Genomic DNA, 57,671 nt, shown 5'->3' with positions numbered 1-57,671 from the left:
ATGGTTTCCATCAACACACGGCCATCCGCGTCCGAAATATCAACCGTTTCGCGGCTTGCGGTAGAAGAAGTTTGCATAATATATTCAAATGCCTGTTGAACCGTTAGCATAGTCAATTCTTTTAAAGATAAACTTCACGCTCATTTCCCTGTTTGTCATACCAATTCGTCGCATCAATAAATCAGGGACATTGAATAGAGAGTAGTAAATTTACAGCGATGAATACGCACGAAAAAAAATTTACTCACTTAAACGAGCAGAACCGTCCGGCAATAGTGGATATTGAGGCAAAACAGGTAACCACACGCATTGCTACTGCCCAGTCCAGGGTGGTGCTGCCGGCAGAAGTGCTGGAGCATTTTACCGGTACGGATATCAACGTAAAAAAAGGTGCCGTTTTTCAAACCGCAATCATTGCCGGCGTTATGGCGGCAAAGAAAACACCGGATCTGATTCCTTTGTGCCACACATTATTGCTGGAAAACTGCCAGGTAAATATCGTGATGGAAGAGAATGAAGCTGTTGTTTCCTGCACCGTAAAAACAACCGGAAAGACGGGTGTGGAAATGGAAGCGCTAACCGGTGCGAGTGTTGCTGCGCTTACGATTTATGATATGTGCAAGGCATTTTCTCACGATATCGTAATTAAAGAAACCAGGCTAATGAGTAAAAGCGGAGGCAAAAATGACTTTGAACGAAAATAAAGCTCCATTATATGCACTGATATTATGTGGTGGATACAGCAGGCGAATGCAAACAGATAAGTTCCTGATATCGTATCATGACGGCATTCCTCAATGGCTATACCTGTATAACATGCTGAAACCCCTGTTGCAGGATGTTTTTATTTCGTGCCGGCCGGATCAGCATCAGTTTTTTGGTGAAAATTACCGCATTATTGAAGATATGGCCGAAGGAAAGGGGCCGGCGATGGGACTGGTTTCTGCCCATGAAAAAGATCCTGACGCAGCCTGGCTTGTTGTTGCCTGCGATCTGCCGTTACTAACGGACCACACTTTGCGCTTGCTGATTGATAACAGGAATGCGTCAAAAAGTGCAACATCTTTTGTAAGCCCTGAAAATCATTTACCTGAACCGCTTATTGCAATATGGGAGCCAGCGGGACTCGCGTTGTTAAAGGAGAATTATAAAAATGACTTATTTTGCCCGCGTAAAACATTGTTGTCAACTGATATTCTGCTGCTTACCAATGACAATCCGGAAGAACAGCTGAATGCCAACACGCCAGAAGAAAGACAGGATGTGATTCGCATGCTTGGTTAAGGATGTGCAGCTACCCAAACGCTGCCGTCTTCAAAAAATTCTTTTTTCCAGATCGGAACAGTTTGTTTAAGGGTGTCGATTGCAAATTCGCAGGCTTCGAATGCTGCCTTGCGGCGGTGCGCCGCTACAGCAATTACTACAGCCAGTTCTCCCGGGTATTTTTCACCTGTAGCATGATGGATAATGATTTCCTGGATAGCAAAGCGTTCTTTAGCTTCGTCAGCAATTTTCTGCATTTCCAACAGCGCCATCGGCTCGTAGCACTCAAAGAATAGTTTGATCACTTTTTTGCCTTGCGTGTGATTCCGGACAGTGCCTATAAAAACATCAACTGCCCCGTATTCTGGTTTACTGATGGCTGTTATTACGTCCGTTGTGTTAATGGTCTCTGCTATATAAATTGAAGCCTTCATATTATCCTCCGCTTACTGGTGGTATTAATGCAATTTCGTCGGAAGATTGTAACCTGTCATCATCATTCGCGTAATTATTATTGACCGCAATCATCAGCGAATTTAATTTTTCCAGTTGCGGATATATGTTGTAGAGATGGCGCCTTAACTCACCCACGGTAGTAAACGCGTTTCCCGTTTCATGAACAGAACCTCCTATTATATCTTTTGTTATACCAAATAATAAAATCGTATGCGACATGGTATTTATTTTAAACCAATCATTTTAAAAAATCATTTTTATGCCCGCGTCCGAAGCCTTATAGCTGATACCTAATAGCTGATTGCTGATATCTGATTTATGCATTTGCGTTCATTAGCAATCTTGCTCCTGCGTAGCCAACAAGCACTGCAGTTGCAACCGTTACCCATTTTTCACTCAGTTTTTTTGCGCTCAGATAGGTGCCTATCTGCCCACCGACAATCACACTAAGCAACAACGGGATAGTAAAATTATAATCAAAACTTATTTGCTTTCTCGAAAATTGTCCAAGCAGGCCTGCAATTGAATTTACGAGTATAAAAAAACTGCTCAAGCCAGCAATATTCTTTGCGGTATCAAAATGTGCCAGTTTTAATAGTGGTGATAAAAATATTCCACCACCAATGCCTGTCATGCCACTTAATCCACCAATAAATCCGCCTGCAATGCTAAACTTGTAAACCGAAGTCTCATTTTTAGAAAATTTTTTCTCGGAATAAAAAGGCAGTAATCGATAAAACATCAGTAATGATGCAATTACCAGCGAAGTGCCAAGTACAATAAAAAATACATGTTCTTTTAATGGAATATAGCTGCCGATAAAAGCCATCGGAACGCTGGCCACACTCAACCATAATGCTTTCTTCAGAGGAAGATATCCCTGCCTGTAAAAATTGAAAACACCGTTTGTCACTACAACAATATTGCAAAGAAGCGCAGTCGATTTCATGGTGTACATACTTACACCATACAATGCCATGATAGCCATATAACTTGAGCCACCGCCAAAACCGGCCATAGAATATACGAGGGCGACCAAAAAGAAAAGCAGGCACAGTTGATAATCCATTCTGAATGTTTAAAGTTAGTACACCTGCATCGTCTTGTCTATTTCTAGCGCCCATGCATGAATACCGCCGGTTAAATTAAAAATATTGGTAAATCCTTTCTTTAATAATTCTTCGCCTGCAATCCTGCTTCTGATACCATGATGGCAAATCATAATGACAGGCTGGCTTCCGTCAATTTTATTTGCTTTCGCTACTATTTCACCTAAAGGAATGTGTATACTGTCAGCAATCTGGCAAATGGCCAGCTCATCATCTTCTCTGACATCTACAAGCTGGATTGCCTCGTTGTTTTTTATTCGTGACGCAAGTTCTGAAACGGACATATTGCGAAGTCTCGCCGATCCGCACAGCGATTTATAATCATCGCTATCAAGCCTTGTTATTTGCGGAAGATCTGATTTTGGCTGGAAGCGGATAGTTCTCTGTTGATTGAATAGTGTATCGATGATCAACATTTTGTTGGCTAGTAACTCTCCGATGCCGGTTAATAATTTAATCGTTTCGTTGGCCTGGTAACAACCTATAATTCCGGGAAGGATCCCTAACACACCATTGGTATTGCAGTCCTGCACAACGCCAACTTCAGGTGCCGTGGGAAACAGGCAACGGTAAGTTGCCGATCCATTATGGTTAAATACGCTTACCTGTCCTTCATACTGATGAATGGCGCCATAAACAAAAGGTTTGTTTAATATCACACACGCATCATTGATCAGGTAACGTGTTGGAAAATTATCGGTACAATCAACAACCACATCAAAAAGGCCGATAACGGAAAGCGCATTGCCGGTGGTAAGCAATTCGTTAAATACAATATACTCAACTTCGGGATTGAGTGCATTTAACCGTTCTGCAGCCTTGTTTGCTTTAGGCTCGCCTATATCATTTGTTGTATATAAAACCTGGCGGTGGAGATTGCTTTCGGCAACAACATCGTGATCTATAATTCCAATTTTGCCAACGCCCATGCCGGACAAATATTGTAAAACAGGAACCCCGAGACCACCTGCGCCAACTACCAGCACGCGGGATTGTAAAAGCTTAAGCTGCGCTTCCTCTCCAAAACCAGCCAGCAGAAGCTGCCGGTTATATCTCTCTTTATTCAGTTGCATAAATGTGTGCCCGTTATTCAGGCAACAATTTAAAACAAATTAGTCGAATGTACGGTGTACAATGTTAGATGCCCGCCCGTACCGACGGCACGTTCGGGCGGGTACGATGTACGATGTGGAGAATGGCTGATGGCTGATTTTTTGATGTCTGATATAATGTTCGATGTTAGATGCCCGCCCGTACCGACGGAACGTTCGGGCCGGTACGGTGGATGATGTGAAGGATGTCTGACGGCTGATGTTTTGATGCCTGATGTTTTGAATTTTTGGTTGTATATCAACGCTCAACAGACACATACTTTTAATACCTGAAATCTAACCCTTACGCTTTGAACCTGTTATCCGTCACTAGCCAGGCTTATTGTCAGGTTTGTGCCATCATTTTCAATTTTCCATTTTCAATTGTCAATTACTTGTCTTTAAAGGTTCATGCCTGTTCATCTCTGGCCACATTGTGCTAAATTTGTACTAACCACTTCAATTGTTAACCATGAAGATCAGGATAAAAGCCAACACACTCAGGTTTCGTCTGGATAAGAATGACATCAGCTCCATACAGCAAAACGGATATGTTATGGAAGAAACGCAGATTGCCAATGGCAGCATTCATTTCTGCATCAAGCTAAAACCGGTGGATGAACCTGTCGTTAAACTCGACCCTTTCGCAGTGCATGTTCAGTATCCTGAAAAGTTACTTTCTGAATGGACAAACAGCGAAGAAAACGGATTATACTGTTCTATCCGCAATGCTGATGGATCCGAATTGAAAGTGTCTATTGAAAAAGACTATAAATGTCTTACAGAAAGGGGTGAGGATGAAACTGCAAATTTTGAGAACCCGTTATCAAGACATAATTGTTAAGCAATGCTGATTGACAAGTTCGGACGTGAAATAAATTACCTGAGATTATCCGTAACAGATCGCTGTAATTTGCGCTGCTGTTATTGCATGCCTGAACATCAGCAGTTTCTTTCGCGTGATGAAGTATTGTCTTACGAAGAAATCATTTTCCTGGTCAATGCCTTAACCCGCACCGGCATTACAAAGGTAAGAATTACCGGTGGCGAGCCTTTTGTAAGAAAAGATCTTTCCTCGCTTTTGGAACAATTGTCTTCCATAAAGACGCTCGAAAATCTTTCTATTACAACAAATGGCGTATTAACAGGCAAGTACATCGACCAGCTTCTACGGTCGAATATCACGAATGTTAATTTAAGTCTTGATACATTAAGAAGGGATCGTTTTTTCAGGCTGACAAGACGTGATGAGTTTGACGCTGTTTTCGCATCGCTGCAAATGTTAATGCAGAAGCCCTTTAATCTTAAGCTCAACATGGTGGTGATAAATGATATGAATGTGGATGAGATCCTGGATTTTGTAGAGCTAACCCGCAACCATCAAATCAGTGTCCGTTTTATCGAGGAAATGCCATTTAACGGACAGGGGAAGGACTATTCCGGAATCAAATGGAATTACGACGCGATTTTGCATCATATAAGCCAGCGTTATAATCTCACAAAGCTGGCTGATCCCAAACATAATATAGCGCTGAATTATAAGGCAGACGATTTTGCAGGGTCTATCGCTGTTATACCCGCTTACTCCCGGACGCTTTGCGGAACCTGCAACCGTTTAAGGGTAACGCCTACCGGTGGTATGAAGTTGTGCCTGTACGGTAATGATGTCCTAAATGTAAAAGATCTCATCCGTTCCGGAACAGGAGAGCAGGAGCTGATTGCAGCAATCCAACAAGCGGTAACATTAAAACCGGTTAACGGCTTTGAAGCTGCTGCAATGAAAGAAGTTGAACAGTATGAAAGTATGTCGCTGATTGGCGGATAAATACTTTATGCTTAGTCCGATAATCTCCTGAATGTGGCTACAGGTTCAAAACCCTGAATATAAATTTTGAGGTAAACATAGTTTAAAAAATCTACTTCCATTATATCAGGTTTTCCTGTCGGAACCGCAACCGGTTTAAAGCTAATTTTATCATTCTTAACAGCATAAGTGAATTTACTGTAAGAGCCTTTAGGGGCCTTTGGATTCTGGATATTCAGATGCTTATCTTTCGTGAATTCGAAAATGGCATCTTTGAATTGATTATTTGATCGCTTAATGATTGAAGCGGTATCGGGCACGTAATTAGGCCAATCAAATTTAATAAACCTCCATTTTCCAATTAGCAGTGATTGATCGATTTTGGATTGAGCATGCAATAGGGATAGTGCTAAACAGAAAACTAAGGATAATAGGTGGTGTTTCTTGTACATTAACAATCAAAATTAGTAGTCGGGTCCGGGTATGGAGCGTGACTCGTTTTAATAAAGAAGCAAATATAATTGAAATAACAATCGGTTAAATTTGTTAGAAGGTGATGTTCCGGAACAGGGGAGCAGGAGCTAATTGCAACAATCCAACAAGCAGTGGCATTAAAACCGGTTAACGGCTTTGAAGCCGCTGCAATGAAAGAAGTTGAACAGTATGAAAGTATGTCGCTGATTGGGGATAGCCATAGGTTAGTTAAGTTCAGTTTTGGGGAAGGATCATTTTTAAAATAGGATAGTCTTTGCCTTCGCTGTCTTTTTCGCTTCTTTCAAATGTTATAAATCCGGATTTTTTATAGAATAATACTGCGTGATTATTTTGTTCATTTACATCAACCTTATCTGCTTTAAGTTCCTCGATGGCATAGCGCATTAATTTTTTACCTAGCCCTTGTCCTATTGCGTTTGGAGAAAGAAACAGCATTTCAATTTTTTTGTCAGCCACACCAATAAATCCGATCACTGTTTCATTTTGTTCCAGGCAGAAAACAGGGAATGCGCTAAAGTCAATAGCGGCCACAATGTCTTTGTAATAATCAATATCTGAAGCTGCCAAGAAGTTATGTGTCGCGCGGACTGATTCTTCCCATACGGAAATTAACTGTTTTCTGTAGCTGCTGTTATAGGGCACTATTTTTATCGCATCTTGTTTAATGTTTTCCATTGTTCGCAAAATTCGGTTTTTTAATTGAATTTATAGATCATCCTCCGCCTGCGAAACATAATCAGGTGCAGCATTTATTGCCTGTCTTAGCATAAAGTTCAATTGCGCTGCATGATGTTGAACATGCCGTAAATTGTAGAACAATATTTCAAGAATTGAATATTTTAAAGCATCCATCCCTGATAGCGACAGATCCGTTGTCTCAGTGCTGGCTATCCATGATTCATTCAATTTTTCCTCTGTCAGATTACTTATTACACTGCGGCATTTTTCCCGGGCGTATTGCACATAATCAATCAATTCGGCCCTGCTGTATAATTTGTTGGGCACTACATCATCAACGGCGTCCGCAGGTATTTTATCTGGCTCAGTGAGCGTATATCCAGGTGGCGGAAAAAAGTTTACAGGTGGAATGGTTAAATAATAATCTGTAAACACTGCACAATGATAAGCATTGTAAAAGAATTTCTTATTGTTGTACCAAAGCTCGTCCGGGCACATCTCTATAGCGTTCTTCAGCATGTCTATGCTGGCAGCAAAATTTTTCCAAAGGCAATGTTTTAATGTGGTAAGCATGGCACAATAGTTTGCCTGAAGTTACGCTATTTAACATCCAGTAGAAGTATGCAGTGGTTATCGCTTGCGTAAAGTTCTAATCGTAAAATGGTTTCACATTTTTATCGCCTGATAAACTATTTACTATGAACCTTTTTGTTTGAATATTTCCTTCGGGTCAAGTTTGGCCGTTTGAATAATAAGGATACACGCGTTCACGAAAGATTGAAGTTGCCTGGCTTCTGTTTGATAATCAGCCGACCAGACGCTATACTTAACCGCATTGTCGCTGTTACCAAATTCTATTTGCCAGGAAGTGCCGTCGTACCCTGTGAAATCAGCTCCGCCAATAATAGCCCACGCGCTGATTTTTTGAATTGATAGTATTACCTGATCATATTCGGCTTTGCTGATGTTGAACGAATAATCCTTTTTAGTTGCAGCCCATTTGGCTTCAGCTTTGGCCATTGGTAAGGACTGCGCATGGACATTGACACTGTCTTTTTCCTTCTTAAATACAACCGTAACATAGTGGTCCGGAATTCTTAAGTAATGAATAAATGTGAATTTAAGTTGGGTTGTACTAAGACTTTGAGCAAAGGACTGTTGAGGTTTAAATTGTGATACAATCAAAATGATTAGAGTTGAAAAAAATGAAATTCTGTTCATTCGTAAAGTCCTTTTTGATAGGAATCGAATGATTAAGATACATTTTTTTTACTGCATGATATATTGGGATGTGGAATATTCGTTTATTCTATATCTCCGTAATGACATTCAATTCACTTCTACTTACAAAATTCTTAACTGGCTCCCCGCACATTGAACAACAGTATGAAGACGGCAATGATTCGAATGGCGTATTGGGCGAAATATCCTGTTCAATATCACCGAGCGCTTCATCATATGCTGTAAAACATTGCGGGCACTGGTGCCATGTTTTTTCTTCCATTCCTTTAGCTGGTTCGGGGGTGCTCAATATGGCAGGAGCATGTTGTATTTCCATTTGCTCGTAAAAGAATTTGCTTAAGGATACGAGGTATGTACCCAAATGCTCTTTGGAAACGCCTTCTCTAAAATGGATAAGCTCTTGTGTGTTTGGATTAAAATCGCTGGTATGTAAAATGTCATAGCGCTCTTGTGACCTTAACCGGCCGCTTCCGGTCTGTGGACATTTACGTATGATCACAGACCCGAATATCCCGGCTTTTTGTTTCAATTGTATGCCAAAGCTCAACCCATAGGTGCGCACATCTTCTTTATCAAAATGACGGATGATGAGTCGCTTGATCCTTAGCGCTTCTTCATTATTGTCTTCCACTTGCCAGTTGAGTTCATTGGCAGCGTGCCGCACGTTAATACGGTACTTATTCAGGATATAATCATACCGTTGACGATGCGCACGATCGATATCTTTTATGATCAGTGATTTCCATGCAGTGGAATACAACTGCCCGATCTTTGTCTCCAGGCACAAAGAGCAAAGTTCCTGTAGAAAGGCAACAGGGAAGCTTTGGTCGCGGCGGTAAATGCCAAGCCAGTAACTGTTGCCATGCCTGTTAAATCCCTCATAGTAGGGTAAATGAAATGCCGGAACAACCATACGAACGGCGTTCGTATTGCCGGCGTCAGGATCATCCGTTTTTATTTGTTTGTAAACGTCTTCACCCTTCGTCGTTTTAAAGCCACTCATTAGCAGGCGCTCAATTTTTGCATTGAGCGAACCTATGTAGTTTGTATAAACTTCTTCGGGCCACCTGTACAATTCATTACTGCCCGGCATCCGGAGATACAAATGCCAGTAATGTAATTGGGGGGATGTAATCCAGTTTAAATGACCTGTAAAAAAAGGCGTAAAGGTTTGCTTGCTGTCGCAGACGTTTATTTTAATCCTGGAAGGTTGCTCAAACATATTCAACACATCTTTGTAGGTGCCTTCTGTTAACCAGCTGTCTGTTGTAAAAATGCCTGCAGCTACATATGAGCTGGTAATATTTGCATGTGCCTTCTTCGTTTCCTGCCAGGCAATTTGTTGTCGCTTGCAGTTTGTGGTAAACTGTGATAAATATTTTTCCGGCACATCAATCAATAATTGCTGGCGCGCACCGAAACTTACGTCTTTGATCAGGCATTGATCCGCAATAGAAAGTATTTCCAGCAATTGCCCCGGTGAGATAATTCCCCCTTTAAAATTGATCGTTATCGAATGTGTCCGGCTCATACGTATTTTTTAAACGGCGTTAACAGTAATGGCTACCGGTTGCGTTATTGCGGCAACTTCGCGGTTGAGTATGGCATTTACTTCAGGGCGACAGCTGCCGCAGCCCAAACCTGCGCCGGAAGCTTCGCAAAGACTTTTCAATTCGGTAAAACCTTCTTTTATTTTGGCGCAAATATTTCCTTCACCCACATTACCGCAGGAGCAAACCAGCTTACCCAAAACTGGTGCAGCCTTTTTACCGGAGCGAAGGAGTTGCAATCGTTTTTCGGATAACTCTATTTTGTTCTGGATCAGGTCCCTGAATTCCTGGAACTCTGAACGGTCGCCAATCAATATTGCACCGATCAATCTATCCTCGTGAATAACGCATTTTTTGTAATAGCGTTTTGCCTTGTCGATAAATACAACTTCTTCATATGTGGGATCTGCTGGCGTTTCAACCGTGCCGAGAGAGCAGATGTCTGCGCCATGCAACTTAAGTATATTCATGAAAAGAGAGCCCTGGTAATAGTTTGAAATATCGCCGGAAAGATGTTGTGCAACTATTGCCGCCTGTTGTTCTGCTGCAGCGGTAATACCGTATAATGTTCCCTTGAATTCCGCTATTTCCCCAATCGCGTAAATGTGGCTATCATTAGTCTGCAGGTATTCATTTACAACAATACCCCTTTTATGTTCCAGTCCGCATGCCTGCGCAAGCTCAATATTGGGTACAGTTCCTATAGACATGATCACCGCCTGGCAGCTAATCTTTCTACCGCTCTTCAATTGTAGACCCGTAAGTTTGCTACTGCCAAGAAATCTGTCAATTTCATCGTTGTACAGTACTTCAATATTTCTGTCCCGCAATTCTTCATACAAAAGTCTTGCTCCAAGTTCATCGAGTTGCCTGTCCATTAGCCGGGACGAACGTTGAATGATGACCACATCTTTCCCGATTTCCTTTAAGGATGCCGCCATTTCGATACCGAGTAAGCCACCACCGACAATAACAATCGGTTCATCAGAAGCCTGTACATGTCTTTTAAAATTATCTGCATCGTCCTTACTGCGCATGGTGAATATGCCCTTCATCGGCGGGGTATGTTTCAAAGTTGCCGCGCGGCTCCCGGTTGCAAGAATAAGCGTATCGTAGGTGTGTGTCTGTCCGTTGCTGTCGGTAACGGTCCTGGCTTGCCGGTCAATATGTTGAATGCTTACACCTTTATGAAGTGTTATTTCATGTTCTTTTTCCTCATAGGCATTCATTTTTACCAGTTGCTTCCACTGTTGCGTTCCGCTTACATAATCCGGAAGCATTACCCGGTTGTAAAAAGGGAGATCTTCTTTGCTGAAAACAATGATCTCATCATCCATATTTAATTTGCGGTAGCTCCGCACAAAACCATGGGCTCCCGCGCCGGCTCCTATGATCACGATCTTTTGCTTTGGTCTTTTGTATTTAGCTACCTGTACGATAGAAAACTTAAAGTCTGGTTGCTTCGAAATGGGATCAATAAGATTAAAAGTGAGGTTATTGGCGCGATTACTGTCATCATTTAAAATCTTTCCCCAGTGCATGGGTAAAAACACCACGCCTTTTTTTATTTGCGTGCTGATCTTTGCCTTTACTCTTACGTTTCCGTTGGTATTCGTAATCTCAACCAGGTCATCATCGGCAATGCCGCGCTCAGCCGCATCATCAGGATGAATTTCAAGAAATGATGCTGCAATGTGCTGTTTCAGTTTATTCACTTTTCCTGTCTTACTCATCGTGTGCCATTGATCCCGAATGCGGCCCGTTGTCAGGATCAGTGGGTGATTTGCTGTTGGTTGTACCGATGGATTGCAATCAGGTACGCCGTGTATTTTTGCGCGCTTTGATTTAGTATGGAAAATATGATCGGCAAACAATCGCTTTGTGTCATTGTAGTTGTTGCTTGTGTTCACAGGCCACTGCACACTTCTTCTTTGATGAAGCAGCGTATAGTCTACACCGTTAATATCTATGTTTGTTCCTGCAGTTAGCGCCGCATGTTCTTTAAAAATAGCCTCACAACTGTTATAGTCGAAACCATTAAAGCCCATGTGCTTTGCAAAGCGGCAAATAATTTCCGCATCAGGCAATGCTTCGCCCGGCGCATCTGTAACTTTCTGCAACCAGGTGATGCGTCTTTCTGCATTCGTCATGGTGCCTTCTTTTTCGATCCATGCGGCTGCAGGTAACACAACATCCGCATAGGGCAATGTTTCAAGCCTGTTGGATATATCCTGTACTACAACAAACTTTGCGTTCTTTAATCCTTTCTCAGCCATTCTTACATCAGGCATGCTGATCAGTGGATTGGTGCAGATGATCCAGATCGCTTTTAGCTTACCGTCGTTTAAAGCTTCAAACATTTCAGTGGCGGTAAGGCCGGGCCTGGGAGAAAGCTCTTTGCCGTTCCAGAATGTAGCCACTTCCTCACGATGAACCGGATTGCTTAGGTCCCGGTGCGCAGGTAACAGATTTGCCAGTCCGCCAACTTCACGTCCACCCATCGCATTTGGCTGCCCGGTCAGCGAAAAAGGCCCGCAGCCTGGGCGACCGATTGTACCGGTGATCAGGTGAAGATTGATCAGGCTAAGATTCTTATTAACACCCGCTGCTGATTGATTCAACCCCATTGTCCAGAAGGTCATGAATTTTTTTGCATTGCCAATCAATGCTGCAGCTTCATATATGCGATATTCTTCAATGCCACAGATCTGTGCTGCTTCAGCAATACTTCGCTGCATCACGGCATGGGAGTAATCTTCAAACCCTTCCGTATGTTGCTGAATAAATTTAATATCTATATCACCCTGCTCAATCAAGATCCGGCCGATGGCATGATGTAAAACAATATCGGTTCCGGGATTAAGTTGCAGATGCACATCCGCCATCGAGCAGGTTTGCGTAACACGCGGATCGCTTACAATCACTTTCATGTTGGGATTGGCAGCTTTTGCGGCTTCAACCCTGCGCCATAAAATAGGATGGCACCAGGCGGGATTTGCACCTGCTACAAAAATGCAATCTGTTTCCTCAATATCATCATAGCATGCTGGTACGCTGTCTTCGCCCAGCGACATTTTGTAGGCTGCAACCGCGCTGCTCATGCACAATCTTGAGTTCGTATCTATATTGTTACTTCCAATAAAGCCCTTGATCAGCTTGTTAATAACATAATATTCTTCTGTAAGGCACTGACCAGAAACATAGAAAGCAACCGAGTCCGGTCCGTATTTGTTGATGAAAGTTTTAAACACAGCAGCCGTGCGTGCCAGCGCTTCATCCCATGTAACGCGCTGGCGCTGCATTTGCTTGTTGTAACGCATTTCAGGATAGAGCAACCTGTCGGAAGTGTTCATCACTGTATAGTGAAGATTCATTCCTTTTGAACACAGCATACCCTTATTAACGGGATGGTCCTTGTCGCCTTCAACAAGAACCTTACCCATCCTGTCTTTATGTACAACAATGCCGCAACCAACGCCGCAGTAACAGCATGTGGTTTTGTATGAGCCTGTTTCGCCGTGTGTTTGTTCCTTCATGCGTTGTTGTTTATTCAGCAAGTGCCAGCACACTTTCTTCGCTGGTCATATCTTTTACTATTGCAGTATCCTTACGGAAACGTGTAATGAGTACAATAAATGAAATACCGATCACTATAAAACCGATATAACTGAATGCATCTACATAACTAATGGTTTTAGATTTGAAGAGAAAGCCGAAGAGCATGCCACCTGCGTTACCACCTGCACCAACGATGCCGCTTACAATACCAATATTCTTTTCGTTAATGAAAGGCACAATGCCATAAGTGGCGCCATTGGCCATTTTAAGAAACAGTGCAAAGCCAAGCATGGAAATAATGGCAAGGGTAAGTGTTCCGGCATTTGCAAATAACAACAGTCCGCAACCTTCAAGCAATAAAACTATGGCAAGCAGCCATCCTTTGCCTCTCATGCCGTAACGGCTTCCAACTTTATCAGAAACAATTCCCCCAAGTGCTCTTGCAAATAAATTCATGAAACCGAAAATGCCCGCCCAGAAGCCGGCGGTGCTTTGCGATAATCCAAACGTGTCTACAAAATGCAATGAAGCCACATTATCAAAAGTGATCTCCATTCCGAAGCACATGGCATAGGCAAGTGTTAGTGCCCAAATGCGCCAGTCTTTCAATACGCTCCAGTCCGTTTTTTGTTTGTTGGCGTTGCGACCGATCTCATCGAAATTTCCCGCAGGCGTATCTTTTGTGTATTTGTGATAAAACCATGCTATGACAAGCATCATTACGCCAGGCAAAATCATTGCATAGCGCCATGCTTCATGTTTTGTATAACCCATTCCTACAATAGCAGCAAAGATCAACGGCATTACCATATTGGTTACGCCACCGCCAAGGTTGCCCCAGCCGCCGGCAACAGCATTGGCTGTACCTTTTATATTGGCGGCAAACATCATAGATGTGTGAAACTGTGTGACGACAAAAGATGCGCCGATAATGCCTATAGCAAGACGAAACAATAAGAAGGTTGTATAGTCATTGGCTAACCCAACAAGAAATACGGGCAGTGATCCTATAAGCAATAATCTTACTGCTGTTTTTCTTGGTCCCCATACATCGCATAGCTTTCCGATAACGATCCTGGCTATAATGGTAACCGATACAGATGCGATGATGATATTACCTACCTGCGATTTGGTGAGATGTAAGTCCTCGCGAATGGTAGGCATTAAAGGAGCCAGGCCAAACCATCCGAAAAAACAGACAAAGAACATCATCCATGTGATATGAAATGTGCGCATCTGAAGCGATCGGATGCTGAATATTTTTAACCTGTCCAGAGGTTTATTGTTAGTTAACGGTTGCATACAAATAGGTTTTAAATGTCAATTGCTAATCATTTACTTTCCGCTATCGTGCTAAGTACGAATGACGAAGTACGAAGTACGTTGGCTTAAGCAGGTTCATTTTTATGAAGCTGCTTTTTGAAAAGAATGATTGATTAAATGGCAGGCAATCGAAAGAGGCTGTTGATAATGATTTGACTAAACCGCTGAAGGCTTAGGTATTGCCGGTTTGTATGCGCCGTTGTCGTTGCGGGAAGGGAAGAGGGAGCAGTTGATTCTTTATTGTGCCGCTACCCGTTATAATTGTTGCCTGAATGAGGCGCGCCGCGTACTGCAGGGCCGCCAGTGTGCAGGCAATTAAGCTTTTGGTAAATAGTTTTTTTGTGTACATTTGATTCGGTTTTAAATTGATGGATCGGTTTAAAACTTAAGCCCGGAACGGTTGCCGCCATAACGGGCTTTTTTGTTTCTATGCGAAAACAATCGAAGCTTCATCATCTTCATCCACTCCTATATATACATCATGTCCGTCAATCCTAACGGGGTAAGTCTTTATGGTGTCGCAGGCATCATCGTTCATACAATGACCGTCCACAAGAGAAAATGTTTTCTTGTGAAAGGGACAGGCTACTTTAGGTTCATTGTTTGAGCTGCCAATCATACCGCGGCTGAGTGCCATTTGCATTCTGTGCGGACAAAGATTTTGTGTTGCATACCACTCATTGCGGCGGGTAAAATGGAACAAGGCGATTTGTTCGTTTTTATATTTTACACAAACGCCTCCGTCAACCGGAACATCTTCTGTTCTGCAGGCATAAAACCAGGTTAGTTTTTCGGTGCTGGTAATGTTCATAAGAGATAAGTTTTGTTCTGTAATGTATTTTTTGAAATCGCATTCTTGCAGGAGGTCGCTGTATCTTCTAAGAAAGATCTTGCGGTGGTTTTCTTCCGGAGATCAGGTGCCCGGTGAAAAAACGTTCTGCTATTTATGGTGGGCAAGCCTGTTCTGCTAATCTTTCTTTCATAACACTTTGTTTGTTTTGAAAAATCATTGGTTACAGTGGCAGGCAATTGAAAGAAAATATTATTTATTTATGTTATGTTATCGTTTTAATAAAATGGAATCATTTATTGTGCTTTAATTATGATTTGTGTTATAAATTTAAGGTTGTTTATTGATAATTTGTATTAAAATTAATTATAAATATCATATTAATTTAAATGTAATGTTATTTTATGAGCGTTAATGAGTTCTTTTTAATTGGTCACTGAAGCAGAGAGAGAAGAGGCGGATCGTCGCCTGATTAACCGTTTCAGCAGAAATATTGCATAAAAAAGAGCGCAGCAAACCCTCTTGGTTCGCAGCGCTCCCCATTCATATGTAAAAATGTATTATGAGATATTTCCCTTACGGCTGCCTTTCAACTTGTGGAGTGCCAGAACAAGCGTATCTATATCGCTACAAGTGTTATACAGCGCAAGTGACGGACGAACAGTTGTCTCCACTCCAAACCGGCGCAATATGGGTTGTGCGCAATGGTGACCGCTGCGTACGGCAATGGCATAATGTTCATTCAGGTATTTGCCGACGTCTTCGGTTCTAAATCCCTCCACTACAAAGGAGAGAACACCGGCTTTTTCTGCGGCAGTGCCTATCATCCTTAATCCCGGAACATCTTTCAGCAGGCTTATTGCGTATTGCAACAGAAAATGCTCGTAGTGACCAATATTATCCATGCCGAGGCGCATTACATAGTCAATGGCTGCGCCTAATCCGACAGCATCGGCAATGTTGCCGGTTCCGGCTTCAAATCGTGTTGGCGCCTTTTGATATTTCGTGTGTTCAAAAGTTACATCCTGGATCATGTTTCCGCCGCCTTGCCATGGTTGTGTATCATTAAGCAGATCTTCTTTGCCATATAATACGCCGATGCCTGTGGGACCAAAAACTTTATGTCCTGAAAAAACGTACCAGTCGCAATCAAGATAACTGACGTCAACCCGCATGTGTGATACGGCCTGTGCTCCATCCAGCAATACTTTTGCGCCAGCCGCATGCGCCATTTCTATCATTTGTTTTGCCGGTGTGATTGTTCCTAACGCATTGGACACTTGTGTGAAGGCGACCAGTTTTGTTTTTGGGCTGAGCAATTTTGCGTACTCATCAAGAATCACCTGGCCATGGTCATCAACCGGGATAACACTAAGCCTTAAATTCTTTTTACCGGCGAGGATTTGCCACGGGACAATATTTGCATGATGCTCAAGATGGCTGATAATAATCTCATCACCGGCTTCCAGATTTTCGTCGCCCCAGCTTTGTGCTACAAGATTGATCGCTTCAGTTGATCCACGCACAAAAATGATCTCGTTGGCAGATTTGGCATTCAGAAAGCGCTGAACCTTTTGCCGGGCTGCTTCATAAGCGTCAGTTGCTCTTGCAGCCAGCGCGTGCGCCGCTCGGTGAATATTGCTGTTCTCGTGTTGGTAAAAATAACTTACGCGGTCAATAACCTGTCTTGGCTTTTGAGTTGTAGCCGCGTTATCCAGCCAGATGATTTGCTTCCCGTTGATCCGCTCTTGTAATATGGGAAAATCCTGCTTGATCAGGTTAAGATCAAAGCCTGGTTGGAATGAGTTATAGTGTTGTTTCTTGAACTTTGCATGTTCCGGATGATCATATGTTTTTGACTGCAAAAAGTAATAGCTGGCCGGATGCGAAAAGTCGTAAGCGCTGCCGGGTATTTGCGCCGATTGCACATATGACTGAACGGCACTAAACATCTGATGCAGCTCTGCCGTAAACGGTTGTTGACCATAAGGCAGATAGCTGGAAAAATGATTACCGGAGAATGGATTGTTTGCAGGATTGTATGATGGTTCAGTGCCTTGTTGTTGCCCGAAAGCATACAGCGGCGGTTGCTGAGTGACTTGTTGTGCATGTGTGGGAGAGGCACCGACGCCTGTTGGCGGATTCGGATTGGCCCCGTTTTCAAAATGAGGATCCGGGTGACTTACCGGTGGATCATCAAGGTTGAACGTTTTGCTATGCTGAATAGCCGAAGGTGAAATGCCGCTTCCTGCTACAGAGCCAGGTACTTTTCCGGTGTAACTGGTTTCCGGTAGTTTGCGGGAAGCTTCACCGGGATTAAACAGATTTTCCCTTCCGCCTGCAGAAGGTGAAATGCCGCTTCCGGCCACCGAATGAGGCACATGTCCCGAACCAAAATGAGGATCAGGATGGCTGGTGGGTGGCTCTTTAATATTAAAGTATCGTTCGTGCTGGATGGCAGATGGAGACGCACCGCTGCCCGCTACGGATTGTGGTGGCCTCGAGCTATAAGCATATTGTTCGCTGTTGGAAGAATTGCTCTCTACTGATTGTATCGGGTTTCCTTCCGTGAACAACTGCCCGGGATCATCAGCCGGCACAGCTTTGAAATAAAGATTGGCCAATTGTTGAAGAGCAGCTTCGTCCGGAATATCATTGTAGTGCGAAGACATGATAAACAATTTATGTGATAACGTTCTGTCTGTGCGGAGCAGGTTTATAAATACTCCTGGTAATAATAGAATCAGTACAGACAACTCAATATTGTTTTATTGCGTGAGTTTTATCCGCGCTTTGTTACAGCCATTTATACTCATGATATTTTCCAACTTCAACATCATCCAGTACAGCTATGGCATCGTCTACCAAAACCGCAAGTGAACAATACAAAGAGACAAGATAAGAAGCGATGGCGCGCTCATTTATTCCCATAAAGCGTACGGAAAGTCCGGGCGACAATTCTCCGGGAAGATTGGGTTGATACAATCCCACAACACCTTGTCTTTCTTCTCCGGTGCGCAGCAGGATAATTTTTGATTTGCCGTTCTCCAATGGAACCTTATCTGAAGGAATTAACGGAATTCCTCTCCATGTGATGAATTGCGAACCGAACAGCGAAATGGTTGGTGGAGGAACGCCCCTGCGTGTGCATTCGCGCCCGAAAGCGGCAATAGCCAGTGGATGTGTCAAAAAGAAGCCTGGCTCTTTCCAGACTTTTACAAGCAGGTCATCAATGTCATCCGGTGTTGGCGCGCCGGTGCGTGTTGAAATTCTTTGAGAAGGAATAATGCTGTGCAGCAATCCATATTCCTTGTTATTGATCAGTTCACTTTCCTGTCGTTCTTTAATTGTTTCAATGGTGAGCCTTAACTGTTCACTTATCTGGTTGTAAGGTTTACTGTAAAGGTCTGATACGCGCGTATGCACATCCAAAACCGTGTTAACCGCAGATAAGTTGTATTCCCGCGGGTCTTCAACATAGTCCACAAATGTTTGTGGTAATGCTCTTTCATCACGACCGGAACAATCTACTTCTACGTTCTCTGCATGCTTCACTTTGTTCAGCCTGTAAACACCTGACTCTACCGGAATCCAGTTTAATAAATGTGTTAACCAGCGCGGGGTGATGGTGATCATCTGGGGTACTGTACGCGTTGCGATTGCGAGTTGCCGTGCCGCTACATCACCGAGGGCCGTTTGTCTTTTTTCTTGTTCTGCCATAACATTGAGTTGAGTTGGTTTATATAAAAATGATTTGTCTGGTAAAGGAAATACCGGCACAAGTTCCTTGCATGTATACAGATAGCTACACGCAGGTTACTTCATGTTGTTGTCAGAAGGAAATATACATTTCGATAGCGCGTAGCCGTGATAAGATTGCTAACACGCGCCATATAGCTCACTTTTCTAAGATAGTAAAAATGTTTGAAAAAAATAGCCCGCATTGAGTGTTGATGGAGGGCGAAGCGTAAAACTGTCCTACACTTTCAAAGTGTAGGACAGTTTTACGCATAGACAAAAGCTTCAAAGTGTAGGACAATTTTATGCACAGTCAAATAAGGGTATTTTAATTTGATTTATGCAGATTTTTTTTCATTTTTAACTATCACATTGCTATGCCTTGCAGCTACTTTAAGAATGACGTAAAAAAAAGTTGCATCAATACATGCATTATTTTGAATCTGATACCCCTGATTAGCCTTTTTTATCTTTGTTTATAATAAGTTTTCGGAATACAACACATGCACAAATGATAGCTCATGTGCCCCCAAATGCATGCGATGATTTTGCGTAAAGTTGTCCTACACTTTCAAAGTGTAGGACAACTTTACGCAGTATTCAATCCTTATAAACTGCTGATCTATGACACGCAAACAACTTAAGAGAACAATAATCGCTGTTATTACGCTATATGCAATTGCGTTATTCGGCGGGCTTATTATTTACTTCAGAGATGAAACAGAGAAGAAAATAAATTACCAGGTCTTTAAAGATCTTATTCCACTGATTATTGCTATTCCTGCTGCTTACCTTGGGTTTTGTTTTCAACGGCGTTCAAGTTTTTTACAATCGCTGAGGCTGTTGTGGACAAATATCATCGGCTCTGTAAATGCTGCAATTCAGTACACCAATTTTACAGAAACAACAGATAAGCAGTACTGCGAAATACTTTTACAGCTTAGCAGGTGTATTGATGAAGTGAGAGGTGTATACAAAAATCTTGGCGAGAAAAAAAACGAAATCGGGTATTATCCATTCGAATGTTTAAAGGAAATACATAAGCTCGTTTCGGAACTTGGATATGGCAAGCTTGATGCAACAAAGTCGAAGGATGCAAGAGAACGCATCAAGCATTGCTGGAAGGATTTGAAAGTGTCATTTCTTTCAGAATTTGACAGATCCGAGCCGACAGTTTTTAATAGTCCTTTTGTGTAGAATTTTTAAACAAGTAGTCGCAATGTTATAAACATGGAGGCTCGTGAGACACGAGCCTCGGCGTTTAATTTTTTTTTTTGCTATCTATTCTCAAAAGCATATCTCAACCATAGTACGTCATTACTTAATTCTTTAACCTGCGTAAGCTTCATTACAGATGCGGGCTTTTTCTGAAGGTATTCACTTACTTCAAAAACTGTTGGAGATTTGGGTGTGCCGTCGGCGATGGGAAGAAGTAGCAGACTTAGTTCATCAATCATTCCGTCGTTTAACAACGAGCCGTTGATATGCCCGCCACCTTCAAGCATCAGTGTTTTTATGGGGAAAAGATCTGCTAGTTGTTGCAGTGCTGATCCAAAATCAATAGCTGTTTCGCCGGCAAAAATGTAAGATATTCTCTTGCGTTGAAGGTAATAAAGGTATTCATCGCTTACGCTATGAGTAAGAACTTCAATGATATGATCGCCGCCGGTTTGGTTATCATTCCACCCTAATTTTCCGTTGCCATCAACCGCTATTGCAAAAGAGGATGCGTTGCTGTCTCCGATAAAAGCTGCTCTTGTTACCGGATGTGGAGGGGGAGTAAGATCTGGTTTTGCTCCTTCTGAAAAATCTTTTTCCATCGTTACCCTTCCGCACATCCAGGCCTGGCTTTCAAACGCTTCGTGGTACTGCTCGAATAAACCGGTGAAATCTTTTAGCGTTTCATTGTCGCCCCAATTGGCTGACAATATTTTGCCATCTATTGTTGACATCATATGGCAAATAACATAAGGTCTGTTCATGTTTGATTTTTTAGAAACAGACAGGAGGCTCAATTAAATAACGATATCTGTTTTGATTTTCAAAACAGATGCCGTTATTATGTTTGTGTTCATTCCTGCTAATAAATAGCGGCAATATTAGTTTAATTATGCTGATTTTTCAGAGAAGCCATGTCGATCACAAAACGATAACGCACATCGCCTTTGAGCAATCTTTCATAAGCTTCATTTACCTGTTGAATATTGATGAGCTCAATGTCCGCAGTTATGTTGTGCTTAGAACAGAAGTCGAGCATCTCCTGTGTTTCGGCAATACTACCTATTGTTGATCCCGCAAAGCTTCTTCTTGCAGGTATCAGGCTGAAGGCTGCAACAGGAAGCGGATGCTCAGGAGCGCCAACAAGGGCCAGCGTTCCGTCAACTTTCAATAAATTCAAATAAGCATCCATATCATGCGTTGCAGAAACATTGTCCAGGACAAAATGCAGGCTCTTAGCATATTTGGCCATTTGATCCGGATCGGTAGATAATACCACTTCGTCCGCACCGAGGCGTTTAGCATCTTCTTTCTTTGATTCAGAAGTAGTGAATACAACTACATGTGCACCCATTGCCTTTGCAAGTTTAATGGCCATATGACCTAAACCGCCGATGCCAACTATACCTACTTTTTTGCCCGGGCCAACCTGCCAGTGTTTTAGCGGTGAATAAGTGGTAATGCCTGCGCACAGCAGCGGCGCGGTTGCAGCCAGATCCAGGTTCTCGGGCACGCGTAATACAAAATGTTCATCTACTACAATACTCTCGGAGTAGCCGCCGTAGGTTTGTCCGCCAAGGTGTTTGTCCGGTGAGTTGTAGGTCAAAATATTTCCTGGTTCACAATATTGTTCCAGGCCATCTTTACAATATTCACACTCCCTGCAGGAGTCGACCATGCAACCAACCGCTGCAAGATCACCTGCTTTAAATTTCTTAACATGAGCGCCGACACGTGTAATCCGGCCAACAATTTCATGACCCGGTACAACCGGATAAATGGTGCCATGCCATTCGTTTCTGGCAGTGTGCAGGTCAGAATGGCAAATTCCGCAGAAGAGGATCTCTATTTCCACATCATGTGGCGTTACGCTCCGGCGTTGAATGTTCATTGATTTCAATGGCGCTTCGGCAGCCTCTGTCCCGAATGCTCTTACATTTTTTACGTCCATACTGATTCTTCAATTTTATGGTTATTGTTGAATGAATGCACTAATTAACTATACATCCTTTAAATAAAGGCGGATGCAGGCCGGTTGCAAACGCAGCAAGTATTGCATCATGTGCTGCCGTTATACGTTATTTTATGGTTGATAATGAAGATCTGTGTAAAGAAAGCAAAGGTATCTCCGTTGCCTCTCCGGCAAATAATATTATTCAAACAAAAAACTAAGAATTTCAAACAATTCGGGTAAAGAAAAGTTTCAGATGAGCTGCCGGTTGGAAAATTTGAGTTAAATGGAGTGAAGATTAAATTTCATCGAACATTCCGGCATTGATATTTTGGGTGGTTATTGCGTTGCACCTCCATTTACCAATAAATGCTGCCCGTTAACAAAGGATGAAAGATCGCTGGCAAAAAAATCTGCAATATTTGCTACATCTTCTACTTCTGCCAGGCGTTTCATCGGGCAACTGTCGATCAGCGATTTTCTCAGTTCCGGATAACTTCCTGCTTCGGCAAAAATGCCTGAGTGATCAACCGCAAAAGGAATGATGGAATTAACGGTTACGCCACGATAGCCAATCTCTTTTGAAAGTACATCAACAATATAACGGGGCGTGGTTTTGCTTCCGCCATATACTGCCATGCCTGCAACAGGAAATGCGGTAGATGCATGTAGGAGATACTGAGGTGCACAGAGAATGTGTCTTTATAGTCAATGGTGAATGGTGAATAGTGAATAGTGAAAGGTGTAGCGGGTTTATTGTTTGAGAAAAACGTTTCTTCTTTTAGCATTACACAGAGATGCACGGAGGAGACACTGAGATACACAGAGGGAAGTGTATTGTTATAGTCAATGGTGAATAGTGAATGGTGAAAGGTGTAACGAGCTTATTGTTTGACCGGAGTACTTTCTTGCAGCAGAAAAAGGCGGTACACCGAGCTATATGGAAATGCGTCGCCAAAAGTAATGTTCAATTTAATCAACCTGCCTGCACTTTTCACTATTCACCATTGACTTCTTAAAGAAACCCCTTGCATCTCTAATCCCGCCTTATTAACTTAAAGGAAAAAATGCCGTTTATAGATTACCTGGTATTGACTGCGCTGGATGAAGAATGGACATCCATGATAAAGATACTTGAACCAAATATAACGCGGGACATGCTGTACCGAACAGATGATTCCATTACTTACCGGTTATGGAAACAACAGCCCCGGGATAAAAAGGGCAATTACCTTATTGCAGGGGCAACCATGTCAAGAGGAACCGGTGGGCAGGCAAATGCTGCGGTATTAAGCGGCAATTCCATTCGTCTGTGGAAGCCGTCACGGGTTGTACTGATGGGAATAGCCGGCAGCCTCGAAGCAGATAGTTTGATGTTAGGTGACATCGTCATCTCTGAGAATGTCTTCGGTTATGAAGTGGGAGATGCTTATACAGACAAATTTGAATTCAGGCGGACAGTTAACCAGACAAGTGCATTAGACCTGGATCGCGTAAGGGCTTTTCTTGATACAGAGGAACTCTATAAGGCCTGGCAGAGTGAATGTTATGAGGCTTCAAAAGAGCTGGGACTTTATGATAAACTGAATGGACGGCCGCCGGAATTGCATATTGAGAATATTGCCAGTGGTGAGTTTGTTGTAAAGTCTGTTAAGTTTGGCCAGCAATTGAAAGATCAGATCGATTGGAGCATAAAAGCTGTAGAAATGGAAGCACGCGGGTTATTTGTTGCCATGCGTCAATCCGGCCATAGAAATGATTCACTGATGATACGGGGTATATCCGACTATGCAGATGAAAATAAATCAAAGCTGGAAAAAGAAAGTAAAGATATGTGGCGAAAGTTTGCATCTCAGAACGCCGCAAGGTTTTTAAAGGCCATGTTGTATGATAAGCCATTTCAACCTGTTTCTCCGGACTATAAGCTCGATGCTGATCTGGGTAATCTTACAGATTTCAGAAAAGAAGGCATTCCTCAAATAGAGCATCAGAACCTGGGTAGTCAGACTGTGAGCGTGCCTAAGTTATTGGTGCGGCATGATCCTAACCCGCCGCTGAAGATAGAAGTAAGCTTTACATCTGCAACAGATATTGATGCAAAAGGTTTATGCATAATAGAGGCCGGAGGTCAGCCTAAGTTTGTAAGAGAAGAATTTATTGAGCCAGGTCTTATCTCATTTGAAATACCTGCATTTGAATCAGGGTTCAATTTGGCGCTGTTGCTGAGTTTTTCAAGCAAGGTTGATTCACTTGAGGTAAATTGTATTGATGTCTTTAAAAGGACAGCAACAATCAGTCTTCTGATGTAATAAAAATATTCTTATGGCAATAGACATTCATCTTTATGATCCGTCACTAACGCCGATATCCAGTACACGCATTGAAGTGCTTGAGCTGGACAGGGCCGGTGTGAAGCTCGATAGCCAAATGAACGGTGCTTTCGGCAACGGCGCTTTTGGGTGCTCACTTAAAACGCCTTCGCCTGCAAAGCCTGTTACAATTGTGGCTGATGACCGTTCCCTGACATATGCCGCGGTTTCACTGAGTTATATCAATGGAGCGTTGTCCGGTAAGCTGGATATTTGTTTGTATCCATTGCCGAAGCGCAACATTCAGCCCGGCACATATTTCCCGGGAGGAGGTGGAGGAGATGCATATGACAAGATGCGTGGAATTAAGGCAAAGGCAGGTTCCATGTATTTGAGACAGATTGATAAGGGTATTCAAAAAAATATCGGGACGGACAACTGGTCCGAAGATGAGGGTATGGCCGTGCGGATACTCATCAATTCAATTAACCAGGTACTTTACATGAATACGAAAAACGAAGAGCTTCTTGAAAGGATGGAGGGCTGGGTGAACACTTTAAAAGAACTTGGGATAGATCCTGATACAGAAGCAAGCGCACTGGAACTTAATCCTGAAGAACCTGTGCCGGCCGGTGTTCATTAGTTGCATCATTTAATATGCCATCGCTTTCGAAAGCGCAGGTAGTTCAAACCAGAATGTAGAGCCCTTTCCGGGTTCGCTTTTTACACCAATAGTGGCCTGGTGCAATTCGAGTATTTTTTTCACGATAGCAAGACCAATGCCCATTCCGGTTTTTGTATTCTCGTTTTTATTCAATTGCTTGTATCGCTCAAAAATATGCGCCTGTTCTTCCGGCGCAATTCCAATGCCCGTATCGGCAACCTGCACTTGTACGCCTGCTTTTGTGTGTAGTAATTGGATGGTTATGCTTCCGCCATCAGGTGTAAACTTAAAAGCATTGTCCAGCAGGTTTTGCAACACTCTTTCAGTAAGCGCGATATCTGCAAAAACAGGAGGGAGGTTGTCGCTGCATTCAATGTTAAGCGAGATTGATCTTTCTTTTGCTTTAAGCTGATAAGCTGCAAGAATATCTGAAGCAAGCTCCTGCAAAAGAAATTGTTCTTTTTCTGGATTAACCTGGTTGGCTTCCAGCTTGGCATATTGAAACAGTTGTTCAACCAGTACCGATAATTTTTTGGTGCTGTCATGTACAACATGCAGATACTTATCCTTCTCCGCATCCGAAAGGGTATCTTTTTTTATGATCATGGTTTCAATGTAGCCATGCATGATGGAAAGCGGCGTGCGCAAATCATGTGAAACGTTGGCAATCAATTCCTGTCGGAACTGATCTGTAGCTTTTATTTTTTCAAAATTGTCCACGATCACATCCGCCATCTCATTAAACGTTTCCGTTAATACGCCCAGGTTCCCTTTTCCCTGTCCTTCTATTCTCGCCGAATAATCGCCTTCTTTAAATCTTTTTACAACGGCGGCAACCCTTGCAATACTATCGGTTATCATAAAGAAAATAATTACACCAACAATAAATGCAATGAGGAGTGCTGCAAGAAAAATGTAAATCGCCAGGTGATAATTCAGGTCACTGTTAAGTACGCTCAGTATTTCCTTTTGCTTTTCACTTGAAAGAACGGCGTACACATAACCCGCAAGTGTATCATTGTTGTATAAAGGTGCTGCTGAAAAAATGCTTGGTTCATCGGGTTGTTTGGGATTGTCACCCAACGGACGTTCTCCTTTTTTTGTAGCGAGCCATTGTTTAACCTTCTTGATATCTACATGGTGACGCTGAACAGATTTGTCAGGCACAACATAGTCTGTGATCTTACCCAAAGTATCCAGCAGATAAACTTCAACGCTGGGGTTTGCCACCATAATGGAATGGATGATGTCATGCGTTACAGTTGTATCAGGCTGTCCGTTCTTTAACGGTTTGGTAAAGGATGCAAGATGCGATGCTACATTACCATATAATTGCTGATGCGCGGTAGTGTAATAAGATTTTGAAAGCCGCGATGCGATCAACACAAATACAACTCCAAGCACAAGAAGCAAAATGGAAAATACGCCTGCGATCTTCCAAAACAGCAAATTGCCTTTTAATGTTTTTAACGACATATGAATGTTATAATTCTTCATTAAACCGGTAGCCTACACCCCATGTTGTCAGAATATACCGTGGATTAGAGATATCGGTTTCAATCTTCGTCCTAAGCCTGTTGATGTGAGAGTTCACCGTATGTTCATAACCCTCAAAATCATATCCCCACACAAGATTAAGTAACCGTTTGCGGCTGTAACTTTTTCCCGGATTAGAAGCGAGCAATGTGATCAGGTCAAACTCACGCGGTGAAAGGTCAATCCTGGCATTGTTGAGTGTTACCTTTCTTTTATCAACGTCGATTTCCAATCCTTCAAATCTAATGACTGATTGTATGGCTAAAGCGTCCTGCACCTGTGCTCTGTCTTCGTTCCTGCGGAAAATAACTTTCACCCTTGCAATAAATTCCCTGACACTAAAAGGTTTTGTCAGATAATCATCTGCTCCTGTTTCAAGGCCAACAACTTTATCAATCTCTTCCGATTTGGCTGATAGTATCAGTATGGGAGTCTGTCTGTCGGTCTGCCTTATCCGGCGGCATATTTCCATGCCGTTCATTCCGGGAAGCATAAGATCAAGTATAATAAGATCAAAACGTTGTTCCTTAGCCGCAACCAATCCATCTGTGCCATTGCCTGCAGAAGATACTTCGCACGTAAGATCATTCAGGTGAATGGTCAGCAGTTCTACAATGTTTTTGTCATCTTCAATTATCAGCACTTTATGCATGGATACAATTGGTTTACAGACTTTATCAAAATCAAAATTCAGCAAAAAATATATCCCAAATGCACTGTGATACTTTTGTTACAATTCTGAAACTTCTTTGGGATACCGTATTTGTTGTTTTGTACTCATAAGATACAACTAAAACCAAATTGTATGAAGCGTTTACAAAAAACAGCCGGTGGCTTATCAGCCTTTGCAGTGTTATCTATAATGAGTTTAAGCTCATGCAAAAAAGATAACGATCATATGCATCCTGAAACTACAACCATTACAGTGGAAAATGTACTTCAGTCAAAACCACTTGTTGAATCGGGCACTTTTAAGGGAAAGGGCACACCTCCTTTAATATTGCCGGGCGAATCGGTTAGTATTCATTTTTCAGCCGCTAAGGGTGAAGCCCTTACATTCGCCACCATGTATGGCTGGTCCAACGACCTTTTTTTTGCGCCTGAAAATCCGGGAATTGCTGTTTATGATGCGAACGGAAACCCGGTCCAGGGAGATGTTTCGTCAAAGATCAAATTGTGGGACAATGGCACAAGAGTTAACCAGGCACCAGGGGCAGGTGTTGTTCATCCAGGCACAGCTAACAGCCAGAATATTACAGAAGTAAATGGTACAGATGCGCAGGGAAACACCTATTTGCCAGCTTCCCAGCTCGTCAAGGCAACGCTTGCATACAATGGCAATTCTTATTTCACACTTACTTTAAAAAACACTTCAGGCAAAACGATCAACGAAACACCGCTTAGTCCCGGTGTGTGGGCCGTTTCTTACATTGTGGGCGGTAACCTGTTAAACCCGGCTCCGTTGTATATGAGCGGCCAGCCGACTGCTAACGGACTTACTTCAATTGCCGAACGCGGTGACAACGGTCCCTTAAGCAGTTATATCAGTAGTATTACGGGGATCTTCACGCCAATGTCCCCTGTTCTTGTTGTTGTATACAATGGTCAATCAAGCCCAATATACCAGGTTGGCGAAAAAGACAGGGGAGAAGGGCTTCGCTTGCTGGCACAACGCGGTAATGCGGATACGCTTGCGGCGGCACTTAAAATGAAACCGGGTGTTAAAGCTGTATATGTTCTGCATGCGCCCAGCACGAATGTATTGTTGCCTGTTATTAACGGACAAGCCGGGGGCAAAGTGTCACAAATGTTGAGTGTTAAAAATGGCGAGCGGCTGGCCATTGCAACAATGTATGGATTCTCTAATGATTGGTTCTTCGCATCAAAAGATAATGGAGTTGAGGCAACACAAAAGGGCGATATTTCCGGCACAATCGCTTTGTATGATGACGGAACTGCCATTAATCAATTCCCTGGCGCAGGCATTACGCAATTTAACCTGGCAGGCACACCACTTTTTGAAAGCATTCCTATTGCGCCTGTTCCCAATCCAAATATGTTTACAACGCTGCCTGATATTAATAACATTATACGGGTGACACTTGAATGAGTTTTTCTGATTGAAGGATAATTGCTCGCGTTGCGTATGATGCATGTTAATAATGACAGGCTTGCTGAATTTATGTGGAGAAATAACAGTGGTTGCTCTATGTATATTCGGCAAGCCTCTTCGTTAAAGTAATGCGGACATACCTCTGGTTTGATATGTCCGTATTACTTCTGTCAGGCGCAAAATTGTATATCGCTTCTTTGAAACGCTGCAAATTGTACAAATCCTTCTATGATTTTAAATGAAGTAATGTGACAGGAGCACGCTTTAATTTTTAATTTTTTTTGTTGCCCGCATCACGTTATCCCCTTGAGACCGGCAATCAACCCGTTGTTTATTGATCCGGAATTTGTGTAAATACAACACTGCTAAATAAGTGTAACAATGGCATATAGTTTGTTCATCTTTATCTGTTACCAGTCGATATATCCATTATAAAGAATATTATTATACTATAATAATTGGCTCAGTTTGACCAAAGAAGGATAGTACCCATGAGGTATGCAGCTTCATTCTTTAAGATGCTTTCGTAGTAGTGGTAATAAATGAGCTATTAACTTGTTTCCTATTGTTTAATTCTGCTCTGTGATCTCTTCAGCCTGGACCTTTAAAAAACTTTTTTCTGCAAGTACCAGGGATTTCACGCGGCGAACGCAAAGAAGAGGCGACGCAGCAGATCCGATTGGAATGTTGAATTGGTTTAAACCAGGATCTTTCATTTGTTATTTGCTGGTGCCCTTCGGCTTGTTGGATGCAAGACGATGCATACCCATTCGCAACGGATGAACGCCCTGGGAAAAATATATACTATATGATGACCCGATCATTGGAATATAATCCACCCATTACATGCAAGACGGAAGGACCTGGAGCATTAGTATGGGCAACGCCCGGTGAAAAAACAAAAAATGGTGAACAAGGCCTGAAAGGGCACCAGCAAATTGTTGTATTTTTCTTGTGAATCTTTTTATTTCTCCATTCTTTCTCGCAATGCCTTAAACGTTTCATAAGGTCCTTTTGTACTAAAAATATTTACGATCCATGGCGGCATATCACCTGCGGGATCGATATTAATATAATAGACAACATGCAGCTTTTTATCAGCTGTACTTACTTCGTAGCGGCCATCGAGGCTTGCAACCCGCACAATATCTTTTTTCTTCGGCACAACGTTAGAAACGGCTGTTTGTGTTACAAGGAGCGTATTCTTTTCACTATCTTTTTTACTTTCCAGCTTTATTGCGGCGTCGCGGTTGGTCATTGGCCAGGGAATAGAGGTTTCGGCATAATAGTACAGTTCGTTATCCGATACTTTCTTTACCAGGTAAGCCTTTTTGGTAGCGTAAACCCATTCGGTCTGTTTAGGAATATCCTGCAGAACAGAGATGAATTTATCAAAAGTGCCAGGCATATCGCACTCTACTTTTATTGCTTTAAATTTTGAGGAATGTGATGGTGCGGTGTAAACCTTAATGCCATCTTTGTCTTTGACCAGTTTCCAGTCGGTTTGACTATAGGAAGATGTTGTTGTACAGATCAAAGCGACTATTACGGTGATAGTATTTATCGTGCCTCTTAGTTTAATAGTCATACCGCGCCATATTTACAGTTAATATAAATTCAAAAAACAAGCCAAATCAGGTGTATGATTTGTCAAGACTTTCCTGAATACTAATAACGGGGATGTCTTTATGCGGGTTGCTTGTAACCAATGCATTTTATGCGATCACCGTGTAGTGTAAGAGGAATAGATTGATATACACCCAAAGAAAAAAAGGGAATCATACTATTTGGTTGCTGCACGTTTTTGCGATATTTTTTTGTAATCACCCTTCATATCCTTAAAGGCCCATGCCGCCATTGCATTTATTACCGGTAACAATCCTAATCCTGCCTGGCTGAGCCGGTAAGTAACAAAAGGCGGAACAACGGGTTTTGATTCTCTTATCACCAGGTTGTCCGCTTCCAGTTGCTTTAAATGCTGAATGAGCATTTTCTCCGTTACCGCAGGAATCGCCCTGCGCAGTTCGCTATAACGCTTATCACTTTGCGAAAGATGGTAAAGGATGATCGGTTTCCAAAAGCCGCCGATCTTTTCCATTACATAACTCACCGGACATTGTTCAAGCGCATACTGCTTGTTTTCCTGGATGGTAGATGACTCTTTAACGGTTGCCATAAACATACTTTGGAGTAAGTACTTGTAAAAAAGTAAGTACAAATATAACTTTGTTCCTGAAATAAAAAATACACTATGAAAATAACTGTTTCAGGCTCATTAGGACATATAGGAAAGCCTTTGACTACCAAACTGGTTGCGGCAGGACATGATGTGACAGTCATCACCAGCAGCGCCGACAGAAGAGAAGAAATTGAAGCATTGGGGGCGAAAGCCACAGTGGGGTCAGTAAGTGATGAAAGCTTTTTAGCAAAAGCTTTCGCTGGTGCGGATGCTGTGTTTGCGATGATACCGCCCAATCTCGGAGGCAGTAATGTAATTGCAAACGCCACCAATGCAGGTAAAGCTTTTGCTGCTGCGATAAAGGCAGCCGCTGTGCCACGCGTGGTAATGCTGAGCAGCATTGGTGCTGATTTACCTTCCGGCAATGGTCCCATTGCGGCACTTTACAATATTGAGCATTTGTACAGTGCACTGAAAGACGTTGCACTAACTTACTTGCGCGCAGGCTACTTCTTTACGAATTATTACAATGATATTCCACTCATAAAAGGCGCGGGAATTATCGGGAGTAATTATCCGGGATCTACAGTAATTCCGCTTGCACATTATGAAGACATTGCGACGGCTGCCGCAGAGGAATTACAAAAGACTTCAGCCGGCCAATATGTGCGTTATGTTATTAGTGATGTACGTACACCACGCGAGGTTGCCAAAGTATTGGGATCAGCGATCAATAAACCGGAGTTGCCCTGGGTTGAGTTTACTGATGAACAATCTGTACAAGGCATGACAGGCGCTGGTCTTCCCGATGAGATAGCACGACTATATACCGAAATGGGCACCGGTCTTCGCAATGGTACAGTGGTCGCTGATTTTGTAAAGAGTGGTTCTCCGGTAACCGGAAGGGTAAAGCTGGAAGATTTTGCGAAGGAGTTTGCGGCTAAGTTTTGAGGATGCATTCCTTTCATGATTATATGCAACTTGGCGCCAATGCTGCTTGTGTTTTATTTCGCTGAAGAACACGCATTGTCATTTCGACGATAGGAGAAATCTCCCAAAATTGAAGAGGATTGCAAGTACAAGACCTTTCCAAAATCAAACAGCACTAGCGTTGGGAGACCTCTCCTGCGTCGAGGTGACGATGCGGGTGCATCCTTTTCATTATTGCAACTTGCCGCCAATGCTGCTGGTGTTTTATTTTGCTAACGAACACTCATCGTCATTTCGACGATAGGAGAAATCTCTCAAAATTGAACAGGTGTGTAAGCAATTTACGCTTTTCATAATCAAAGAGTACTAATGTCGGGAGACCTCTCCTGCGTCGAGGTGACGATGCGGTTGCATCCCTTTCATTATTACAACTTGCCGCCAATGTTGCTTGTGTTTTATTTCGCTAACGAACGCTCATCGTCATTTCGACGATAGGAGAAATCTCCCAAAATTGAAGAAGATTGCAAGTACAAGACCTTTCCAAAATCAAACAGCACTGGCGTTGGGAGACCTCTCCTGCGTCGAGGTGACGATTCGGTTGCATCCTTTTCATTATTGCAACTTGCCGCCAATGTTGCTGGTGTTATTTTGCTGACGAACACTCATCGTCATTTCGACGATAGGAGAAATCTCTCAAAATTGAACAGGTGTGTAAGCAATTTACGCTTTTCATAATCAGACAGTACCAATGTCGGGAGACCTCTCCTGGGTCGAGGTGACGATGCGGGTCCGTCCCCTTCATTATTGGCTTGCAGCTGGCGATTAACAATTATCCAACAAGCAAATCCAAATCCATCGGGCTCTACTTCAACTTATCAGATAACGGAACAAGCCTTGCTGAAAGATCAGGATCTTTAAAATCTTTATCTAATGGAAACATGGGGCGTTCAATACGTTTGTAAGGTAGCCGCTCCAAATCCTGGTCAACTCCACCGGGCGTTAATGCCAGCAGCCAGTCTTTTTTCATCGCGTAAAGCTCCGGTTCAAGATAACCGATCTTAACAACCACGATGTCTGCATTTCGTGGCTCCAGTTTCAGACGCGTAAAATCAATTTCTTTGTGATATGGTTTTCTTTTTTTGGTAACGATTACGGACACACTTCCCACTTTGACTACAACTTCAACTTCAGCATCCCTGTCGCCGTACGCTATTGCAGTCACTGTTCCTTTGAGTCTTACAGGAGGTGCATAACGGTGATCCACTTTTGCACCTGCATAATCATCCACCTGGTTGCCGACACCGGCAGCAATGGCTTTTTCAACAAACTCCGGTCCCGGAATGGAGGCGTATATAAGTGATGGTCCCTTAGCTGATTGAAGCTCCGGACGTTTCAATATTTCGGTAATGGACCATGTTACATCTCCTGCGCCACCGGCAGTTGGATTATCTCCCGAGTCACTGATGAAAAATGGTTTTTTATCACTGACAAGTGCTTTATCAAGACATTCTTTTAATGAACCTGTAGGGGCCACAAAAGCAAACCCGGAGCGTGCATTCCAGAAGTTATGCGCCAGTTGTTCGGCAGTGGCCGTTACTTTGTCTCGATCATCGCCGGTTACTACCACAACTGCATGATTTCGCGGTTCATCTGCCCATGCATATCCCACCCATATTGCTGCATCAACAATCCCCTGCTGCGCGGCTGCAGGAGCCACAGCCTGGTAAACACTTTTGCCTGGTTCTATTCTTGTGCTTGTTTTTTCGCCGGGCAATAGGATGGGTATCGGGATCCAGGCTTTGTACAGTGGCTTGCCTTTGCCTGATTGGATTCTGTCCAGCAGGTTTCTCACCGCTCTTTCCTTTGTTTGCATAGCATCCTCGTGAGGCGCCATGCGATAGCAGGTTATGAGGTCTGTGTTTTCAGCCAATCGCCAGGAAACATTTCCGTGAAGATCCATCGAGGTGGATATAAGTGTTTTTGTGCCAAGCGCTTTGCGGATCCTTACAATAAAATCACCTTCGGGATCATCGAGTCCTATAACACTCATCGCACCATGTATATCAAAAAATAAACCGTCATAAGGAGCATGCTTTTTTAATGAATCCAGTGTTTTGTTTACCAGTGATTCATATGCTTCTCTTGTAACAATCCCTCCGGGAAGTGATTTTCCTACAATAGTCGGAACCCAAACTGCAAGTTTTCGTAATGCTGAATCTTCCTGTAAAAATGGATAGGAAGAAAATACCTGGTTGCCATATTTTGCATGAAAAGCTTCTTCATTTGTAACAGCGGGAGAGAAGGTGCTTGATTCAATACCTAATCCGGCAATGGCGATACGTGGCAATGATTTGCCTGTTGACTCAGTTTGTGCATTTCCCAGGCTTGCTACCAACACGCTAATTACAATCATGAACCATGTTCTGACGAAAGATTTGAAATGACAATTCATTGGATCCTTTTAATTGAGAATAATAGTTTGCGACACAAACGAAGATAATTTTTCCAGCGCTATTTATTGCATCTCTCTGCTATTTGAACAAACGAATCAATGAGTTCAAATCTCCGGACAGATCATTAAACGAATCGCAATCCATGTAGCAAGATTCGAACTTATCCTCTGTGTAACTCTGTGTCTTCTCCTGTATTCCTCCGTGTAACTGTATTTTTTGTGATAGTTTTAAGCTATCAACATATAAAATTAATTGATTGCGATTATCTGTCTAATGTTTTACTTTTATCCAGCTCAAACGAAATACCCCTGGCTTGCCACATGCAAGCAAAGGCTGGATCACATTATTCATTGCTTAGCACAATCTTTTAAAAATGGAATCAAAAGACATCAGCAAATGCCCGTTTCACGGCGCACAAAAAGAAAATGTTGGCGGCGGCGGTACCAGGAATCGCGACTGGTGGCCGGATCAGTTAAGAGTAAACATTCTGCGCCAGCAATCCTCATTATCCAATCCGATGGACAATGATTTTAATTATGCCGAAGAATTTAAAAGCCTCGATCTTGAAGCTGTAAAAAAAGACCTGCATGCGCTCATGACCGATTCTCAGCCGTGGTGGCCCGCAGATTTCGGTCATTACGGAGGATTGTTTATCCGCATGGCATGGCACAGTGCGGGTACTTACCGCGTAGGTGATGGCCGCGGCGGGGCGGGAGCAGGACAGCAACGTTTTGCCCCGCTGAATAGCTGGCCCGACAACGTTAGTCTTGATAAAGCACGCAGATTGCTCTGGCCCATCAAACAGAAATACGGTCGTAAAATTTCATGGGCCGACCTGATGATCCTTGCAGGTAATATTGCACTGGAATCAATGGGTTTTAAAACATTCGGGTTTGCAGGCGGACGTGAAGATGTGTGGGAGCCTGAAGAAGATGTGTATTGGGGTTCGGAGACTACATGGCTTGGTGGCGACATTCGTTATGCGCATGGCTCTGAGGGCGTTGAGAAACGCGGAGGAGTAACCGTATCTGATGATAATGCGGATGGTGATATTCACTCCCGCAATTTGGAAAATCCACTGGCAGCCGTGCAAATGGGGTTGATCTATGTGAATCCTGAAGGACCGGATGGAAATCCTGATCCTGTAAAAGCAGCCAAAGATATTCGTGATACGTTTGGCCGTATGGCAATGAATGATGAGGAGACGGTTGCTTTAATTGCCGGCGGACATAGCTTTGGTAAAACGCATGGCGCTGCACCTTCAACGCATGTGGGTAAAGAGCCTGAAGCGGCAGGTATGGAATTGCAGGGCCTCGGCTGGAGCAACAGTTACGGCTCAGGTAAAGGTGCGGATGCTATTACAAGTGGTCTTGAAGTTATCTGGAGCAAAACGCCCACTCAATGGAGCAATAACTTTTTTGAAAATCTTTTTGGCTTTGAATGGGAGCTTACAAAGAGTCCTGCAGGAGCGCATCAATGGGTTGCGAAAAATGCAGACGATATTATCCCTGATGCATTTGATTCATCAAAGAAGCACCGTCCGACGATGCTGACCACCGATCTTTCTTTGAGGCTTGATCCTGTGTATGAAAAGATCTCCAGGCATTTTCTTGAAAACCCCGACGCGTTTGCTGATGCATTTGCACGCGCATGGTTTAAATTAACACACCGTGATATGGGGCCGCGTGCACGCTACCTGGGTCCTGATGTGCCTGCGGAAGAACTGCTTTGGCAGGACCCTATCCCGGCTGTTGATCATACATTGGTTGATGACAATGATATTGCGGCGTTGAAAGAAAAAATTCTGGCAACAGGATTAACTGTATCAGAATTGGTATCCACTGCCTGGGCTTCTGCTTCAACTTTCCGCGGATCTGATAAACGCGGTGGCGCCAACGGTGCACGTGTTCGTCTTGCACCACAAAAAGACTGGCGCGTAAATAATCCTGCTCAGTTATCCAAAGTGCTGGATGCATTGGAAGGTGTTCAAAAAGAATTCAATGCAGCGCAGTCGGGCGGCAAGAAAATTTCACTGGCAGACTTAATTGTACTTGCGGGGAGTGCAGCCGTTGAAAAAGCAGCTAAGGATGCGGGTCACGATGTTAAGGTTCCGTTTGCACCGGGTCGTATGGATGCTTCGCAGGAAAAGACGGATGTTGAATCTATTGCATTCCTTGAACCTTTGGGTGATGGTTTCCGTAATTATCGTAAACCCAACTTCCCTGTGTCAACAGAAGCGTTGCTGATTGATAAAGCACAGTTGCTGGGTCTTACTGCTCCTGAACTTACTGTGTTGGTAGGTGGCATGCGTGTGTTGAACACAAATTTTGATGGTTCATCTCACGGTGTGTTCACTAAAAAACCGGGAACACTAACCAATGACTTCTTTGTTAACCTGCTTGATATGGGTACTGTATGGAAGCCTGCAACAGAGGATAGGGAACTGTTCCAGGGTTATGACCGTGCAACGGAAAAGCCAACCTGGACCGCAACGCGCGCCGACCTTGTGTTTGGTTCTAATTCCGAACTGAGGGCACTGGCTGAAGTGTACGGTAGCTCCGATGCACAACAGAAATTTGTAAAAGATTTTGTTGCAGCATGGACGAAGGTGATGAATGCGGATAGATTTGATTTGAAGTAACGGAGTTGATGTTTTGATACAAAGGCGGCGGAGTTTTTCTGCCGCCTTTTTTTTAAGCTGACCGAAGCGAAGTTTTTTAAACCATATAAGTAAGGAGTTGGCCGCGCCAACGTTTCATAGTAAACAACTTATAAAGCTTAAAGCAGACCGAAGCGAAGTTTTTTAAACCATATAAGGCATATAAGAGCACATAAGAATTTTGCCTGCGATAATAATTGCACTTAAATGACTTTACATTTACTTAGCCAGCTCGAACCTTCACCATTGACCATTCACTATTCACTAGTTGTAAAGAAGGTATATAAGAGCAAATAAGAGCTTTTGCCCAGGATAATAATAACACTTAAACGATAATGTATTTACTTAACCAGCTCGAACCTTCACTATTGACCATTCACTATTCACCAGTTGTATAGCAGGCATATAAGAAAATATAAGAATTAAGAGTTTGACATTCGCTGCACCTTTACGACGACCGCCGTTGTTGCGTGTGTAGGGTAGGGATGTGTGTGGCACACCAACAACACTGTGCGCCATTTAAAGAGAAAGTTCGGCTGCGTACTTATGTTGCTGGTACGCCTGGCACTTTGCTAAGCTGCATACCAACAACGGCGGGCAGCACGATAGTTCATCTGATGTTTAAGCATGGATTTAAGTTGAATATAAAATGCTAATTATTTTAGTATTTAAAGCCGGATTATTATCTTTGATTCATGAAACTTTTTGATGATATAGCGCTGTTTGATGAAGGGAAAAAACGTTTCAAAGACTTTATGCTGCCGGATGAAGAACTTAAACTTTGGGAACAGTTTTTCGGCAAAACAGAATCCGACAAATACTTTAGTACGCTCCTTACAAACACACCCTGGCAACAACGCACCCGGAAAATGTATGATCGCATGGTACTCGACCCGCGCTTAACAGCATACTATGGCGGCAGCAAAGGTCTTGCGTGGACCAGTGATCTGCTGGATATTAAGGCAAGGGTAGAACAGGAGTGCGGCATAACTTTCGAGCGCGTGTTGTTGAACTATTACCGTGATGGTAATGATTCCGTAGCCTGGCACAGCGATACATTGCCGGCAGATGGAAAACATCATGCGATTGCATCGGTTACATTTGGTGAAACAAGGCTGTTTAAAGTGAGACATAAAACCCGCAAGGACCTCAAGCAACTCGACATTCCGTTAACACATGGCAGCTTTTTGCTGATGGGCGAAACAATGCAGGATCATTATGAACATCATGTACCTAAAACATCCAGGAATATTGGCGCGCGCATTAACCTCACGTTCAGGATCTCCGAGTTAGTGAAAGATGTTTATTTTGTAAGATAAAAGGTAATACCGCATTATATCTCCTTCTAAACAAAAAATAACGCCCTTAATTTTACATCCGTGTTGATCTTCACAGGAAAGTACAGGATTGTAATATTGCCTTGACTGCATAATTTTCCAGATCAATGTCGTTTAGCTAAGCAAGCATCGTCAACTTTGGGAGATGTCTCCTGTCGTCGACATGACGATCCTGGCTTATCAGAAAAAACAATCACAGCAGCACTAATGACTAGTATGTTATAATTTGGAAGTCTGCACCGAATCGTCACCTCGACGATAGGAGAGGTCTCCCGAATATAGATCTGATTGTGATACAATTCTTAGCTAATAAATTAATTTAACGGTTTGCCAGAAAACATTTGTTGATACTTTCGGTAAGAATAATAACCCAAATGAAGAAGTCTTTAATCAGTAAGATAGGTTGCCATAGTTTAATTCTCCTCGCTTCACATACACTAACTGTATGTAATGCCCAAACTAAAAAATTAAACGCAAATGCCGATGCGTTGGAAAGTGGATTTACGATCCCGCCGGACAGTGTAAAACCAAGTGTTTACTGGTATTGGATCAATGGCAATATTTCCAAAGAAGGTGTAGTGAAAGATCTTGAGGCGATGAAAAAAGTCGGAATTGGTCGCGCGTTCATCGGCAATATCGGCCTTGAGCCCTCAGAAATGCCCAATGGTCCTGTAAAGTTTTTTTCCGACGAGTGGTGGGATATTTCAAAAACTGCGATCAAAGCCGCATCAAAAAATAACATCGAAATCGGCATGTTCAATGGTCCGGGATGGAGCCAAAGTGGCGGCCCGTGGATAGCGCCTTCCCAATCCATGCGGTTTCTTTCTCAAAAAGAAATTCGCGTAAAGGGTCCGCAACAATTCAATCAGAAACTAAATGTACCCGAAAATTTTCAGCAGGTAGCAGTGTTGGCTTATCCAGTCCCTGCAAATGAAGGTGATAATATTTCAACTTATCATCCTGAAATTTCATCCAATGTGGTATTCGATAATATCGGATTAATAGCAGATGGAAATGATTCTACCAAAGCGTTTGTAACCACCAAACCGGATAAGAAATCTTCAATAGAAATCACCTTTCAAACTGCCAATGATGTTACAGCCAGAAGTCTGACGATCCATCCTGCAGATAAGCCTTTTAAATGCATGGCTGAATTGCAGGTAAAGGAAGGCGGAAACTTTCGTACAATAAAGAAGTTTGAGGTAGACAGAAGCAATCCTGCCAACAACGTTGGCTTTATACCTTTCGCGCCGGTTGCCGTTTCTTTTGAAGCTGTTAAAGGAAGTGCGTTTAAACTGGTGCTGACAGAGATTTCGGGTGATGTCGGCTTTGCTGAGATCAATCTTTCCGGCGCTGCAAAAGTGGAACGTTATGAAGAGAAACAACTCGCAAAAATGTTTCAGACACCATTGCCTTTGTGGAACGAATACCAGTGGCCGAAACAAACGGAGCCTGATAATAAATCCTTAATGGTTGATCCTTCGAAAGTCATCAACATTACAGATAAGTTAGCTGCTGATGGCACACTTAACTGGAGCGTGCCGCAGGGAGAATGGATCATTGCAAGTTTTGGCATGTTGCCAACAGGTGTTACCAATGCGCCTGCACCGCCTGAAGGCAGAGGATTAGAGATAGATAAACTGAGCAGCGACTATACCAAACACCATTTTGATGCATTTGTCGGCAAGGTGCAGAACAGCTTAACAAAAGAAGAAGGCAAATCATTAAAGTGGGTGGTGGCCGATAGTTATGAAACCGGTTCGCAGAACTGGACAGATAAGATGACCACTTTATTTAAAAAACAATATGGATATGATCCTTTGCCATGGCTGCCTGTATTGAGCGGGAGAGTAGTTGCTTCGCAGGATCAAAGCGACCGGTTCCTCTGGGATCTTCGCAGGTTGGTGGCTGATCTTGTGGCGTATGAATATGTTGGCGGATTAAGAAAAGTAAGTAACGCTAACGGCATGAAAATTTGGCTGGAAAATTACGGTCACTGGGGCTTTCCTTCTGAGTTCTTAAAATATGGTGGACAGGCAGACGAGATTGCAGGTGAATTCTGGAATGAGGGAACGCTGGGTAATATCGAATGCCGGGCGGCATCTTCTTCCGCACATATTTATGGAAAAACAAAGGTTTCCGCAGAATCATTTACAGCAGCAGGGCTGAGCTTTCAACGGTATCCTGCAATGCTTAAAAGACGTGGCGACTGGTCATTTACCGAAGGGATCAACAATGCCTTGTTTCATGTATTTATCAGTCAGCCATATGAAGATAAAAATCCCGGTGTAGCTACCTGGTTCGGCACTGAGTTTAACAGGAAGAACAGTTGGTTCCTGCAGGGAAAAGCATTTATTGACTATGAAAGAAGATGCAGCTTCCTGCTTCAGCAAGGCAGGCCCGTTAATGACATTGCCTACTTTATAGGAGAAGATGCGCCAAAGATGACCGGCACCCGCGATCCTGAGTTGCCAGCCGGCTATTCGTATGACTATATCAATGCAGAAGTATTGATGACACGCGCAAGTGTTAAGGATGGAAAAATAGTTTTACCTGATGGCATGTCATACCGCTTACTGGTTCTTCCGCAACTAAAAACAATGCGTCCTGAATTATTAAATAAGATAAAATCGCTTGTTGCAGATGGCGCAACGATCTTAGGACCGGCTCCTGAATATTCACCCAGCATGCAAAATTATCCGTTGGCAGATGCAGAAGTGAAGAAGGTTGCTGCAGAATTGTGGGGAAATGCGTCTGCAGGTGCGCAAGTAAAAAAAGCATACGGCAAAGGATTGGTGTTGAATGGCTTTACGGCGCAGCAGGCGCTCGATGCGTTGAATTTAATTCCTGATGTTGCAATTGATAACACGCATGCTTTATATGCACACAGAAGAACCGCAAATGCAGATATTTATTTCATCACCAATCAGTCTGATACAGTCATCAATCTTTCACCTGCATTTCGTGTTGCGGACAAGCAGCCCGAATGGTGGGATGCAGTGTCGGGACAAACACGCGATCTTCCTGATTTTATGCAAACGCAACAGTCAACAACGGTTCCCTTGCGGCTTGAAGCATACCAGAGCGGATTTATCGTATTTAGAAAACCAGTTACTAAAGTTGCAGATGATATAGAAAATTTTCCTGCGCCTTTACGTGTTAGTCCTGTCGCAGGTTCATGGACCGTTCAATTTGATACTGCTGCCGGAGGTCCTTTGCAGCCTGTGGTGTTTTCGACGTTAACAGACTGGAGCAAAAGCAATGATGAGAAAATAAAAAATTATTCAGGTACAGCCGTGTATTCAACTGATGTTACAATTGATAAAATTGCTGCAGGAGAACATGTTTATCTTGATCTGGGACTTGTTAAAGCAATGGCTGCTGTAAAAGTAAATGGCGTGTCCGTTGGTAGTGCATGGACGCCGCCCTATAAAGTTGACATTACTTCTGCAATAAAGAAAGGCAACAACAAACTTGAAGTGGAAGTGGTAAACACCTGGGTGAATCGTTTGATCGGAGACAGCAAACTGCCTGCATCAGAAAGAAAAACATGGACCAATATAACTTCTTACAATGCCGATAGCAAATACGAATCATCGGGATTGCTGGGCCCTGTAAAAATCGAAGTGATCAAATACTAGTTTTAAACCTCTGTGCAACTCCATGCCTTCTCCTGTATTTCTCTGTGTAACCATAATTACTATTAAATGCGATTAACAATTAGTTACACAGTGTTTTTTTGCTATACTCAATTTCCAGTTATGAACTGATAATATTCAACTATTGTTCCCGGCTTGCAGAACCGGTAATTTGAATAGTTTTGCCGGATTAATTTTTGCCATGTTTAAATACGCATTTCTTTTCCTGGGAGCCCTGGCAGCGCACAGTTTGTTGCATGCACAGCAGTACAATACGCCAACATTTTCCCTTCAACTGAATGACAAGGGATCGGTCGTTTCAATCCGTAACAATCAAACAACAGAATATGTTGCGACCAGCAATCCCGGTACACTATTGCAATTGGTGAAGAACGGAAAAACCATTGCTCCGGTTAAAGCTGAGTATAAGAAGGGAGCAATAACACTGCTATATCCGGAAGGGAACAAGGCGCAGGTTAAAACCACTATAAACAAAGGTTATGTGCGTTTCGAGTTAACCGACATCAGCGACAATGTGGATGCCGTTATCTGGGGACCACTCAACAATATCGTTAAAGATACTATTGGCAACACAGTAGGCGTTGTACGTAATAAAGATTTTGCATTCGGCATACAATGTCTGAATGAAAAAACAACCGGTGGCGAAATGGTCAATGACGAGGGCGCTGTTTACGAACGCGGCACAACTGCCACTGCACGTCCTTTTGGTTCTTCCCTCCAGGCATTTACCGTTAACAGGCTGCATGACCGTGTTATTAAAGTGTGGGACAGATGGCCGGCTGTTACAGTAAAAGGCATTCCCGAGGGAAGCCTTAAAGGCTCTGCCATTGCGGTATTTGGTTGCAGCCCGTCCCAGGTGTTAAGCACCATTGAAGTGATCACCAAACAGGAAAACCTGCCTTATGCAACCTGGAAGAACGAATGGATCAAAACTTCTGCGGCAAGTGGCGCCCCGTATATGATCACTACGTTCAATGAAAACAATATTGACAGTTTTCTCACCTATGCAAAGCAGATGGGAATGGCCGGTGTTTATCACGAAGAGCCATTTAAAACCTGGGGAAATTTTGAAATAAGAAAAGATCTTTTTCCCAGTGGCAGGGAGGGTTTTAAGAAATGTGTGGATAAAGCGCATGCCATGGGGCTTCGTCTTGGCTTTCACACACTCACCACTTTTATTACCACCAATGATGCGTACGTAACGCCCAAACCAAACAAGGATCTTGCTTTGGCCGGTACAGATACACTTGTAGAAGATCTTACAGCTGATGCTACGGAGATAACGGTAAACAGTCCATTGCACTTTACCATGCGAAGCGATCTGAACAGCGTGATGATTGGTGATGAGATCATCCGTTTTATGTCCGTAAGCAAGGAAGCGCCTTACAAGCTGACCGGATGCGTACGTGGCGCATTCGGTACCACCAAAAGCGCCCACAAAGCAAAGGACCTGGTGAGCCGTTTGGTAGACCATCCCTATAAAGTTTTTTATCCCAACTGGCAGTTGCAGAAACAGGTTGCAAAAAATATTGCTGACTTTATTAATGAAACAGGGGCTGATCAAATGGATTTTGATGGGCATGAAGGAACGTATGCCAATGGCATGGGTGATCTTTCTTTCAATTCCTTTGCAGACGAAGTGTTCCGGCAAGCAAAGCATCCTGTGGTATTCGGCTCAAGTCGCCCCAATCATTATTTCTGGCATATCAACAATTACCTGAACTGGGGCGAACCTTGGTACGGCGCTTTCAGGGAAAGCCAGTCCGACCAAAGAATTGCCAACCAGAAATTCTATGAAGATAATTACCTGCCCAACATGCTTGGCTGGTTCCTGATTACCGTGAATACAGATCCCGATGACATTGACTGGATGCTGGCGAGAGCGGCTGGCTTTAATGCCGGTTATGCACTGGTTGTACGCGGCGAAGCACTTGCGAACAAGAACATGCCGCGTATAGTGGAACAAATTAATTTATGGACCGGGGCGCAAAAGAGCAGGATGTTTAACCAGGAGCAGCAGGAATGGTTGAAGAATCCGGCCAACGAGGCACACCTCTCTAAAAAAGAAAATGGTTATTATCTTGAGTCTTTCCGCAAGTTTACATTTGAACACCAGGCCAAAGCACTGCAACCCGGTGAGCCAGCTATTTCCAATTTCAGCTTCACCAATAACAAAGAAAAGCAAAGGCCGCTGATTGTAATAACTGCACGTGGTGAAGATGGAACAATTGTAAATCCTGCAATAGAGATCGATAATTCCTTCCGCCTGGAAATTCCTGTTACACTTGCCGCCGGAGAAAGCGTTGCGGTGAATGAGGCCAACGCTGCAAGCGTTTATAATAGCAAAGGAAAATTTATTAAAAAGATAGATCTCGGTAACCAGTTACCTGATCTCAATACCGGAACGCACTCCTTGTCATTCGAAGCAGGCATGGATGCAAACGCTTCTGTAAAGGCCGTGATCACTGTAAGGTTATCAGAAAAAACAGAACAACTTAAAGCACAATAACAGCTGCTCCGCAGCGAAATGCATTACACGGAGATCCACTGAGAAGACACAGAGCTACACAGAGTTTTTCTATTTCTCTGTGTAACAAAATACATTATACAGAGAGCCACAGAGAATCCACAGAGCTACACTGAGTTTTTCTTTTCCTCTGTGCCCCTCTGTGTCTCCTCCGGCTGCTCCTCTGTGTAATAAATAAAGTAACACAGAGAGCCACTGAGAAGCCACAGAGCTACACAGAGTTTTGCGATCTGTTTTAAAGCGTTTCCTCTGTGCCCCTCTGTGTCTTCTCCGGCTGTTCTCTGTGTAATGTATTCTATTAGCTGCATTGCAGCCGGCGAAGCCCTTATCCTCCCCAACCTCCAGCCCCATAATTGAAATTTTAATTTGGATAATGAAATATTTTTTTCAAATTTAAACTGTATTCAATTCGGCCCTTACCCGCAAACCCTGTGAGTGAGAGGCCGGAGGCATACTAAAACATTAACTGCGCCCAGGCAGGCTTTTTATATCCCCGAATCGTGTTGCCCGGAACCTGTGCTTGCCTACTCCGTCGTAGTGTACAATGAGCTGAATCACGCTCAAAAAATCCATTATTCCAATTTTACTGCCAGGACTATTTGTTGCAGTTAAAGCAACACAAGTCCCGGGTCAAATATTCATTTATGACAAGAAGAGAATATCGTCTTATCATCATAACTGCATTGATCATGTGTGTGCCGATAGTAATCCTTGCTTACAAGAACAAAGCATTGGTTTTGCAGTCCGCTGCCTATGAATGGAAAGACATGAAAGCAATTCCCAATCAAAAAGGTGAAAGAAGAGACGTATTTGATTCACCTACAGAAACACTTGATAAGCTGGAACTGCACATCACCACATTAAACCCCGGCGATTCCTCGCACGCACCGCACCAGCATGCCAATGAAGAACTGCTGATCATTAAAGAAGGCAACGTGAGTGCACTTGTTGCCGGCGAATGGAAACAACTCGGCCCGGGATCTGTAATTTACCAGGCTGCGTATAATTTGCATTCGATAAGAAATACAGGGAGTACGAGAACTACTTATTATGCGTTGCAGTGGAGGACGGAGAAGACGGGGAAGTAGGGAAGTAAGTAGGTTAAATGTAAAATAGTTATACAATTCCTAAGGCTTTTTTAGTGGTTAGCAAAAAGAAAAGAATGGCTAAGTCAGAAAAATTAAAAATAAATGTAGGTTGTTATAGCTGTCAAAAAATTGATAACTGCTTTCTATGCGTTTATATAAATGACTTTGTCAAAAAATTCCGTAACTATAATAGTGACGAATTTTTAATTGTTATTACAGGACTAAAGAGTTTTATTCATAAAGATGAAAAGGTTATAACGTACTTGTTTGAGCAACTCAAAGAAAACAATATTACCATTGCATTAGAAGGCAATGAAGAAAGTATCAATCAAATAGACATTACTTGCAAAAATATCACAAAGGATACATCATACAACTTTAAATATCAAATTCAAAATCTAATAACTATTGTTGAACTTTCAAGTAAAATTGACATACCACCGGTTGGAGTAATAATAATGAAGATTGTTGCACAAATAATTAGCAAATTAAAAATATTATATAAAGCTATTGTGCTTGATTTAGATGATACATTATGGAAGGGAACCCTTTCCGAGGTCGGAATATATAATATAAGAGAATATATGTACTCTGAAGAAGGGGCTCCATTTATCGAATTTATGAAATTTCTAAAAGTGCTCGGGAATGAGTTGGGCGTATTTATTACAATATGTTCAAGAAATGATTCTAAAATGATTGAATCAACAATAGAAGAATTTGATGACAATATTTTTCCATTAAAAAATCAGATTGATTACATTATCGCAAATAATAACGACAAAAGTGAAAATATTAGAATGATAGCGGAACAACTCTCAATTTTGCCAAGCTCAATAGTCTTTATTGACGACAATCAAATAGTTAGAGATGAGGTAAAACGTAAATTGACAGGAGTGTTTGTACCTGAATGGGAAAATCATAATGAATTAGTTACTAAATTAATTGCCGGATGTATATTCGAAAGAGTTGAGTTGTCGCTCAATTCCCAGAATAGAAGAAAACAATATAAAATAATACAAGCGGAACGTAAACAAAATTTTTTACCTAAACTATCTGTCAAGGTAATCGATGACAACAAACATACTGAATCCATTAAATTATACTCTAAATCAAACCAATTTAAATTCTCACGAAATGATGATAATTTGAATGATAATACAAAATCGTTGTATTTTGAAATAATTAGAGAAAATGGTGAAAATTTAGGAATCTGCTCAGCAATTACCTTCAGCAACACATACGACACTTTTCACATTCACAACTGGGCAATAAGTTGCAGATATTTTGAAATAGGACTTGAAGAGTTTATTTTGTTATACATACAAAAAATGGCAGATACAAACACGATATTAATTAATCATCAGCCCTCAGAATACAACCAAAAGGTTAGTGAAATGTTGGCTAAATATTCTGATGCTTTCAAGAATAACGGTAAAAAAGATTCAATGGAAATAATTTTTACAAAAGAAATTGTCGATAATATCAATAATAATACAAACTTAAGGATTATATAAAATGGGGAAACGTAAATTATACACACTGGGCTATACGTTATTTCAAAATGGAGCAGTCATTGACATTGAAAAAATGTTTAAAACTTTAAAAGAGTTTAATGTATCTCATTTAGTTGATGTTCGCTCTATGCCATATTCAAAACAGTATCCGCAATGTAATGCCGACAATTTAAAAGTGGCAGGCAAACATTTTTCCATTTCATATGGACATATGCCGGAACTTGGGGCAAAAGCAAGTCCTATGCAAGATGTTTTTTCTAAAGCTTCCGATATATTTTTTGAAGACATATTTCCAATTACAAAAAGTAATAGACCTGAAAATTCTGAACTTCATGCTTATGAGGAGATCGTTGATTTTAAAAAATTTAGAAAAGATGAATATTTTTCAGAAGGAATAAAAAGAATTGAAAGAGCATATGATAATAACTACGCACTTGCACTTATGTGTAGCGAGAAAAGACCAATTGACTGTCACAGATATTTTTTTGTAAGTAAAAAGATTGAGCAACAATTTGGAGATTGGATAGAGGTAGTACATGTTACTCAAAATCAAAATGGTGAAATTGAAACTGTCTCTAATGAAAGCCTAAACAGGCAGTTATCAGAAATAGTATTAAATAAATCTGAAATTAAAAAATTAGATGTTTTAAATTCTAGCTTTTTTGAACCAGCAAAAATTGATAATTACTTTGGTGATACTATACAAGATAAAGTAATTGACTTTTGTGATAGATATTGGAATTTAATGCATGGGTGGAAAATGAAAATTAACAATCAAAATAATCGAAAAGAACATGATGAATTTATTTAGCATAGGTTTTACCCAAAAATCTGCAGAGGAATTTTTTGGGTTGTTAGTAGACAATAAAATAGATTGTCTTGTTGATATTAGATTAAACCCGAACGGGCAATTATCAAGGTTTGCTTTTGAAAAGGACTTACCTTATTTTTTGAACAAATTAGCTGATGGTTGCAAATATGTTCACAGAATTGACTTAGCGCCCCAAAATGAGTTATTAAAAGAGGTAAGAACTAAAGGCTCCGATATGAGCAAAGATTATAAATTGTTTGAAAAAGAGTTTAATAAATATTTAGAGAAAGAGTCAGATATTGAAAATTTTGTAGAGCAGTTTAGGAATTATCAAAATGTTGTCCTTCTTTGCTCAGAACATACAACAGAAAAATGCCACAGAAGATTAGTATGTGATATGTTACTTAATAAATTCAGTCAAGATATAAGGTTTGGAGGACATTTAAAATGAAAAAGAGAGTATTGTTATTAGCAGTTAGTTGTAAAACTGGAGGTTTATGTCCGGGCGGTATCGATTTAGGCGACCCAAGCAAATGGATAAGGATTGTTAAAGATGATGGTCGAGCTGGTGCAGTTCAAGGATATGAAATAGATTTTGGTAAACCACTTGACATTATTGAATTTGAAGGCAGGTCTATGCCACAAGGAAAGCAAATAGAAAACTGGGTTATTGATAATAATTCTTGTAAAAAAAAAGAATCTTATGGTCCGGATCAAACTAAGGAAGTTTTAGATTGGGCGTATCAGCAGTATTCGTACAATGATTTTTGGGGAAATTACAAGGCATATTTAAATGAAGAAGAATTCAATGCAATAGATGTGCCGTCAGAATCAATTTTAAAAGTAAGCGATATTGATATTTACAGAAATAATAATGATAAATGGAAAACTGATTTTAATTGGCACAAAGCACGGTTCAAAATTAAAGGAGTTTCAATGACCGACCCTGATTTTTATAATAATGGTTCTGTTCATATCGACAATGCTTATATTGTAACCTCAATACCAAAAGAAATTGATGATTGGATTAATCATAGCACCGGCGAAAAACAAGCATACAAATTTGTAAGTAAGATTTATAAAATTTAACTTGACAAAAACACCACAGCACACAATATTGGCTTGGCAATATGGCGGTCGACGGAAAAACAATCGGCGCCAAATCATCAATCAGCTTGGGCTTCAGCGACGAATAACGCTGGGCTATAATTCTTAACTTTGTTCTCCTCACAGTCTTCAGGTCAGAACTTCTCCGCAAATGTCTCCTTCTAAGCCGTGTGTGATGGCCAGGGACTTTGCGAAACAGAAGAAGAGTCTAAGTCGCCAGGTAACACACAAGTTTCTATCTTCGAAACAGTCTTAAAATGAGGGAAGTAAATTAAAATGGCCGGGGAGTGTAAATTATACCCAAGCATACGCTCAAAGGCCTTAATGGAGACCTTGCTAAGAAGCTTCGGAGTATGAGATTTAATTAAAAGACTTTGCGGAAAAAAATCTATGGATAACGCATTGCACGAACTAGAAACTCTTTTTGAAGAAGCAAAAGGACGTAGTGATTTTGATTTCGTTCTTACACTGATTAATTATAGAGGTCTAGGGACTTACAAGCTAACTACTAATCTTCATGAGTGGTTTGAGGCTATTGGATTCTATAAGAAGCTTTATTTTGCTCATTCGGGAAGAGAAAAAACTAGAATAGGTGCTTTATTATATTCGACGTTCTTTGAGAATAGTGATTTTTATAATATTATCGGAAGTCTTTGCCGAATTAAACTAGGATTCAAAGGCTCTTCGTATCTTTTTTGGAAAACAAAAAAATATGAAAGATTGTTGGGCATCGGCGAAAAACAAGACTTTCTTATCGAGTTATTGAATGATGCTAAGAAGGACAATATTATTGACTTTTTTAAAGAAAATCATTTTAAAGAAATTAGAAATACCTTTTTTCATTCTGCTTACTCATTGAGCGATGAAGAATATATTTTTCACGACTCTGACCCGATTGTGATAAATGGAGTTGGGCACTATGGATTCAACGTTAAAGAATTCCTTTATCCTAAAGTAGAAAATGTAATTTCATTTTTTGATGAGTTTCAAAAACTTTATTTAGGAAGCTTTGATTTATATAAAGAAAACATGGAAGTGACTGGATTATTTCCTAACCCAACCAGAATAACAATTTTAGGTTCAGCAAACGGCTTACAGGGATTTAAGATCAAAAATGCGGTTCAGTTTTTTGGAGAGTGGAAAGATTCAGGTATCTGGTACAATGAAAGGTCCGACATGTGGGAAGGCTGGAATCTTAGAATGGGTTTTGATGATATTCAAACAATTGAAATCAGAGAGCAGTTAACCAGATATGAGAACAAAGAGGATATTCATAGAAGTGATACGGAGTTTCAAAACCTTGTTGACAAAATAATTGAAAGGAAAGAAACGACTGAAATAGGAAGGGCAACCCATCTTCTTATAAAATTTGGAAATTTACGGTATAAAAAAATGCAGAATGAGCAAAATCCTTTTAAAAAGAAAAGTTATTCTAAAATAATTTTACCGTACTATTATAAAGCAGCAGAAATTAGTTCTCCGTCGTTGGACATAACTGAATTAAAAAAAAGAATTAAAGAACTTGAAGAAACATAATTACCTCAAGCAAAAGTATTTGCAAAGCGGGCCTAGGCAATAGATTTACTGGCTATTTTGTTCTCCGTACAATCTTTAGGTGAAAACTTCTCCGCAAATGTCTCCTTCTAAGCCATGTGTGATGGCCAGGGACTTTGCGAAACATAGGAAGACCTAAAACGTTTGGTGTCAATGACGTCTTGACAACACGAAAGTTTTATGGCAACCAAGTTTGAACAAATATATCCTTGGGGCAAGCTGATTTTTTTAGTCGGAAGCTCTGTGTGCATTTCTTTAGGCTGGACAAGGGGAGCATTGTCTTTGGCCATTGTTGGAGGAACTCTTTATCTTTTGGCGCTAGTTTTGGGATTTGTTTCATTGGTATTCGAATCACAAAGATTTCGAAAGTCCGACTTACCAATTAAAAAGGAATCAGTTTCAGTACTGTCAACGATTAATAAAGTTTTGGAGGGAATAATATGTTTATCTGGGTTAATATCTTTTCTTGTTAAAGACTCTTTATTTAGTATAACTGGAGGCATCATTTGGTTGGGAACAATTGCAGTATACGTTTTATGCGGAATAGCGATTAATACAATTGCAGGGATACCCATGAAGATGGGCTATGGAGGTTGGTACGTTCCAAAATCAAAGAAGAGAAAATAGCAGATGTTCTCAATTTTCTTCCTGATGCAAGTAGGCGGTTGAGTAAGGTGTGCGGCGTATTTGTGGTGGATCAAACCATTAAAATTCGCTTTTGATAAATTTCTTCTATAAAAATATTTTAACTACTTGCTAGCCTGTTGCACAAGCGTTGGCAACCAAGTTGCTGCACCTTAAAATTCAAAACTATAAATATTATGGAGGTCACTAAACGACAACTTGGGGCGTTCAAAACTATTGTTGATACTTACAAAAGTGGTACGACTTTTCCTAAGCGACATGAATGGAAATTACTTGACAATAATTCGCTTTGGCTTAGGTTAGTAGGACAGGTTAATGTGGTAGGTGGTGTAGACGGTAATGACCGATTTTTCGAACGGCCAGAGTTGATAAAGAAAATAAATTTCAGCTCTTTGAGCAAAATCAAATTAGAAAAAGAACTTGCATTAAAGATTAATTCAGTTTTACGGGAAGCCGGTGTTAGATATGCAAGTGCAGACTTAACAAAGTGCAGTAAAACAAAATCTTTAGTTCATAACTATAAATTCATTTCACAATATAAAAACGGCTTCAAAGGCTTACTTCAAGAACTCGCAGACATTAAAGGAGAGACCGCAGAAGTTCAGCGTGTACATTTTTTGACATCAAATTTCAAGTACATTAAAAACAAAAGTGCCCGCGATTTCTTAATGGGATTAGGTATTAACAGAAATACCGTGGCAATTGACATTAGAATACAAAATATCTTCAAGCGTTTTGGTTTGCCATTACCTAGCCAAGCGGAACTAAGCCGACGGATAATTTATGAAGCAGCAGAAAAAAACATAGTAGACAAAATTTGTAAGCCTCTAAATATTGAGCCTGTACAGTTTGACAGAATTTTGTTTCAGAACTACGACAGTATTTTGAAGAACTAGTTTTTGTTGCCCCTCCTGGCGCGAGTGTTAGGCTCCGCCGTCCACTCATGTCTATCAATTCGCTTCCGATTGTATAGGGATGGCTGAGTAGGAAATTTGTTTAGAAAAGAAATGTCTGAGCAAATGAATCCGTCGCTTTTAGTCGTGTGTTACCTCACTATGCCCCAATGCAATCGAGGACAAATTAATAGACACGTGTAATCCTGCGGAACACACGCGCCAGACGGCAGATTTTCTCTCGCTGTACTTCAGGCGAACTAAAGACCTTGTTCTCAGAAAAAACCGAGTAATGTCTTTTCCACATCTGTTTATATCTTGTTGTTTTAAAACTAAAAAATATAGTATTTTTGCTCATATTTTTAGTGATAAAATTTCTTAAATGAAGAAACAAAGAAATGAGTCTACATCAAAATCAGTTGCCTCTAAAGCTTCAAAATTGTTGAGTAATCCCAACAGTTCAAAGGCTGTTAAGAGTGTAGCAGCTTCAGCTTTGACGCAGGCTCGAAACAAAAAGAAGTAATGCGACAAATTGCAAGATTTTTGTATTATTATCTTGTCATTCATTTGGTTTGGCGTATAAGTTGTGGACGACCGAAAATTTGAATCGGATGCCACAACTTTTTCGTTTTATGCGAGCTCTTCGGTGAAAGCCTTTATCTTTATTCTTCGCACAGTCTTTAGGTAAGAACTTCTTTCTCCGTAAAGTCTTCAGGTTAAACTCCTCCGCAAAGGTTCATTCTTAGCGATGTGTTATGGATAAGAACTTCCGGAAATTTGAGGAACAGTTTTCTTTGATCCATAGTTTCCCAAACTGCAATTACGCGATAATATTTAATTTACGCTGTGCAACACAATCTATAAAATTTTAAGTATTGGCAAACCTCACCTCCATATGGCCCTTCTTTATAATCACAGACCTGAAAATTTCCATTTCTTTCTACATAGATAAACTTGGATTTGAAGTGCGCTATACCGGCCCGGATGACGACCCTTATTGGGCTATTCTTGGCCGTGACAATATTTCTATTATGCTTAAGGCCATTGTTCCAGATATAAAACCCATTCCTAATCATACACGACATGAATGGGCAGCGTGGGATGCATATATTGCTGCTGCCGATCCGGATACGTTGTTTGAGGAATATCGTTCTAAAGATGTTTCATTTAGAAAGCCTCTACATATCAATAGTGATAATTTGAAGGGTTTTGAAATAGAAGATGCTGACGGATATGTTTTGTTTTTCGGACGCCCTAATCTATAGCAATTAACAATAGACTCTTTTCAAAAAATCTTATAAAATTGCAAGATTAAATAGTAAATGGACAAGTTCCTAGACAAATTCGACCCTTCCATTTCGGAAGTAAAAGATTGGGCGTACGATGAAAATCTTTATTTTATCGAACAAGATGAAGATTTGGTTTTACATTCAACCAAATACATTACCGCACTGATGGAGCTTGCGTCAGACCCCAATTGTCCCAAAGGAGACTACTGTTTATCGATTTTGAGTTACTATTCGCAAATATTATTGGCAAAGAGACTTGTTGATGAAGTCATTAAGGCAAGGCAACAAATGCTTGAATACAACCTTCCATTAATTGGAAAAGTCCAAAAATGGCGGACTGATTTTTTAAATCTGGTTGACTTGATAAGCAATCCAAGACCCATTGACGAGATTGAAGCTGATCAAATTGCAAGACAACTTATCGTCGGAGACTACCGTATTCTTGAGTTTAAAAAGTTAGGGATTTTGCATTTCGGAATTTTCGAATACAGTGCTTCAGCCATTAACTACATTGAGTATTTGTATATTAATCCCAAAACAGCTAATTGGAAGCTATCGAAATTTAATAGACTTTCTGACATTTCAGAAATCTAATTACAAAAATAAACACCGTTTTCCGACGTCTTTATATTGAATATTTTGGTGCACAGTCTTGTTACTTACTTGTCTTGAATAACCAATATCTCACGAAGATTTTTTTGTAACAGCTTTTTGTTTCCCTCTTAGCTTCTTTTGTTTAGCCAGGTACAATTCAAACTCTTCCTCATCTTTCTTGCTAACACCGTCGAAATAGGATGCAAGATCAGTGAATGAAATACCCAATGCATTCGCTATTGCAATAGTCGTAGTTAATGTTACATCTAACTTTCCTACAGAAACCTTCTGTATATGCGCCGGCTCCATTCCCGCCTCTTTAGCAAGCTGCCTAAAACTTTTAATCCCACTTTCTTTTACAGCTTTGTAAAGTGCAACGGCAAAGCGCCACTTTAGTAAATTCTTTTCTTCTTTTTCCTGTGCTTTCATGAAGCGGAAAGCTTGCAGAATTTACAATTATTTTTGACGTAATAAAATACGTCATTATATTTTTTCCTATTTTTGCCCTTATAACCTCCTTGTGAGTGTGTAAAATGAGTGGTTATGAAAGGACTTGATTTATTACATCAAGCTACTCATAGCCGTTCAGTTCATTCACCCTTTAAAAAACAACATCCAATGAAATCCTTAAAAAACATCTTTTCCTATTTTCCTGCCCTTAAAACCGCTTCAAAACCTGTACAGGTAGGCGAGAAGGCTCCTAACATCATCTTTAAAAACATGCTCAACGTTCCAAAAAAACGATTGGCATTGGAGGAGTTGAAGGACAAACCCGTGATCATTGTTTTCTGGCAAAGGACATGCACCGCTTGTTTAAATAGTATGCATGTGCTTGCACAACTGCAGGCGCAATATGCCTGGCGGATAATTTTTATTTTGTGTACCGATGATACAACGGCGCACATAGAATGGTTCCTGCGAAGGCGAAAGCAGCTGAGAGAATTGGCTTTGCCTATGTGTGTGGATATGGGAGGGCGGATCAAAAAATATTTTCCCCATGTACAGCTTCCGCACGTGGTATGGATAGGTGAGGGCAGAAGGGTAAAAGCCATTACTTCGGTGGAGCATCTTACACAGGCCAATATAGTGGAGCTGCTTACCACCAACCGTCTGCGGTTGCCTGTAAAACAGGATGCATTGCATTTTAATGTTAACCGCAGTTTTGCAGAGAATGGTGTGGCCGCGAATGAGGGCGCCTTTTATGAATCGCATTTAACGGGGCATTTGCCTGGCGTTGCTTCGCAGCGTGGTTATTACACGGATGACCAATACAGCCGCATTTATGCCGTGAATGTCAGCAAGGCTTCGCTATATGCCATCGCATACCGGTATGAGGAACATTTGCATGAGGCGCAATTGCCTGTTCGTACGGTGTTTGAGGAGGAGCAGGACCGGCTGCATATTTTCCCGCAGACAAATGATGTGTTTCCGGACCATACCGAAAGCCTGCTCAGTTATGAGCTGCTGCTGCCTCCCCAAAAAGGTTTTGAGGCCGAATATTGCGCCCACAAATTGATGCAAAAAGACCTTGACCGCTACTTTAACTGCACCAGCAAAATGGCGGGGCTGCTGCGGGATTGCTATGAGGTTGTGCCGCGCCAGCAACAGGATCCCGAGCCATCCGCAAGCAGCTACCAGGAAGAAACTGTTTCGGAAATGATCTTTTACAACCGACCGGTAAGCAATGTCATCAATTATGTATGTGACAGTTTTACTACGCCTTTGCCGCTGGTTTGCGATGATAAAACAAACCGGATGACCATCCGGCTGAAAAAACAGTACGATGATTGGACCGCGCTGCATAAAGACCTGACCGATGCCGGCTTAATGCTGCAAGTAGCGCAACGGCACATCAATATGCTGGTGTTCAGTTCTTCACAGGAAGCGCCTGCGCCTTGATAGAGCGTAAAGCTTAAAGCCCAAAGCTTAAAGCTGATCTAAGCGAAGGTTTAAAACCATATAAGTAAGGTGTCGGGTGCCAACGTTTCTTTGTAAACAACTGATAAAGCTTAAAGCCCAAAGCCCAAAGCTTAAAACTGATCTAAGCGAAGGTTTTAAACCATATAAGGCATATAAGAACAAATAAGAATTTTGTCTACGATAATGATAACACTTAAACGACAATACATTTACTTAGCCAGACCGAACCTTCACCATTGACCATTCACTATTCACTAGTTGACCAGATGGTATAAAAGGACATTTAAGAGATGCTTCGCATTGGTGCCGGGGCGCCGTTTCAATCAAATTGTACAACCAATAGACAACATGCAAAACATGCATCAGATCGCGGAAATAGAGCTTGTGTACAACACAAGCGTAAAGCCCTCAGCCAGGGTGAGTGTTGACGGTCCTGGATCTGCCTATCAACTCTTTCTGACAACCTGGGACGCTAAAAGAATAGAACTGCAGGAGGAATTGAAGGTAATGCTGCTGAACGCGGACAGTAAGGTGTTGGGCATTTGCCATTTGTCTTCAGGCGGATGCAACGGCACCGTTTCCGATCCTAAACTGTTGTTTGCCGCGGCGCTGAAGGGAAATGCTACGTTCGTAATTTTATGCCATAACCATACGTCCGGCAATACTGCACCAAGCCGGGCGGATCTTGAGCTGACAAAAAAAGTAAAGCAGATAGGGGAGATCCTTGGCCTGTTGGTACTTGACCACCTGATCATTACGAGCGAATCATATTTTTCTTTTGCGGATGCAGGGTTGTTGGATGTTTGGTGAAAATTAAATACAGTTACATAGGAGGGGCACGGAGGAGGCACGGAGTTGCACAGAGCGCGTTCAAACGGTGAAGAACACATGCGTTATAGCTGTTTAATTTAAGCCCGGCATCTTCAACTTTGGGAGATATCTCCTGCGTGCCAATGACAGGTTTTGCTGCAGTTGCAATTTTTCCCGTAGGGAATTAAGCTCAATAGAAATGATTGAATCGGGATCCTCATAGCCCGTTAGGGCTTTAACCAAATAAAAGGTGTTAATGTCCTACGGACAATAGGGGTCTTGTGTGTCTGTACTTCTATTGAGCTTTAAGCCCTACGGGCTATCGACAAAAAGTATATTGTCTTTTTTTTTGATTGTGGTTAACCAATTATTCCTCGACATGACGTTCAAAGTTCATCCAGAAGTTGCACCGAGAGTATTCAAAAGCTGCGGAATACACGCCGCCAGAATAATGTGTCCTACACTTTCAAAGTGCTTTAAAAGTGTAGGACAAATTATTTTGGAGACGATATCTCTTCGTGCGCTCTTGTTCATATAGGTTGCCGGTTCTGGCGCGAGTGTTCGGTACCGCCGACCACTCGTGTCTATTAAATCTCTCCCGATTGTATCGGGACAAGTGAAGACAGTATTTGTTTAAGAAAGAAAAAGCACGGCAATTAAAGTCAATACTTTTTAAGGATGGGTTGTTGCAATAACGCCGATGCAATCGGCTTGAAATTAATAGACACGTGTGATCCTGCGGAACACACGCGCCAGAGCCAGAGATGATAATTAGTTCTATGATTGAAGATCGTCGAGGTCCAAATGCGAAGCA

At 41.8% G+C, this 57,671-nt stretch carries 49 protein-coding genes (1 of these 49 running past the window's edge); 26 read left to right on the top strand and 23 right to left on the bottom strand.

Annotated features, from left to right (window positions below):
* Positions 1–110, bottom strand: partial view of a molybdopterin molybdotransferase MoeA gene (locus QTN47_RS19690; protein ID WP_369331129.1) — the beginning only. Its footprint begins 1,084 nt before the window's first position; only the first 110 of its 1,194 coding nucleotides appear in the window; its start codon is at positions 108–110; its stop codon lies beyond the left edge, outside the window.
* Positions 111–218: 108 nt separating this feature from the next.
* Here QTN47_RS19690 and moaC point away from each other — a divergent pair, with 108 nt between their 5' ends.
* Both moaC and QTN47_RS19680 read left to right on the top strand, forming a co-directional pair.
* Positions 219–704: a cyclic pyranopterin monophosphate synthase MoaC gene (gene moaC / locus QTN47_RS19685; RefSeq protein ID WP_369331128.1), complete on the top strand. Its 486-nt coding sequence runs from the start codon at positions 219–221 to the stop codon at positions 702–704.
* Positions 685–1,284, top strand: a complete 600-nt coding sequence (locus QTN47_RS19680; RefSeq protein WP_369331127.1) for an NTP transferase domain-containing protein — start codon at positions 685–687, stop codon at positions 1,282–1,284. The genes moaC and QTN47_RS19680 overlap by 20 nt, the downstream gene beginning before the upstream one ends.
* On the opposite strand, the gene QTN47_RS19675 is transcribed toward QTN47_RS19680, so the two are convergent.
* From QTN47_RS19675 to QTN47_RS19660, 4 genes are all read right to left on the bottom strand, one after another.
* Positions 1,281–1,697 carry a molybdenum cofactor biosynthesis protein MoaE gene (locus QTN47_RS19675; protein ID WP_369331126.1) on the bottom strand — a complete coding sequence of 139 codons (417 nt, stop codon included), beginning with the start codon at positions 1,695–1,697 and terminating at the stop codon, positions 1,281–1,283. The genes QTN47_RS19680 and QTN47_RS19675 overlap by 4 nt on opposite strands.
* A gap of 1 nt (position 1,698) precedes the next feature.
* Positions 1,699–1,938: a MoaD/ThiS family protein gene (locus QTN47_RS19670; RefSeq protein WP_369331125.1), complete on the bottom strand. Its 240-nt coding sequence runs from the start codon at positions 1,936–1,938 to the stop codon at positions 1,699–1,701.
* Positions 1,939–2,035: 97 nt separating this feature from the next.
* Positions 2,036–2,788, bottom strand: coding sequence for a sulfite exporter TauE/SafE family protein (locus QTN47_RS19665; RefSeq protein ID WP_369331124.1), 753 nt, complete (start codon positions 2,786–2,788; stop codon positions 2,036–2,038).
* Positions 2,789–2,803: 15 nt separating this feature from the next.
* Positions 2,804–3,901, bottom strand: coding sequence for a HesA/MoeB/ThiF family protein (locus QTN47_RS19660; protein ID WP_369331123.1), 1,098 nt, complete (start codon positions 3,899–3,901; stop codon positions 2,804–2,806).
* Positions 3,902–4,391: 490 nt separating this feature from the next.
* On the opposite strand from QTN47_RS19660, the gene QTN47_RS19655 reads away from it, so the two are divergent.
* On the top strand, positions 4,392–4,763 hold the full coding sequence (locus QTN47_RS19655; RefSeq protein ID WP_369331122.1) for a DUF7009 family protein: 372 nt from the start codon (positions 4,392–4,394) through the stop codon (positions 4,761–4,763).
* Between the two features lie 3 nt (positions 4,764–4,766).
* Positions 4,767–5,744 (top strand): GTP 3',8-cyclase MoaA, encoded by a 978-nt coding sequence (moaA, locus tag QTN47_RS19650; RefSeq protein ID WP_369331121.1) that lies wholly within the window; start codon positions 4,767–4,769, stop codon positions 5,742–5,744.
* A 687-nt stretch (positions 5,745–6,431) separates the two neighbouring features.
* Here moaA and QTN47_RS19645 read toward each other — a convergent pair.
* From QTN47_RS19645 to QTN47_RS19605, 9 genes are all read right to left on the bottom strand, one after another.
* Entirely contained in the window at positions 6,432–6,893 is a 462-nt protein-coding gene (locus QTN47_RS19645; protein ID WP_369331120.1) for a GNAT family N-acetyltransferase, read from the bottom strand.
* 30 nt (positions 6,894–6,923) lie between these two features.
* On the bottom strand, positions 6,924–7,469 hold the full coding sequence (locus tag QTN47_RS19640) for a DinB family protein (protein ID WP_369331119.1): 546 nt from the start codon (positions 7,467–7,469) through the stop codon (positions 6,924–6,926).
* A 123-nt stretch (positions 7,470–7,592) separates the two neighbouring features.
* Complete coding sequence (locus QTN47_RS19635; protein WP_369331118.1) at positions 7,593–8,117, bottom strand: hypothetical protein; 525 nt, start codon at positions 8,115–8,117, stop codon at positions 7,593–7,595.
* A gap of 88 nt (positions 8,118–8,205) precedes the next feature.
* Positions 8,206–9,669, bottom strand: a complete 1,464-nt coding sequence (locus tag QTN47_RS19630) for a rubredoxin (protein WP_369331117.1) — start codon at positions 9,667–9,669, stop codon at positions 8,206–8,208.
* Positions 9,670–9,678: 9 nt separating this feature from the next.
* A complete protein-coding gene (locus tag QTN47_RS19625; RefSeq protein WP_369331116.1) occupies positions 9,679–13,224 on the bottom strand; it encodes a nitrate reductase in 3,546 nt (1,181 codons plus the stop codon).
* A gap of 10 nt (positions 13,225–13,234) precedes the next feature.
* Positions 13,235–14,548 carry a NarK family nitrate/nitrite MFS transporter gene (locus QTN47_RS19620; RefSeq protein WP_369331115.1) on the bottom strand — a complete coding sequence of 438 codons (1,314 nt, stop codon included), beginning with the start codon at positions 14,546–14,548 and terminating at the stop codon, positions 13,235–13,237.
* A gap of 448 nt (positions 14,549–14,996) precedes the next feature.
* On the bottom strand, positions 14,997–15,380 hold the full coding sequence (gene nirD / locus QTN47_RS19615; protein WP_369331114.1) for a nitrite reductase small subunit NirD: 384 nt from the start codon (positions 15,378–15,380) through the stop codon (positions 14,997–14,999).
* A 539-nt stretch (positions 15,381–15,919) separates the two neighbouring features.
* Positions 15,920–18,031, bottom strand: a complete 2,112-nt coding sequence (locus QTN47_RS19610) for a family 2A encapsulin nanocompartment cargo protein cysteine desulfurase (protein ID WP_369331113.1) — start codon at positions 18,029–18,031, stop codon at positions 15,920–15,922.
* Positions 18,032–18,155: 124 nt separating this feature from the next.
* A complete protein-coding gene (locus tag QTN47_RS19605) occupies positions 18,156–19,079 on the bottom strand; it encodes a family 2A encapsulin nanocompartment shell protein (protein WP_369331112.1) in 924 nt (307 codons plus the stop codon).
* 642 nt (positions 19,080–19,721) lie between these two features.
* On the opposite strand from QTN47_RS19605, the gene QTN47_RS19600 reads away from it, so the two are divergent.
* Entirely contained in the window at positions 19,722–20,294 is a 573-nt protein-coding gene (locus QTN47_RS19600; protein WP_369331111.1) for a hypothetical protein, read from the top strand.
* Between the two features lie 80 nt (positions 20,295–20,374).
* Here the strand turns inward: QTN47_RS19600 and QTN47_RS19595 are convergent, their stop codons facing one another.
* The 3 genes from QTN47_RS19595 to QTN47_RS19585 all read right to left on the bottom strand — a co-directional run bounded on the left by QTN47_RS19595 (position 20,375) and on the right by QTN47_RS19585 (position 22,905).
* The gene (locus QTN47_RS19595; RefSeq protein WP_369331110.1) at positions 20,375–21,079 is read right to left on the bottom strand and encodes a dihydrofolate reductase family protein; all 705 of its coding nucleotides are present in this window, start codon (positions 21,077–21,079) and stop codon (positions 20,375–20,377) included.
* A 122-nt stretch (positions 21,080–21,201) separates the two neighbouring features.
* Positions 21,202–22,266, bottom strand: coding sequence for an NAD(P)-dependent alcohol dehydrogenase (locus QTN47_RS19590; protein WP_369331109.1), 1,065 nt, complete (start codon positions 22,264–22,266; stop codon positions 21,202–21,204).
* 339 nt (positions 22,267–22,605) lie between these two features.
* Positions 22,606–22,905, bottom strand: coding sequence for an SDR family oxidoreductase (locus QTN47_RS19585; protein ID WP_369331108.1), 300 nt, complete (start codon positions 22,903–22,905; stop codon positions 22,606–22,608).
* Positions 22,906–23,333: 428 nt separating this feature from the next.
* Here QTN47_RS19585 and QTN47_RS19580 point away from each other — a divergent pair, with 428 nt between their 5' ends.
* Positions 23,334–24,575 (top strand): 5'-methylthioadenosine/S-adenosylhomocysteine nucleosidase family protein, encoded by a 1,242-nt coding sequence (locus QTN47_RS19580; RefSeq protein WP_369331107.1) that lies wholly within the window; start codon positions 23,334–23,336, stop codon positions 24,573–24,575.
* A 13-nt stretch (positions 24,576–24,588) separates the two neighbouring features.
* Positions 24,589–25,218 carry a hypothetical protein gene (locus QTN47_RS19575; RefSeq protein WP_369331106.1) on the top strand — a complete coding sequence of 210 codons (630 nt, stop codon included), beginning with the start codon at positions 24,589–24,591 and terminating at the stop codon, positions 25,216–25,218.
* A gap of 9 nt (positions 25,219–25,227) precedes the next feature.
* On the opposite strand, the gene QTN47_RS19570 is transcribed toward QTN47_RS19575, so the two are convergent.
* Together QTN47_RS19570 and QTN47_RS19565 are read right to left on the bottom strand one after the other, a co-directional pair.
* The gene (locus tag QTN47_RS19570; RefSeq protein WP_369331105.1) at positions 25,228–26,715 is read right to left on the bottom strand and encodes a sensor histidine kinase; all 1,488 of its coding nucleotides are present in this window, start codon (positions 26,713–26,715) and stop codon (positions 25,228–25,230) included.
* 7 nt (positions 26,716–26,722) lie between these two features.
* Positions 26,723–27,427 carry a response regulator transcription factor gene (locus QTN47_RS19565; protein ID WP_369331104.1) on the bottom strand — a complete coding sequence of 235 codons (705 nt, stop codon included), beginning with the start codon at positions 27,425–27,427 and terminating at the stop codon, positions 26,723–26,725.
* A gap of 153 nt (positions 27,428–27,580) precedes the next feature.
* Between QTN47_RS19565 and QTN47_RS19560 the strand changes: the two genes are divergently transcribed.
* A complete protein-coding gene (locus tag QTN47_RS19560; RefSeq protein ID WP_369331103.1) occupies positions 27,581–28,885 on the top strand; it encodes a spondin domain-containing protein in 1,305 nt (434 codons plus the stop codon).
* Between the two features lie 967 nt (positions 28,886–29,852).
* Here QTN47_RS19560 and QTN47_RS19555 read toward each other — a convergent pair.
* Positions 29,853–30,476, bottom strand: a complete 624-nt coding sequence (locus QTN47_RS19555; RefSeq protein ID WP_369331102.1) for an START domain-containing protein — start codon at positions 30,474–30,476, stop codon at positions 29,853–29,855.
* A 195-nt stretch (positions 30,477–30,671) separates the two neighbouring features.
* Complete coding sequence (locus tag QTN47_RS19550) at positions 30,672–31,064, bottom strand: winged helix-turn-helix transcriptional regulator (protein ID WP_369331101.1); 393 nt, start codon at positions 31,062–31,064, stop codon at positions 30,672–30,674.
* A gap of 75 nt (positions 31,065–31,139) precedes the next feature.
* Here QTN47_RS19550 and QTN47_RS19545 point away from each other — a divergent pair, with 75 nt between their 5' ends.
* Positions 31,140–32,018 carry an NAD(P)H-binding protein gene (locus QTN47_RS19545; RefSeq protein ID WP_369331100.1) on the top strand — a complete coding sequence of 293 codons (879 nt, stop codon included), beginning with the start codon at positions 31,140–31,142 and terminating at the stop codon, positions 32,016–32,018.
* Positions 32,019–32,859: 841 nt separating this feature from the next.
* Here QTN47_RS19545 and QTN47_RS19540 read toward each other — a convergent pair.
* Positions 32,860–34,449, bottom strand: a complete 1,590-nt coding sequence (locus QTN47_RS19540; RefSeq protein ID WP_369331099.1) for a M81 family metallopeptidase — start codon at positions 34,447–34,449, stop codon at positions 32,860–32,862.
* Positions 34,450–34,823: 374 nt separating this feature from the next.
* On the opposite strand from QTN47_RS19540, the gene katG reads away from it, so the two are divergent.
* From katG to QTN47_RS19465, 15 genes are all read left to right on the top strand, one after another.
* Positions 34,824–37,091 carry a catalase/peroxidase HPI gene (gene katG, locus QTN47_RS19535; protein WP_369331098.1) on the top strand — a complete coding sequence of 756 codons (2,268 nt, stop codon included), beginning with the start codon at positions 34,824–34,826 and terminating at the stop codon, positions 37,089–37,091.
* 713 nt (positions 37,092–37,804) lie between these two features.
* Positions 37,805–38,428, top strand: a complete 624-nt coding sequence (locus tag QTN47_RS19530) for an alpha-ketoglutarate-dependent dioxygenase AlkB family protein (RefSeq protein ID WP_369331097.1) — start codon at positions 37,805–37,807, stop codon at positions 38,426–38,428.
* A gap of 392 nt (positions 38,429–38,820) precedes the next feature.
* Entirely contained in the window at positions 38,821–42,087 is a 3,267-nt protein-coding gene (locus QTN47_RS19525; RefSeq protein WP_369331096.1) for a glycosyl hydrolase, read from the top strand.
* A 199-nt stretch (positions 42,088–42,286) separates the two neighbouring features.
* Entirely contained in the window at positions 42,287–44,614 is a 2,328-nt protein-coding gene (locus QTN47_RS19520; RefSeq protein ID WP_369331095.1) for a hypothetical protein, read from the top strand.
* Between the two features lie 662 nt (positions 44,615–45,276).
* A complete protein-coding gene (locus QTN47_RS19515; protein WP_369331094.1) occupies positions 45,277–45,720 on the top strand; it encodes a cupin domain-containing protein in 444 nt (147 codons plus the stop codon).
* A 74-nt stretch (positions 45,721–45,794) separates the two neighbouring features.
* Complete coding sequence (locus QTN47_RS19510; RefSeq protein WP_369331093.1) at positions 45,795–47,234, top strand: HAD-IIIC family phosphatase; 1,440 nt, start codon at positions 45,795–45,797, stop codon at positions 47,232–47,234.
* Between the two features lies 1 nt (position 47,235).
* On the top strand, positions 47,236–48,045 hold the full coding sequence (locus tag QTN47_RS19505; RefSeq protein ID WP_369331092.1) for a DUF488 domain-containing protein: 810 nt from the start codon (positions 47,236–47,238) through the stop codon (positions 48,043–48,045).
* Positions 48,029–48,496: a DUF488 domain-containing protein gene (locus QTN47_RS19500; protein WP_369331091.1), complete on the top strand. Its 468-nt coding sequence runs from the start codon at positions 48,029–48,031 to the stop codon at positions 48,494–48,496. The genes QTN47_RS19505 and QTN47_RS19500 overlap by 17 nt, the downstream gene beginning before the upstream one ends.
* The gene (locus QTN47_RS19495) at positions 48,493–49,134 is read left to right on the top strand and encodes a dual OB domain-containing protein (RefSeq protein ID WP_369331090.1); all 642 of its coding nucleotides are present in this window, start codon (positions 48,493–48,495) and stop codon (positions 49,132–49,134) included. The genes QTN47_RS19500 and QTN47_RS19495 overlap by 4 nt, the downstream gene beginning before the upstream one ends.
* Positions 49,135–49,542: 408 nt before the next feature.
* Positions 49,543–50,688 (top strand): hypothetical protein, encoded by a 1,146-nt coding sequence (locus tag QTN47_RS19490; RefSeq protein WP_369331089.1) that lies wholly within the window; start codon positions 49,543–49,545, stop codon positions 50,686–50,688.
* Between the two features lie 198 nt (positions 50,689–50,886).
* Complete coding sequence (locus QTN47_RS19485) at positions 50,887–51,333, top strand: hypothetical protein (RefSeq protein ID WP_369331088.1); 447 nt, start codon at positions 50,887–50,889, stop codon at positions 51,331–51,333.
* Between the two features lie 194 nt (positions 51,334–51,527).
* Positions 51,528–52,247: a hypothetical protein gene (locus QTN47_RS19480; protein WP_369331087.1), complete on the top strand. Its 720-nt coding sequence runs from the start codon at positions 51,528–51,530 to the stop codon at positions 52,245–52,247.
* A gap of 379 nt (positions 52,248–52,626) precedes the next feature.
* On the top strand, positions 52,627–52,767 hold the full coding sequence (locus QTN47_RS19475; protein WP_369331086.1) for a hypothetical protein: 141 nt from the start codon (positions 52,627–52,629) through the stop codon (positions 52,765–52,767).
* Positions 52,768–53,119: 352 nt separating this feature from the next.
* Positions 53,120–53,509 (top strand): VOC family protein, encoded by a 390-nt coding sequence (locus QTN47_RS19470; RefSeq protein WP_369331085.1) that lies wholly within the window; start codon positions 53,120–53,122, stop codon positions 53,507–53,509.
* Between the two features lie 57 nt (positions 53,510–53,566).
* Positions 53,567–54,127, top strand: a complete 561-nt coding sequence (locus tag QTN47_RS19465) for a hypothetical protein (RefSeq protein WP_369331084.1) — start codon at positions 53,567–53,569, stop codon at positions 54,125–54,127.
* A gap of 90 nt (positions 54,128–54,217) precedes the next feature.
* Here the strand turns inward: QTN47_RS19465 and QTN47_RS19460 are convergent, their stop codons facing one another.
* Positions 54,218–54,556, bottom strand: coding sequence for a helix-turn-helix domain-containing protein (locus QTN47_RS19460; RefSeq protein WP_369331083.1), 339 nt, complete (start codon positions 54,554–54,556; stop codon positions 54,218–54,220).
* 189 nt (positions 54,557–54,745) lie between these two features.
* Here QTN47_RS19460 and QTN47_RS19455 point away from each other — a divergent pair, with 189 nt between their 5' ends.
* Together QTN47_RS19455 and QTN47_RS19450 are read left to right on the top strand one after the other, a co-directional pair.
* On the top strand, positions 54,746–56,026 hold the full coding sequence (locus tag QTN47_RS19455) for a TlpA family protein disulfide reductase (RefSeq protein ID WP_369331082.1): 1,281 nt from the start codon (positions 54,746–54,748) through the stop codon (positions 56,024–56,026).
* Positions 56,027–56,404: 378 nt separating this feature from the next.
* Positions 56,405–56,857: a JAB domain-containing protein gene (locus QTN47_RS19450; protein WP_369331081.1), complete on the top strand. Its 453-nt coding sequence runs from the start codon at positions 56,405–56,407 to the stop codon at positions 56,855–56,857.
* Positions 56,858–57,671 lie beyond the last annotated feature (814 nt).

The sequence above is a fragment of the Danxiaibacter flavus genome, assembly GCF_041060425.1.
In the GTDB taxonomy this organism is placed as follows: domain Bacteria; phylum Bacteroidota; class Bacteroidia; order Chitinophagales; family Chitinophagaceae; genus Danxiaibacter; species Danxiaibacter flavus.
This window is presented reverse-complemented; position numbering and strand designations above follow the sequence as displayed.

Bases quoted from the DNA above. Each gene is read 5' to 3' on its own strand.
- moaC (WP_369331128.1), top strand. From the start codon at position 219: ATGAATACGCACGAAAAAAAATTTACTCACTTAAACGAGCAGAACCGT.
- QTN47_RS19680 (WP_369331127.1), top strand. From the start codon at position 685: ATGACTTTGAACGAAAATAAAGCTCCATTATATGCACTGATATTATGT.
- QTN47_RS19675 (WP_369331126.1), bottom strand. From the start codon at position 1,697: ATGAAGGCTTCAATTTATATAGCAGAGACCATTAACACAACGGACGTA.
- QTN47_RS19670 (WP_369331125.1), bottom strand. From the start codon at position 1,938: ATGTCGCATACGATTTTATTATTTGGTATAACAAAAGATATAATAGGA.
- QTN47_RS19665 (WP_369331124.1), bottom strand. From the start codon at position 2,788: ATGGATTATCAACTGTGCCTGCTTTTCTTTTTGGTCGCCCTCGTATAT.
- QTN47_RS19660 (WP_369331123.1), bottom strand. From the start codon at position 3,901: ATGCAACTGAATAAAGAGAGATATAACCGGCAGCTTCTGCTGGCTGGT.
- QTN47_RS19655 (WP_369331122.1), top strand. From the start codon at position 4,392: ATGAAGATCAGGATAAAAGCCAACACACTCAGGTTTCGTCTGGATAAG.
- moaA (WP_369331121.1), top strand. From the start codon at position 4,767: ATGCTGATTGACAAGTTCGGACGTGAAATAAATTACCTGAGATTATCC.
- QTN47_RS19645 (WP_369331120.1), bottom strand. From the start codon at position 6,893: ATGGAAAACATTAAACAAGATGCGATAAAAATAGTGCCCTATAACAGC.
- QTN47_RS19640 (WP_369331119.1), bottom strand. From the start codon at position 7,469: ATGCTTACCACATTAAAACATTGCCTTTGGAAAAATTTTGCTGCCAGC.
- QTN47_RS19635 (WP_369331118.1), bottom strand. From the start codon at position 8,117: ATGAACAGAATTTCATTTTTTTCAACTCTAATCATTTTGATTGTATCA.
- QTN47_RS19630 (WP_369331117.1), bottom strand. From the start codon at position 9,669: ATGAGCCGGACACATTCGATAACGATCAATTTTAAAGGGGGAATTATC.
- QTN47_RS19625 (WP_369331116.1), bottom strand. From the start codon at position 13,224: ATGAAGGAACAAACACACGGCGAAACAGGCTCATACAAAACCACATGC.
- QTN47_RS19620 (WP_369331115.1), bottom strand. From the start codon at position 14,548: ATGCAACCGTTAACTAACAATAAACCTCTGGACAGGTTAAAAATATTC.
- nirD (WP_369331114.1), bottom strand. From the start codon at position 15,380: ATGAACATTACCAGCACCGAAAAACTAACCTGGTTTTATGCCTGCAGA.
- QTN47_RS19610 (WP_369331113.1), bottom strand. From the start codon at position 18,031: ATGTCTTCGCACTACAATGATATTCCGGACGAAGCTGCTCTTCAACAA.
- QTN47_RS19605 (WP_369331112.1), bottom strand. From the start codon at position 19,079: ATGGCAGAACAAGAAAAAAGACAAACGGCCCTCGGTGATGTAGCGGCA.
- QTN47_RS19600 (WP_369331111.1), top strand. From the start codon at position 19,722: ATGACACGCAAACAACTTAAGAGAACAATAATCGCTGTTATTACGCTA.
- QTN47_RS19595 (WP_369331110.1), bottom strand. From the start codon at position 21,079: ATGAACAGACCTTATGTTATTTGCCATATGATGTCAACAATAGATGGC.
- QTN47_RS19590 (WP_369331109.1), bottom strand. From the start codon at position 22,266: ATGGACGTAAAAAATGTAAGAGCATTCGGGACAGAGGCTGCCGAAGCG.
- QTN47_RS19585 (WP_369331108.1), bottom strand. From the start codon at position 22,905: ATGGCAGTATATGGCGGAAGCAAAACCACGCCCCGTTATATTGTTGAT.
- QTN47_RS19580 (WP_369331107.1), top strand. From the start codon at position 23,334: ATGCCGTTTATAGATTACCTGGTATTGACTGCGCTGGATGAAGAATGG.
- QTN47_RS19575 (WP_369331106.1), top strand. From the start codon at position 24,589: ATGGCAATAGACATTCATCTTTATGATCCGTCACTAACGCCGATATCC.
- QTN47_RS19570 (WP_369331105.1), bottom strand. From the start codon at position 26,715: ATGTCGTTAAAAACATTAAAAGGCAATTTGCTGTTTTGGAAGATCGCA.
- QTN47_RS19565 (WP_369331104.1), bottom strand. From the start codon at position 27,427: ATGCATAAAGTGCTGATAATTGAAGATGACAAAAACATTGTAGAACTG.
- QTN47_RS19560 (WP_369331103.1), top strand. From the start codon at position 27,581: ATGAAGCGTTTACAAAAAACAGCCGGTGGCTTATCAGCCTTTGCAGTG.
- QTN47_RS19555 (WP_369331102.1), bottom strand. From the start codon at position 30,476: ATGACTATTAAACTAAGAGGCACGATAAATACTATCACCGTAATAGTC.
- QTN47_RS19550 (WP_369331101.1), bottom strand. From the start codon at position 31,064: ATGGCAACCGTTAAAGAGTCATCTACCATCCAGGAAAACAAGCAGTAT.
- QTN47_RS19545 (WP_369331100.1), top strand. From the start codon at position 31,140: ATGAAAATAACTGTTTCAGGCTCATTAGGACATATAGGAAAGCCTTTG.
- QTN47_RS19540 (WP_369331099.1), bottom strand. From the start codon at position 34,449: ATGAATTGTCATTTCAAATCTTTCGTCAGAACATGGTTCATGATTGTA.
- katG (WP_369331098.1), top strand. From the start codon at position 34,824: ATGGAATCAAAAGACATCAGCAAATGCCCGTTTCACGGCGCACAAAAA.
- QTN47_RS19530 (WP_369331097.1), top strand. From the start codon at position 37,805: ATGAAACTTTTTGATGATATAGCGCTGTTTGATGAAGGGAAAAAACGT.
- QTN47_RS19525 (WP_369331096.1), top strand. From the start codon at position 38,821: ATGAAGAAGTCTTTAATCAGTAAGATAGGTTGCCATAGTTTAATTCTC.
- QTN47_RS19520 (WP_369331095.1), top strand. From the start codon at position 42,287: ATGTTTAAATACGCATTTCTTTTCCTGGGAGCCCTGGCAGCGCACAGT.
- QTN47_RS19515 (WP_369331094.1), top strand. From the start codon at position 45,277: ATGACAAGAAGAGAATATCGTCTTATCATCATAACTGCATTGATCATG.
- QTN47_RS19510 (WP_369331093.1), top strand. From the start codon at position 45,795: ATGGCTAAGTCAGAAAAATTAAAAATAAATGTAGGTTGTTATAGCTGT.
- QTN47_RS19505 (WP_369331092.1), top strand. From the start codon at position 47,236: ATGGGGAAACGTAAATTATACACACTGGGCTATACGTTATTTCAAAAT.
- QTN47_RS19500 (WP_369331091.1), top strand. From the start codon at position 48,029: ATGATGAATTTATTTAGCATAGGTTTTACCCAAAAATCTGCAGAGGAA.
- QTN47_RS19495 (WP_369331090.1), top strand. From the start codon at position 48,493: ATGAAAAAGAGAGTATTGTTATTAGCAGTTAGTTGTAAAACTGGAGGT.
- QTN47_RS19490 (WP_369331089.1), top strand. From the start codon at position 49,543: ATGGATAACGCATTGCACGAACTAGAAACTCTTTTTGAAGAAGCAAAA.
- QTN47_RS19485 (WP_369331088.1), top strand. From the start codon at position 50,887: ATGGCAACCAAGTTTGAACAAATATATCCTTGGGGCAAGCTGATTTTT.
- QTN47_RS19480 (WP_369331087.1), top strand. From the start codon at position 51,528: ATGGAGGTCACTAAACGACAACTTGGGGCGTTCAAAACTATTGTTGAT.
- QTN47_RS19475 (WP_369331086.1), top strand. From the start codon at position 52,627: ATGAAGAAACAAAGAAATGAGTCTACATCAAAATCAGTTGCCTCTAAA.
- QTN47_RS19465 (WP_369331084.1), top strand. From the start codon at position 53,567: ATGGACAAGTTCCTAGACAAATTCGACCCTTCCATTTCGGAAGTAAAA.
- QTN47_RS19460 (WP_369331083.1), bottom strand. From the start codon at position 54,556: ATGAAAGCACAGGAAAAAGAAGAAAAGAATTTACTAAAGTGGCGCTTT.
- QTN47_RS19455 (WP_369331082.1), top strand. From the start codon at position 54,746: ATGAAATCCTTAAAAAACATCTTTTCCTATTTTCCTGCCCTTAAAACC.
- QTN47_RS19450 (WP_369331081.1), top strand. From the start codon at position 56,405: ATGCATCAGATCGCGGAAATAGAGCTTGTGTACAACACAAGCGTAAAG.